The sequence below is a fragment of the Psychroflexus gondwanensis ACAM 44 genome (assembly GCF_000355905.1).
GTDB lineage: Bacteria > Bacteroidota > Bacteroidia > Flavobacteriales > Flavobacteriaceae > Psychroflexus > Psychroflexus gondwanensis.
The window spans coordinates 1-57,222 of the sequence record NZ_APLF01000013.1; the positions used below are offsets into that span (position 1 = coordinate 1).

The window sequence follows — 57,222 nt, forward strand, 5'->3', positions numbered from 1 at the left end:
CCCAATAGATTGGAAATTTAGCAGTGCAAGAAATTATGGTAATGATGACCATACCATTTTGGAAATTGATATAAATTAGATAGTGTGTACGAGCGAGACGCTCGCACCAGCTGGGGNNTATGGTGTAATCGGAGAAGAAAATAACCGCTAAATGATGTTTTTAATCTTTACATCACGTAAAACAAAGAATCCTTTGCATCAGCTTGGGAAGTTACCACTCTTCGAAGTTTGCAACTTCAAACTATCCGAGCTAAAGTAAAGCTGTTTTCCAACCATAGTTTTAAGGCCTTTTTAAGACATAAAACTCTATCTTTGTTGCGCATTGAAAACTGTCTCACAAATAAAAGAACCGATAGCTCATGAGATGGAACTTTTTGAAAAAAAGTTCTCTCTTTTCATGTCTTCACGTGTAGCCCTTCTCAATAAAATCACTCACTTTATCGTTAACAGAAAAGGCAAGCAAATGCGACCTATGTTCGTCTTTCTTGTCGCCAAAATGGTGTCTAAAGGAGAGGTGAATGATAGGACTTATCGTGGGGCTTCTGTTATAGAGCTCATCCACACGGCTACCTTGGTTCACGATGATATTGTGGATGATAGTAACCAACGTCGTGGTTTCTTTTCCATCAATGCCTTATGGAAAAATAAGATAGCGGTTTTGGTCGGTGACTACATGCTGTCTAAGGGGCTTTTGTTATCTATCGATAATGATGACTTCGATTTATTAAAGATTATTTCAGTTGCCGTACGTGAAATGAGTGAGGGTGAATTACTTCAAATTGAGAAAGCACGCCGACTTGATATTACTGAAGACATTTATTATGAGATTATTCGGCAAAAAACCGCTACCCTCATAGCCGCTTGTTGTAGTCTTGGTGCTGCTGCTGTAAGACCAGGTTCTAAAGACGTGGAGGATATGCGTAAATTTGGAGAACTTATAGGAATGGCTTTTCAGATTAAAGATGATCTCTTCGATTATGGTGACCAAAAAATAGGTAAGCCTACTGGTATAGATATTAAAGAACAGAAAATGACTTTACCTCTTATTTATGCGATCAATCAAGCGTCCAAAAAAGAAAAAAGTTGGATCATCAATTCTGTTAAAAATCACAATAAAGACAAAAAGCGCGTGAATGAAGTGATAGATTATGTAAAATCTGTGGGAGGGCTTAGTTATGCTCAAATTAAAATGAAAGAATTTCAAAGCGAGGCCTCAGAAATTCTTCAACGTTATCCAGATTCTCCTTACAAAGCTTCTCTTGAATTGATGATAGATTATGTAATTGATCGAGAAAAATAATTTTATCCTTACATTTATTTCAAATTAAATTCCATTGATAAGTAAATCTACTATTGACAAAGTCTTTGATATTTCCCGAGTAGAGGAAGTGATTGGCGATTACGTTCAGTTGAAAAAATCTGGCAGCAATTTTAAGGGATTGAGTCCTTTTACCGAAGAGCGATCTCCTAGTTTTATGGTCTCTCCAGTGAAGCAAATCTGGAAAGATTTCAGTTCTGGTAAAGGAGGAAATGTGGTTGCTTTCTTAATGGAACATGAGCACTATACTTACCCTGAAGCCATAAAGCATTTAGCAAAACGTTACAATATTGAAGTCGAAGAAACGGAGCAATCTTCAGAAGAAAAAGAAAAGGCAAGTGAGAGAGAAAGTATGTACTTGGTCAATGAGTTTGCCAAATCTTTTTTCATCAAACAAATGCTTCATACCGATGAAGGGAAGTCAGTTGGTCTCAGTTATTTTAAGAACAGGGGATTTACGTCAGAAACGATGGAGAAGTTCGATCTCGGCTATTCTCCAGATGAGTGGCAAGCGTTCACAGATGCAGCTTTAGAAAAGGGGTACCGTTTGGAGTTCTTGGAGAAAACCGGGCTTAGTATCGTAAAGGGAGAAAAGCGCTTCGACAGGTTTAAAGGTCGGGTGATGTTCCCTATACACTCGATGTCTGGAAGAATTTTAGGGTTTGGAGGTAGAATTCTCACAAATGATAAGAAACAGGCAAAATACCTCAATTCACCTGAAAGTGATGTCTATCATAAAAGCAAAGTTTTGTATGGGCTTTATCAGGCCAAGCAGGCTATTGCTAAGGCAGACAACTGTTATCTAGTGGAAGGGTATACGGATGTGATTCAATTTAACCAAACAGGAATTGAAAATGTAGTCGCTTCTTCTGGTACAGCTTTAACGCCAGAGCAAATTAGACTTATCAATAGACTTACCAATAATATTACAGTTTTATTTGATGGGGATGCTGCGGGATTAAGAGCTTCTGTGCGTGGGATTGATTTGATTTTGGAACAAGGCATGAACGTGAAAGTCTGCTTATTTCCAGATGGTGAAGATCCAGATAGTTTTGCGAAATCTAATTCCAAAGAAGAGTTAGAAACTTATCTCAATAGCAATGCTCAGGATTTTATAAGATTCAAAGCTTCCTTATTACTCGAGGATGCGGAAAATGATCCTGTACAAAAGGCTGAAGTGGTCAGGGATATTGTGAATTCTATTTCTAAAATACCAGATCAAATTACTCAGGAAATTTACATCCAAACCTGCTCCAACCTTTTAGATGTTTCTGAAGATGTTCTTTTTAGTACACTTGCACAGATTTTAGCTAAGGAAAGAAAAGAAAGTCAGCGCCGACCTAGACAGCAGTCTTTAGAGGTCGTAAAGGAGAAAAAAAATGAGCCAGTCGTTTCTAAAGTGGATCAGCAATATGTGCTAGAGAGAAATATTATTCAGTTGCTTCTAAAATATGGGGGTAAGACTGCAGTATTTGTAGATGTAGACTTCGATTTTGATGATTTTGACAAGGACAAGCATACTGAAGTAAAACGTGAATACGTTGTGTTTGAAAAAATATTTATAGAACTCCAGGAGGATGAGGTTGAATTTTCTAATCCTTTGTTTAAGGAATTATATGCCCTTATTATTGAGATTTATACAAAAGAAAGAGACTTGAAGATCGATACTTTTATCAACCATCTAAAGCCAGATTTGTCTCAAGAGGTGACGTCTATTATTATGGAAAATGAGAAAAATCAACTACACGATTGGAAGCGTCAGGAGATTTTTGTAATTGATAAAAGCGAGTTGGACCCTAGAGAAGTCATGGAAACCATTTTAAATTTACGCCGATTCCTCATCAGAAAAAAAGTTCAAGATTTAAGTGAAATCATAAGAGATCAAAAAGATGAAGTGGATCGCGAATTGATGATAGAAACCATGGAGTATAATGGATTGGAAGTTTTGATTTCCAATAAATTAAATCGGGTCTTATAAGTGAATTACTTTAATTCCCGAGGAATTTCACACACCGGAACCGGTTGCATCTTATGTTGATTAGATTTGTTCATGGTATTATAAATTTTCAAAACCTCTTGTTCTCTGTCAGAAATTTCGGAGGTTTCACCGTCAAAAGTCATTGCCCATTCCAATTCGTCGTAGCTGGCCCCAATTTGATCTTCATCGGTTCTACTATCTCCAAACAAACCATCGGTAGGCTCTGCATTTTGAATGTCATCTATTATGCTAAGGTCCTTTGCAAGTTCGAAGACTTCACTTTTCATCAAATCGGCAAGAGGGCTTAGGTCAACGCCTCCATCTCCATATTTGGTGTAAAATCCTACTCCAAAGTCTTCAACTTTATTTCCAGTACCAGCAACCAAATAGCCGTGGATACCCGCAAAATAATAAAGGCTTGTCATTCTTAATCTTGCCCTTGAGTTGGCTAGTGAAAAGTCTCTTAGATTTTTATCTTCGATCTCTGGTAAACTATTTTTGAAGGTGTCGAAGGTGTTGGAAAGATCAACTTTTACAGAGCTTACATTTCCAAATCGTCCTTCCAAATGATCGATATGTTTTCTAGCCCTCGACACCTGGTCTTTGTGTTGGTGTATAGGCAATTCTACACATAAGGTAGGTCTGCCAGTTTGTGCACAAAGTGCTGAGGTGACTGCAGAATCTATTCCTCCAGAAATACCAATCACAAAACCATTTTGCCCGCTGCTATTGAGATATTCTTTCATCCAATTGGCTATATAATCTATGGTTTTTTGAGACTTCATAAGCTATGATTTACCTTTTAAATACTACATTTGCACCAAATATAAGTATTCTATTTAGGTACAAAACCAAATGTCTTTAAATATGAGATTTCGTTTAATTTTGTTGAGCCTTTGTTGTTTCATGGCGAGTTGTGATCATAACTCCAAGCTAAACTCAGAGGCTGAAGACCTTAGTATTGACTTAGAATTAATTAGGTTCGATCAAGAGTTTGCTCAAGCTTCGGCAATGGATTTACCAAGGCTGAAAAATAACTTTCCACGTTTATTTCCAGAGCAAGTCCCAGATAGTTTATGGATTTCAAAAATGCAAAGTGACTTGCAAAAGGAAATTCATGCTGAGGTTAATCAAGCTTTTCCGAATTTTGATAAAGAAAAAGAAGATTTAGAGCGTTTTTTTAAATACGCTAAATATTATTTTCCGTCTTATAAACTCCCAAAAGTTTATACGTTGGCCGAAGAGGTGAATTATAGAAATAAATTGGTGCTAACCGAAGATTTACTTCTTATCTCCTTGGATAACTATTTAGGACAAGACCATAAGTTTTATGGAGGTTTCGCTGACTATATCGCCTTTCAGCAAGATAAAAGATTCCTGCTTTCCGATGTGGCAGAGGCCTTTGCTAAGCAGCATATCGATGAAAAGAGGTCTAGGAAATTCATGTCGGAAATGATTTATTACGGTAAGATCCTTTATTTAAAAGACCTTCTTATTCCTTTTAAATCTGATGCTGCAAAACTTTATTATTCTGAAGATCAACTTCAATGGGCCGAAGAAAATGAAACCCAAATCTGGTCCTTTTTTGTAGAGCGAAACTTGATTTACTCCACCGACTCTACTTTGGAAGATCGCTTTATCAACCTAGCGCCTTATTCTAAATTTTATTTGGAATTGGACAATGAGTCTTCCCCTAGAATAGGACAGTATATAGGTTGGCAAATAGTAAAAGCCTTTATGAATAAAAATCCTAATACTAGTATAAAAGACCTGCTGAATATGGAGTCTGATGCTATTTTTAAAAAATCAAATTATAAACCTTAAGCAATGATTGAAAAAAAATCTGAAATTAGAATCAACGTAGAAACGGACGAAAATAGAATTCCAGAAAAACTCACTTGGTCTGCTCAAGATGGCGGGATCGATAATGAAGAAGCAAAAGCAGCTTTTTTGAGTATTTGGGATCATCAAAAGCAAGAGACTCTTCGTATAGATTTATGGACCAAGGAAATGCCGGTCGATGAAATGAAAAAGTTCTTTCACCAGATTTTAGTGGGGATGAGCGATACATTTTACAGAGCCACAGACGATAAGAAAATGACAGAAACCATGAAAGATTTTTGTGCTTATTTTGCAGAAAAGATGGATATTGAAGATGCTAAACCCAATGATGACAAAAAGTAACAAAGCCGTAATTTTTGTTTACAATGCCAATTCTGGCACAAAAAACGGCCTACTCGATAGTGCCCACAAAATTTTCAGCCCTAAAACTTACGAATGTAATCTTTGTGATTTAACCTACGGGTTGCTTTCAGAAAATAGGAAATGGAAAGCATTTAGAAAGGAAACTGATATGGAGTTTGTCTTTTTGCACAAGGATGACTATCAGAAGAATTTCAAATCTAAATTTGAAAGCCTCTACGAACTCCCTGTCATTCTCTTTCAAGATAACTATGAGTTGAGCCTTCTAATGTCCAATAAAGAACTTAACGAGATTGAAGAGGTAGAGGTGCTGATAGAAAAGGTAAAATCTAGAATTTGATCTATTATACCAGGGTTTGATTGATATTCTGGATATAATTTAGAATATCATCTCTTCCAATTTTATGAGCAGAAGAGGTCGTAAAAGAAGGAGGAAGCTCCTCCCAAGTTTCCATTAATTTGGATTTGTAATCGGCAATATTATTTTCTAAAGCTTTGGGCTTTAATTTATCCGCTTTTGTAAATACAATTGAAAATGGAATGGCGTTCATTCCTAGCCATTCTAAAAACTCAAGGTCTATAGGTTGTGGAGCATGTCTAGAATCTATAAGGACAAAGGTATTGACCAATTGCTGTCTCTTTTCGAAATAAGCGGTGATGTATTTTTGGAAGGTTTTCTTTTCTTGTTTACTCACTTTAGCATAACCATAGCCAGGTAAATCGACAAGGTGCCAAGAATCGTTAATCAAAAAATGATTAATAAGTCTGGTTTTTCCTGGTTTACCAGAAACTTTTGCTAGGCTATTGCGGTCTGTAAGCATATTGATCAATGAAGATTTACCCACATTACTTCTGCCAATAAAAGCGTATTCTGGTAATTGAGAATTGGGACATTTGGTCACATCCGAATTACTCATTACAAATTCTGAAGTCTTAATTTTCATAATAGACTAAAAGTTTCTTTTTTGAAGCCAAGCGTATAAAATTTTATTGAACTCATCTGGATGTTCCATCATAGCTGCATGGCCACATTTGTCTATCCAAAACAACTCAGAGTCTGGTAAAAGCTTGTTAAAATCTTTACCCACTTCTGGAGGAGTGACTTCATCCTGTTTCCCCCAAATGATACAGGTTGGCGTATGCATGTCTGGTAAATCCTTGGACATATTATGGCGTATAGCACTCTTCGCTATAGAAAGGGTTCTTATCAATTTATTTCTATCATTCACTACACTGTATACATCATCGATGATTTCTGGTGTTGCGATTTCAGGATTATAAAAAACATCTTGAACTTTCTTTTTCATGTATTCATAATCGCCTCGCTTTGGATAACTTTCACCCATCGCGCTTTCATAAAGACCAGAACTTCCTGTAATCACAAGAGCCTTTATACTCTCTGGATAGAGTTTGGTGGTTAATAAACCAATATGTCCACCTAGAGAATTTCCAACTAGTATGACCTTGCCATAATTCTTAAAGTCTATAAATTCTTTAATGTACTTGGTCAGGTTTTTAGTGTTGGTTTTTAATAAAGGTAAGTCATAAAGTGGAAGCTCAGGAACCACTACTTTATACCCTTTTGTAGGGAAATAATTCATAACTCCATCGAAGTTACTTAAGCCTCCCATTAGTCCATGCAAAATGACTATTGGAGTTCCTTCGCCCTTTTCAAAGTATTTAAATTTTCCTTCCTGCTTTATATGTTCTTCCATGAGGTTTTTAAAATTTCAAAATTCAAATATAAAGATATTTGAATAAGAAAGGTACACTGATTTTAGGACTTGTACTAGTTTAATCTAATTCAATGAAAATAAGCCTTTTAACGACCTTTTTTTCCAGTTGAATAAGCAAACTTAAGTCGAAATCAATCCAATCGCTAGAATTATTCACTTTATCCACAGCGATTTAGCTAAATCATGAAGGCCTGAAACCACTAGGGAATAGGTATATCAACAACTCTTAAAGCCTTCTTTAGGAAAAAGTTATCCACAATGTGGTAGAAAGTGGTAAAATGTGGTAAAAATTTCAATATATTTGAAGTTGAATTGAATCTATCATGAACAACCTCATTGGGACATACGAATGCAAAGTTGACACAAAAGGTCGACTTATGCTACCGTCTTCGCTGAAAAAGCAGATGCTCCCTACTCTCGAAGAGGGCTTTGTTTTGAAACGTTCTGTGTTTCAGCCTTGTCTGGAGCTGTATCCGATGAGTCAATGGAATTTGCTCATGGACAAAATGAACGGATTGAATAGATTCAGCAAAAAGAACAACGATTTTATACGAAAATTTTCAGCTGGTGTGAGGGTGATTGAGGTGGATACCAATGGAAGATTATTGATTCCAAAAGATCTGATTGGCTTTGCTGGGATTGAGAAAGAGATCGTCGTTTCTTCTGCGATCAATATCGTAGAAATTTGGAATAAAGATAAATATGAATCTGTCGTAAGCGATTCTGAAGGATTTGCAGAATTAGCTGAAGATGTAATGGGAAATGATAATGACGAGTAAAGCCTATCACTTACCAGTTTTGCTAAAAGAAAGCGTTGATGGCATGTCTATACAGCCCGATGGGACTTATGTAGATGTGACCTTTGGAGGTGGTGGCCATTCGGCTGAGATTTTATCTCGACTTGGAGAAAAAGGGCGGCTTTTTGCTTTCGATCAAGATCAAGATGCTCAAGAAAATAGTATAGACGATCCGAGGTTCACCTTAATCCCGGCCAATTTCAGATTTATAAAGCGCTTTTTAAGGCTAGAAGGGGTGAAAGAAGTTGATGGAATTTTAGGCGATTTTGGAGTCTCCTCACATCAATTTGATAAAGGAGAACGTGGATTTTCCATTCGGTTTGAAGCTGAATTGGATATGAGAATGGATCAAAACACGGGCTTAAGTGCTTCAGAATTGGTGAACACTTATTCCCAAGAGCAATTAGCTCAATTGATCTGGCAGTATGGTGAAATCAAAATGTCACGGAAACTTGCTAACGCCATTGTTGAACGTAGAAGTAATGAGCCTATTAAATCTACAAAGGATTTAAATGATTTGTTAACGCCTTTTTTCCCTCCGACTAAGGTGAATAAATTTTTAGCACAGGTTTACCAAGCTATCCGTATTGAAGTGAATCAGGAAATGGAGGCTTTAAAAGAGTTTTTGCTTCAAACTTCAGAATTGATGACCAAAGGCGGGAGGCTAAGTCTGATTTCGTATCACTCTTTAGAAGACCGTTTGGTAAAAAGATTTATTAGGGATGGGAAGTTTTCTGGTGCTCCCGAAAAAGACTTTTATGGAAATATGCTGGTGCCTTTTAAAAAAGTGGGGAAAATGATAACTCCAGGCGCTACAGAATTACAGGAAAACAAAAGATCTAGAAGTGCGAAATTAAGAATAGGAGAAAAATTATAAAGATGAAAACGGGTTTAGCAAATATTCTAAAAGGGAAGTTTTTGGTAAGCGATGGTGCTTTCAACCATTGGGTTTTCATTGTTTTTTGTGCTTTGCTGGCTATCATTATGATTGCGAGTTCACACAGTGCAGAACGAAAAGTATATCAAGTTGCAGAACTCAACCAGCAACTTAGAGAGTTAAGAAGCGAATTTGTAGACACACGTAAAACGGTGATGCAAAAGAAAATGGAATCCAACGTAGCTAAAAAAATGGAGAAGCGTTCCATTGGATTGTCGGATCAGCGTCCCTACAAAATCACCATAAAATCTCAATAAAATGACAACAGATAAAAGCATTTTAAGGCGGTTTTATATCATTGCAGCTTTACTTGTACTTGTGTTTATGGGGATGGGATACAAATTATTTGATATCCAAATCGTTGAAGGACAAAAGTATAAGGATATCGCCCAGCAAACCGTGTTTAGAAATTTCAATATTGAACCCAACCGAGGGAATCTCTATGATACCAATATGAACTTGCTGGCTACATCGGTTCCTAAATACGATATTAGATTTGACGCGGTTACTGTTTCTGAAGCCAATTTCCAAAAGTATGCTTCAGCTTTAGCTACAGAATTATCGAAAATGCTAGGAGGTTCTAAGGACGATTATCTTCGAAAACTTAAAAGAGCGCGTGTCATTAAAAATAGATATGTCTTAATTGCCAAGCAACTCGATTATTCAGATTATATCAAGATTCGAGAATTTCCTTTATTTAATCTGGGCCCTTACAAGGGTGGATTTATCGCTGAACAATCTACAGTTCGTGAAAATCCGTTAGGCAAAATTGGTGAACGAACCGTAGGTTTTGGAAACGTAGGCCTTGAAGGTGCTTTTGATGAATACTTAAAGGGGAAACAAGGTCAACGCTTAAAACAGAAAATCGCTAAAGGACAGTGGAAGCCTATAAGTGATGTTAACGAGGTTGAGCCCGAAGACGGATACGATGTTATTTCTACGATAGATGTAAATATCCAGGATGTTGCGCATCATGCTTTACTGGAACAGTTGGAAAAATTTGAAGCCGATCATGGAAGTGTCGTGGTTATGGAAACCAAAACGGGAGAGATTAAGGCGATTTCAAATTTAGGTCGAATTAAAAATTCAACAAAGTATTACGAGAAACTCAACTACGCTGTTTACGAGCCTCACGAGCCAGGTTCTACTTTTAAGTTGATGAGTATGGCGGCAGCGCTTGAAGATAGAGTGATCGATACCAGTACTGTTTTTGATACTGAAAAAGGAATGGTTCAGTTTTTTGATCGAAAAGTTTACGATTCAAAACGCGGTGGTTACGGAAAAATCTCTGCTGCAAAAGCTTTTGAGGTTTCTTCCAATACGGCTTTTGCTAAAATGATTTATAATAATTATAAAGATGATCCAGAGCGATTTGTAAATCGCCTCTACAATATGGGGCTTAATGAAAAGATAGGTTTGAAAATTAAAGGAGAAGGTGAGCCCAAAATTCCACATCCTGAAGATTCTAATTGGTATGGAACCACCTTGCCTTGGATGTCTTTTGGTTATGGGGTTTCTTTAACCTCTTTGCAAATCCTCACGTTTTACAACGCTATTGCCAACGATGGTGTAAAGATAAAACCGAAATTTATAAAAGAAGTTAGAGATAAAAATACCTTAATCGAATCCTACGTAGAGCCTATTTTAGAAGAAAGCATTTGTTCTGAGGAAACAGCAAAAAAACTTCAGGCCATGATGAAAAAAGTCGTGGAAGAGGGAACGGGTAGCAATATTTACAACCCCAACTTTTCTATGGCGGGCAAAACAGGAACCTGCCAAACAGAATACTGGATAGAGTCTGGGCGGTATGTATCCTCCTTTGTAGGTTACTTTCCTGCGGAAGCTCCTAAATATTCTTGCATAGTGGTTATTCATAAACCAAATCCTGAAATCGGCTATTATGGGAGTACAGTAGCGGCACCTGTTTTTGAAAAGATTGCTCAAAAGATTTTTATAGATACTCCTCTTAAAGATGAGATGCTTAGGGAAGCTATCCCTTCCAATTTTGCATCTTCTTCCTATGAAAATTACTATGAAACCTCTCAAAAATATAAAACTATAATGCCAGATTTAACTGGCTACCCAGCTATGGATGCGGTTTCTATTTTGGAGAATTTAGGTTTGCAAGTCAATTTAATTGGACAAGGAACAGTGATAAAGCAATCGATTAAAAAAGGAAGTAAAATTTCAAATAACCAACGTATAAATCTGATTTCAAGTTGAGAGTTTTAAAAGACATATTATATAAAGTGGCGATAGAATCTGTAAAGGGTTCTACGGCGGTAGATATCAAAAAAATTCATTTTGATAGCCGATTAATTTCAGCTCAAGATGTATTTGTGGCTATAAAAGGCGAAACTGCAGATGGCCATGAATTTATAGAAACGGCTGTCGCAAAAGGTGCTAATGTAATTGTTTGTGAAGAATTTCCTACTGAGCTTACTCCGGAAGTGTCTTATATACATGTAAAAGATTGTCGAGAGGCATTAGCCGTAATGGCTTCCAATTATTACGATAATCCTTCTGCCAATTTGAAGCTTATTGGGGTGACTGGAACAAACGGTAAAACGACAGTAACCTCTTTGTTATATCAGATGTTTAAGGCTTTAGGGTTTAAAGTAGGATTAATTTCAACAGTAGTCATCAAAGTAGATGACAAAGATTATCCAACAAAGCTTACCACTCCAGATTCTTTAACTATCAATTCTTATTTAAAAGAAATGAACGAAGTTGGGATAGAATTTTGCTTTATGGAAGTGAGTTCTCACGGGATTGCTCAACACAGAACATTAGGTCTCGATTTTGAAGGAGGGGTTTTTACGAACTTATCTCAAGATCACTTAGATTATCACAAGACGTTTGCAGAATATAGAAATGTTAAGAAGAGGTTTTTCGATCAGTTGTCCAAAAAAGCATTCGCCTTAACCAACGTGGATGATAAAAATGGAAATTACATGCTTCAAAATACAAAAGCAAAAACCTTTGGTTATGGAGTTAAAAACCTAACAGATTACAAAGTAAAGATTTTAGAAAAAAGCTTTTCTGGCTTAAAACTCAATATCAACGGCACCGAAGTTTGGTCAAGGTTTATTGGAGATTTTAATGCTTATAATTTACTGGCCGTTTATGCAGTTGCAGACTTACTTGAAGTTGAAGCTATCGAGAATCTTCAGTACTTGAGTCAGTTGAAACCCGTGGACGGAAGATACCAACATCATGTGTCTTCAACCGGCATACATATCATTGTGGATTACGCTCACACGCCCGATGCTTTAAAAAATGTACTTCAGACTACCAATGCTATACGAACAAGAAGTGAAGAGCTTATTACTGTAATGGGTTGTGGTGGAGATCGCGATACCACTAAGCGTCCTCTTATGGGCAAAATTGCTGGAAATTTGAGTACAAAAGTGATTTTCACTAGCGACAATCCACGTACAGAAGATCCAGACTCCATCATTAACGATATTGAGAAAGGGGTAGAGCCTCAAGATGTTTCCAAGACTTTGAGTATAACCTCTAGACTACAGGCCATAAAGACAGCTTGTAACTTGGCACAACAGAGGGATATTATATTAATCGCAGGAAAAGGTCACGAAACCTACCAAGAAATTAATGGGGTGCGATCAGATTTCGATGATCTAAAAATTGTAAAAGAGCTATTAGACCAACTTAACAAATAAGATATGCTTTATCATTTATTTGAATTCTTAGAAAACAATTACGATTTGCCTGGCGCTCGCTTGTTTCAATATATCTCTTTTAGAGCTGCATTTGCGATCATTCTATCTCTTTCAATTTCTACAATTTTCGGTAAGCGTATTATCCTTTTTCTACAGAGAAAGCAAATAGGAGAAAGTGTTAGGGAGCTGGGTTTAGAAGGTCAAAAGGAAAAAGCTGGCACACCTACAATGGGTGGACTTATCATAATTATGTCTACCCTTATTCCTGTATTATTATTGGCTCAGTTGAATAATATTTATGTCATCCTCCTAATTGTTACCACCATCTGGATGGGAGCTATTGGATTTTTGGATGATTATATTAAAATCACCAAAAAAAACAAGGAAGGTTTAAAGGGAAAATTTAAAATCGTTGGGCAGGTTGGTTTGGGAATATTTGTAGGAGCAGTGATGTATTTTCATCCCGATGTTACAGTTCGATCGGACAACAAAGTAACGACGACAAATAATGTTCAAATGATTTCTGAGACTTCGCCAGAAGAGAAATCTACAACGACGACTATTCCTTTTTTCAAGAATAACGAATTGGACTATACCAAAGCAATCTCTTGGATAAGTGAAGGCGCAAAAAGCTATGCATGGCTCATTTTTATTCCTATTGTCATTATTATTGTGACTGCCGTTTCCAATGGTGCTAATTTGACCGATGGAATTGATGGACTTGCAGCAGGGAGTTCTGCGATTATAGTCCTTACTCTGGGTATTTTTGCTTGGGTATCTGGAAATGTTATTTTCTCTGATTATTTAAATGTCATGAACATTCCTAGGTCTGGAGAAATGACTGTTTTTATTACCGCTTTTGCAGGAGCTTTAGTAGGATTTCTATGGTACAATACCTATCCCGCTCAAGTATTTATGGGAGACACAGGGAGTTTAACCATTGGAGGGATTATAGCTGTAATAGCTATTGCAACCCGTAAAGAGTTACTCATTCCTATTCTGTGTGGAATTTTCTTTATTGAAATTTTATCCGTTATCTTTCAAGTAGGCTGGTTCAAATACACCAAGAAAAGAACTGGACAAGGCCGACGTATATTTTTAATGTCGCCTTTGCACCATCATTATCAAAAGCTAGGATTCCACGAGTCAAAAATTGCTGTTAGATTTTGGATTATCGGGATTTTACTGGCTGTAATCACTATTGTAACCCTAAAAATTCGATAAATGGAAAAACTGATCGTTTTAGGGGGAGGTGAAAGTGGCGTAGGCGCAGCCATTCTGGGAAAAGACAAATCCTATGATGTGTTTTTGTCTGATTTTTCAAAGCTAAAGCCAAAATTTAGAGCCAAACTCAAAAAAGAGGACATCGACTTTGAAGAAGGGGGACATACTGTTTCTAGATTACAGGAGGCAGATCTTATTGTAAAAAGCCCTGGTATTTCAGATGATCTTGAGGTGATCAAAAATCTTCGAGAACGCGGTATAAAGATCATTTCAGAAATTGAATTTGCATCCTGGTTTACAGATGCTAATATTATTGGGATCACAGGCTCCAACGGGAAAACTACTGTCACCAATATGGTGTATCATATTTTGAGGAATGCAGGTTTATCGGTCTCCATGGCTGGGAATGTAGGATTTAGTTTCGCTGAACAGGTCGCTAGACAAAGCTTTCATAATTACGTTTTGGAGCTGAGTAGTTTTCAGTTGGACGGCGTAGAAGAGTTTAGACCTCATATTGCTATTTTAACCAGTATTACACCAGATCACTTAGATCGTTATCACAATAATTTCCAAGAATATATTCAGGCAAAATTCAAAATCACAAAAAATCAAACTAAAGACGATTTCCTTATTTACAATAAAGATGACGAGGTGATTGTGAATTGGCTAGCAAAAAATACGGTAAGAGCGCAGTTAATCCCTTTTACTAAGACTACGATAATGGCTGACCTTTCGGCTTTTATAGAGGATAATAAAATAAATATAAAACTAAACCATAACTTATTTACTATGTCTGTTAACGATTTAGCCGTAAAAGGCGACCACAATACAAGAAATGCAATGGCGGCATCCACAGCAGCCCGATTATTAAAAATAAGAAAGCAAACTATCCGAGAAAGTATGGAAAGCTTTCAGGGGGTTGAGCATCGGCTAGAGCAATTAGGAAAAATAAATAAGGTAGCCTTTATTAACGATTCTAAAGCGACTAATGTTAATGCTACCTTTTATGCTTTGGATAGTATGACAGCGCCAACAGTTTGGATCGTTGGGGGAGTAGATAAGGGAAATGTCTATGAAGACTTACTTCCTTTAGTCAATGAAAAAGTAAAAGCTATTGTATGTTTAGGAATAGACAATCAGAAAATATACAATGCTTTTAGCAACTGTGTAGATACAATCATTGAATCTTCAAATATGCCTGATGCTGTTGCAAAAGCATATGGATTGACAGAGGATAATGATGCAGTGCTTTTATCTCCTGCCTGTGCTAGTTTCGATCTCTTTGAAAATTACGAAGACAGGGGAAGACAATTTAAAGATGCAGTTCACTACCTAAAAAAATAAACGAAATGTCAACAAGCACAGGACTGACAGATTTTTTGAGAAGTATTAAGGGCGATAGGATGTTATGGTCTGTGGCTGCGCTTTTAGCTATTTTCTCCTTCATTCCCGTGTATAGTGCCTCTAGTAACTTAGCCTATCTCAATGGAGCGAGTGGAAGTACCTTTGCTTATTTGATCAAACATTTTATCCATTTGGTATTAGGATTTTCAATCCTGTATGCCACTCATAAAATACCTTATCGCTATTTCAGAGGCTTGTCTATAATTTTATTACCTATTGTAATTGTATTATTGATTGTGACCCTTCTCCAAGGAACAACGATGCAAGGAGCTAATGCAAGCCGTTGGATACAAGTCCCTATTGTAAACTTTTCCTTCCAGACTTCAACTTTAGCTTCAGTGGTTTTACTGATTTATGTCGCGAGGTATTTATCAAAAATAAAAGATACTGAATATACCTTTAAAGAAACGATCCTACCGCTGTGGGTTCCGGTATTTCTCGTGGTAGGACTTATTCTACCTGCAAATTTTTCAACAGCCGCAATCATCTTCTTTATAGTTCTAATCCTCACTTTTGTAGGAGGTTATAGTATGAAATATACAGGAGCTATTGTAGGTATTGGTATGTTAAGTCTGGTTTTATTTGGACTTACCGCCAAAGCTTTTCCAGATTTATTTCCAAATAGAGTAGATACCTGGATAAGTCGAATAGAGACTTTTACTCAAGATGAACAAAGCAAAGAACAATATCAAGTTGAAAAGGCCAAAATAGCCATTGCAACCGGAGGGATTACTGGAAATGGTATTGGCAAAAGTGTGCAGCGTAATTTTTTACCGCAATCCTCTTCAGATTTTATCTATGCCATTATCGTAGAAGAAATGGGAATGGTAGGTGGATTGGGGGTGATCTTAGCTTACTTATTTATGTTGTATAGAATGGCCATTATCGTTACAAAATCAGAAACAGCCTACGGCAGGTTATTGGTGATTGCTGCGGGTATTCCTATTATTTTTCAGGCTTTTGTGAATATAGCCGTAGCGGTTGAGTTTTTGCCAGTGACAGGTCAAACCCTACCACTGGTGGGAAGTGGAGGAACATCCATTTGGATGACGTGTTTATCCCTAGGTATTGTTATTAGCGTAAGTGCAAATAACGAAGTCAGATCAATAGCTGAAGCCAAAGAGAAGGAGAGAGAAGACAATAAAGCGATAGAAAACCCATTAGAAGTCTTAAGCGAAACGATATGAGTACGAAGCGATACATGATTTCAGGAGGAGGAACTGGTGGACATATCTACCCGGCTATCGCTATTGCAGAAGAATTAAAATTTAGATTTCCAGATGCCGAGTTTTTATTTGTTGGAGCTAAAGGAAAAATGGAAATGACTAAAGTTCCAGAAGCAGGTTTCAAAATTGAAGGACTATGGATATCGGGGATTCAGCGGAAACTAACTCTTGGCAACCTTTTGTTTCCTCTAAAGCTGATTAATTCTATGTTGAAATCTAGAGCATTAATAAAAGCATTTAAGCCTAATGTCGTGATAGGAACAGGTGGATTTGCTAGTGGACCACTACTGAAAATGGCTTCACTATTAAAAATTCCAAGCCTTATCCAAGAGCAAAATGCTTATGCTGGAGTGACCAATAAATGGTTAGCTGGCAAAGCCGATTCTATTTGTGTAGCTTACGAGGGAATGGACCGTTTATTCCCTAAGCAAAAACTTATTTTGTCAGGGAATCCAGTTCGAAAGGATTTGTTGGATATAGCTGATAAAAGTGACTTGGGTATAAAGCACTTTCAACTTGATCCGTCAAAAAGAACACTTCTAGTGATTGGAGGGAGTTTAGGTTCACAGAGAATCAATGAGTTGATTGCAAGTCAATTGGATTTATTCAAAGCGGAAGATCTTCAAGTGATCTGGCAATGTGGTAAGATCTACTTCGATCGCTACACCTCCCTAACTTCGGACACTGTAAAGGTTGAAAAATTTATTTCTAAAATGGACTTGGCCTATGCGTCTGCGGATGTCATCATATCCAGAGCTGGTGCAGGTGCGGTGAGTGAATTGAGTTTAGTGGGAAAACCAGTGATTTTTATTCCTTCGCCAAATGTAGCTGAAGACCATCAAACTAAAAATGCGAAATCCATAGAAGATAAAGAGGCAGCGATAATGCTAAAAGAAAGTGATTTGGAAAAGCATTTTGAATCTGTATTTAAAGACTTAATCTCCAGTGAACACCTTCAAGAAAAGTTGTCTCAGAATATTTTGAAATTAGCAAAACCCAACGCGACAAAGACTATTGTAGACCAAATTGAACGAATAGAAAACAAAAGTAAATGAAGCCAATACAACAGTATACACACATTTTTTTTATCGGTATCGGAGGTATCGGGATGAGTGCATTGGCTAGATACTTCAACCAAAAGGAATTGAAGGTGTTGGGTTACGATAAGACCAAAACCGAACTCACTCAAACTCTTACAGAAGAAGGTGTTGAGGTATATTATCAGCAAAAAATCGAAGAGAACGTTTTGAAAACTCTTCCTCAGGAGTCTACTTTAGTGGTGTTTACCCCTGCCATTTCTTCAAATTCCATTCTGGTTAATTATTTCAAAGCCAATGGTTTTGATATGTATAAACGGGCTTTTATTCTAGGTGAAATCACTAAAAATTTGCCAACTCTTGCCGTAGCAGGAACTCACGGTAAAACGACAACTTCAGCGATATTAACTCATATTTTAAAAGCAAACCAGATCAAGTTAACCGCCTTTTGTGGGGGTATTCTCCAAAATTATAAGACCAATTATATCGGAGATGGAGATGACGTCGTCGTTATAGAAGCAGATGAATTTGATAGATCCTTCCTTCAATTACATCCTTCTGCTGCAGTAATTACTTCTATGGATGCAGATCATTTAGATATTTATGGAACAAGCGAAAGTCTGACTTTAGCATTTCAAGAGTTTTCAAATTTGGTCCCTAAAGGTCATCTCTACGCAAACTCGACTCTAGATATTAAGGCTCAATCTATAGCAGTAAATCATTCTGCCGACTATAGCATTCAACATATCAAAATAGAAAACGGTAGTTATAGGTTCGATTTTAAGTCTGAGAATTTCAATCTTAAGGACATTCAGTTTTCACTTCCTGGTCAACATAACCTATTCAATGCAGCAGCAGCTTTGTGTCTAGCTATCGATTTTAAACCTAGCTATGCAGATCGCTTCGCCAAAGCCTTGGCTAGTTTTGAAGGCGTGCAAAGGCGTTTCAATTATGTATACAAATCGGATCTTTTGATAGTGATCGATGATTATGCTCATCATCCTAAAGAAATTGATGCAGTGCATCAAGCTATTTCAGAAATGCATCCCGAAAAGAAATCTGTGGTCATCTTTCAGCCTCATCTTTTTTCCAGAACAAAAGATTTTGCAGATGAGTTTGCGAAAAGCTTAGCTCAATTTGATGAGGTAAATCTTTTAGATATTTATCCAGCAAGAGAAGAACCTATCGAAGGTATTACCTCTAAGTTTTTGTTGGAGTTGATCGATCACCCTAAAAAGCAACTTATTTCAAAAAATGATATAGAGAATAGAATTCAAAAGGCTAGCGAAGAAGTTATAGTTCTACTAGGAGCAGGAGACATAGGGGTAGAGGCTTCAAAAATTTCAAAATTATTAAAATGAAAATATTCAACTTACACAGTATGAGATTGATTTTGATAGTAGGAGCTCTTTTCTTTTTGGTTGGTTTTGCCAATCATCGTCAAAAATCAAAACCCATCACATCACTTCAGGTAGAATTTACGGATGCTTCCAAACTGTTTATTACTGAAGTAGAAGTTGAGCAGATTTTAAAGGATATGATGGTTGCCAATGGAGATTCGCTGATGGATGAAAAAAGGCTTGCGAGTGTTGAAAACACCTTGGATGCTAATGAAATGATTAAATCATCTGAAGCTTACTACAGTTTGGACGGAAAACTTTCTGCGAAGATTGTTCAAAGAGAACCTATTGCGAGGATTAAAGATAAAGATTTTTATTATTTGGACTCAGAAGGATACCCTATGCCTTTGTCTAAAAACTATTCCTCTAGAGTCCCTATGGTCTATGGTGTTCGGCCAAAAGATTTAAAAGAAGTTTATCCACTTTTAATGAAAATTCAGGGGGATGATTTTTTTAAAAAACATATTATTGCAATCCGAAAAGAATCTAAAAATCACTACGTATTAAGCGTTAGAGATAGAGAATTTCTCGTCAATTTTGGTCAAATTTCTTATCTTGACAAAAAGTTGACAAATTATAAAGTTTTTTATTCAAAAGCTTTGGAGTACAATAAATTAGATGACTATAAACGCATAGATTTGCAATTTGGTAACCAAGTGGTATGTACAATAAAGTAATAATCTACACAGATGGAAGAAGATAATATTGCAGTAGGCTTAGACATTGGAACTACAAAGATTGTAGCAATGATTGGTCGCAAAAACGAATATGGTAAAGTAGAGATTCTAGGCATTGGGAGAACCAAAAGTTTGGGGGTGCATCGCGGAGTTGTTAATAATATTACTCAAACTATACAGTCCATCCAGCAGGCGGTTCAACAAGCTGAAGCCAATTCTGGAATTGAAGTTGAGGGGGTCACAGTAGGTATTGCCGGGCAGCATATTAGGAGTTTACAGCATAGCGATTACATCACTAGAAATGATGTAGAAGAAGTGATAGAAGATGAAGATATCGACAATTTGTGTAATCAAGTCCACAAACTTGTGATGCTCCCTGGAGAAGAGATTATTCATGTGTTACCCCAAGAATATAAAGTGGATGGGCAGTCTGAAATTATGGAGCCCCGCGGAATGTCTGGAGGCCGCCTAGAAGCGAACTTTCACGTGGTAGTTGGTCAAATTTCATCGATAAGGAATATTGGACGTTGTGTAAAAAACTCAGGTTTGGAGCTCAACGGTATGACTTTGGAGCCTTTAGCATCTGCCAATTCAGTCCTAAGTCAAGAAGAAAAAGAAGCTGGAGTAGCTCTAATAGATATAGGTGGTGGAACAACAGATCTGGCCATTTTTAAAGATGGAATTATAAGACATACAGCAGTTATTCCTCTTGGAGGTAACGCGATTACAGAAGATATCAAAGAAGGCTGTTCTATTATTGAAAAACAAGCGGAACTGCTAAAAGTAAAATTTGGATCTGCCTGGCCTGGAGAAAATAAAGAAAATGAAATTGTTTCGATTCCTGGATTGAGAGGTAGGGATCCTAAAGAAATTTCGTTGAAGAATTTGTCTAAAGTAATTCACTACCGAGCAGTAGAAATTATCGATCAAGTTTATCTTGAAATAAAGAATTACGGTCACGAGGAGCAAAAGAAAAAGTTAATCGCAGGTATCGTCATCACAGGTGGAGGTGCTCAGTTAAAGCACCTTAAGCAATTAGTAGAATATGTCACAGGTATGGATACCAGGGTAGGTTATCCTAACGAATACCTTGCTGGTGAAACAGATAAAGAAATTGCGAGTCCACTTTATGCTACAGCCGTTGGTCTAGTGATGGATGGACTAGAACGTAAGGTGTTTGAGAAAGAAGAACGAGAACAAGCTGAAGAAGAACACCTAGGAGTCAATGCAGAGCAACCTGAAGAGACTGCGGCGGATCATAATACAGAGGGTGAAGGTGCTTCTCATGAAAAGTCGCCCATTCCGGAACAACCTAAACAACCAGCACGACCAAGTAGAAATGTGGTTGAGAAATGGTTTGATAAATTAAAAGAATTTTTAGACAACGCAGAATAGTACACCAACCAAAAGAAAATAATTATGAGTAAACCAGAATTCGAAAATATTTCATTCGATCTCCCTAAGAATCAGTCCAATGTGATTAAAGTAATTGGAGTAGGTGGCGGTGGCTCAAATGCCATCAACCATATGTTTAGTCAAGGTATTAAAGGCGTCGATTTTGTCGTTTGTAATACAGATTCTCAGGCTTTAGAGAATAGTCCTGTTCCTACCAAAATACAGTTGGGTGTCAACTTAACCGAGGGACTCGGAGCAGGAGCCAACCCCGATATTGGTAAACAGGCTGCAGAAGAAAGCAGAGAAGATCTAAAAGGCTTATTGAGCACAAATACCAAAATGGTATTTATTACGGCAGGAATGGGTGGAGGTACAGGGACTGGTGCTGCTCCAGTTATTGCTAGACTTGCAAAAGAAATGGATATTCTTACGGTTGGTATCGTTACTATTCCTTTTCAGTTTGAAGGTCGCACTCGAAATGAGCAAGCTCAACTTGGCGTTGAAGAATTAAGGAACAATGTAGACTCTTTAATCGTTATTAATAATAATAAACTAAGAGAAGTCTACGGAAACTTAGGCTTTAAATCTGGGTTTTCTAAAGCTGACGAAGTTCTGGCCACAGCATCTCGAGGAATAGCGGAAGTTATTACACATCACTATACGCAGAATATTGACTTGCGTGATGCTAAAACAGTTCTTAGTAACAGCGGAACAGCCATTATGGGATCTGCTGAAGCTTCTGGAGCAAATAGATCACAAATTGCCATAGAGAAGGCTCTAGACTCTCCTTTATTAAACGATAACAAAATTAAAGGAGCGAAAAATGTCCTATTGCTTATTGTTTCAGGAACAGATGAAATCACCTTGGATGAGATAGGAGAAATCAACGATCATATCCAAGCCGAGGCTGGTAATAGCGCCAATATCATTATGGGAGTTGGTGACGATGAAAGCTTGGAAGACTCCATTTCAGTTACTGTTATTGCTACTGGGTTTGATACCGAGCAACAAGATGAAATTGTCAATACAGAAACCAAAAAAATCATTCATACGCTAGAAGACGATCAGCGAATAGAGCAAAATTTATCTACTGGGAGGTTCAAAAAGCAACAAATAGAGGCCCCACAATCTAGGCCAAAAGCAAATAGAAGCGAATCGAACACTGAAAAGTCTAAAGTAGTTCATGAACTGAATTTTGACGATAATCAAGAGGAGGTCGATGATGATAAAAACAAAGTAGATGTAAACAACTTAGAGGTTGATTTTGAAGTTGTTAACGCGAACGAAGACGATTTTGAAATTTTGGAAGAGCCTAATTCTGAAGACGACAATGCTTCAGAAGGAATGCTAAGTTTTGATTTTTCTAATGACGAAGATGATGAAGATGAGAGTCCTAAAGGGAGATCAGATAAATCATCACGGGATATTGAAGTGAATGAAGCTGAGCAAGTTAATTCTTATCATGAGAAAACAAATCGCGATATTAAGAAGTACGATCTTAGTGAATTTATGGAAAAGGAGGAGGATTATAAGCCGTCTCCAAAACCTCAAAAAAGGAATGACGTTAAAAATGCCAGCGAGTCCGATGAGATTAATTTTTCGAAACGGACTGTAAAACCATCAAGATCGATTGAGCCCGAGGGAGATACTGATGAGGTAGATCCCATGAATACGCCTTTGTCTGAACTAGCTTCAAGAGCAGCGGAGCGCAAGGCTAAAATGAAACAGTTTAATTATAAATTCAGGAATACCAACAATATTGATGAGATTGAAAAGCAGCCCGCCTACAAGCGTGCAGGCATCGAACTAGATCATAATCAATCTCAAGGAAAAGGTTTGTCAAGAACAAGTGTTGAAGGTGATAAGGACAATTTAAACTTTAGATCCAACAACTCGTTTCTCCATGATAATGTAGACTAAAAGTAATAATTTTACAGCTTTAAAAAGGTCAACAATTTTGTTGGCCTTTTTTTGTTTAAAAAATTAACGTTTTTGCATTAGTTAATATAGTGTTATTTGTTAATTTTAAATCCTTAATTATTTAACAAAAAAAACATGAAATCAAATTACATCAAGCTTTTGATGTTTAGTCTTACTGTTTCTATCAGCTTAACGACCTTTTCACAAACGGAAGCTCAAAAACAAAGAATTACTTCCAAATACAATTCTACCTTACTAAATCAACTTTCAAATAATTTTAGTGATGTGTTTACGTCACAAAAACAATCGGTTTTAAATCAGGCTAAACGTAGAAATTTAGAGATTTCTCTAACCCTAAAAGATGGGAGTTATGCGGAACTTCAACGCTTCGATGCTAATGGAACTCCTATTTATTATCAAACGTATAATGTAGATGCTGCTCGTTCAACGAGAGCAGATCATTTAAATATTGGTGGCTCAACTGGATTTAACTTAGATGGACAAGATATGACAGCCCATGTTTGGGATGGCGGTCATGCTAGAGTCGCTCATCAAGAATACCAAACCTCCGGGAGCAGTAGAGTTACATTAATGGATGTAGCCTCGGAAGGTTTAGATTTAAATTTTCATGCGGCTCATGTCACCGGGACCATCATGGCTTCTGGCGTGGTTCCAAATGCAAAGGGAATGGCTCCGCAGGGCAAAGTTGAAGGTTATAAATGGAATAATGACAAAGCTGAGGCAACAGCTGCCGCCGCTCAAGGTATGTTGGTTTCTAACCATTCCTACGGATTTAGGCCAAATACATTACCAGACTATTATTTTGGGGGTTACATCGGGGAATCCAGAAGTTGGGATGTAATACACTATAATGCTCCTTATTACTTAATGGTTGTAGCCGCGGGAAACGATGGTAATGCATCTTGGAATGGCTCCCCTTTAGATCCTGCAAATCCTAGCTTTGATAAATTAACAGGGCATTCTACTTCAAAAAACAACTTGGTCGTAGCTAATGGTCAGGATGCTAACGTTTCAGAGGATGGAGAGTTAATTTCTGTGGTCATCAACTCCAGTAGTAGTCAAGGCCCTACAGACGATTTAAGAATTAAGCCAGATATTACAGGTAATGGAACCGGTGTTTTTTCAACGTATGCTACTGGAGATGCATCCTACGGCACTATTTCAGGGACTTCTATGGCTTCTCCTAATGTTGCTGGGAGTGCATTATTGCTTCAACAACACGCAAATAATCTTTTCGGGAACTATATGAGATCTGCTACACTTAAAGGTCTTATTTTGCATACCGCAGATGATGCTGGTTTGGAAGGCCCTGATGCAAGATTTGGTTGGGGATTAATGAATTCTAAAAGAGCTGCTGAAACTTTGAGTCAAAAAGATAATGGTGCTGTTGTAAATGAATTGTCTCTGTTTCCTGGCCAAACGTATACCTTAGAAGTGCAAAGTAATGATGTTGATGCACTTTTAGCTTCTATTTCTTGGACAGATCCTGCTGGTGTAGCAACAACTCAAGTCAATTCTGATGAAGCTCGATTGGTGAATGACCTTGATATAACCTTAGAACAAACAGGAACCGAGTATCTTCCTTGGAGATTAACCGGCGTCATTACCAATGAAAAGGCGAACAATTCCAAGGACCCCTTCGAAAGAGTGGATATTGAAAACGCAACAGGTACTTACACGATCTCAGTTACTCATAAGGGCAATCTGACCAATGCACAGCAGAATTTCACTTTAATTGTGACTGGTCTTAATGCAGAGCCAGTTGTTTGTGAAGCTGTTCCTCCATCTGGTATTACAGTTGGTGGAGTAGATTCTGAATCTGCATCGTTATTTTGGGATAATGCTCCTGGAGGAGCTGAGTTTGATTTCAGATATAGAGAAGAAGGAACCACTGAATGGATTGAAAGTAGTTTACAAATTAACACAATTAACTTAGAGGGTCTTACAGAATTGACTGCCTACGAAGTTCAAATCAGAACTCAATGTTTAACTGAAAACACCACGTCAGAATATTCTGAAATCATAACATTCACAACTGAAGAATTTGTTTTAGAATATTGTAATTCTTCAGGGCAAAATACCAGTGATGAGCACATCGCCAGAGTAAGATTACATGCTTTAGATAATGAATCTGGAGCTGGACCAGGTTACTCAGATTTTACCAATCTTTCCACTGACCTTGTGGTAGGAGAATCGTATACAATTACAGTTAATCCCGATTGGCCAGGAACAGTTTATAACGAAGGAATTAATGTTTGGATTGATTTTAATCTAAACGGAGATTTTACAGATGATGGTGAGCTTATCTTATCTGCTCCACCATCTACAAGTGATGAAGTAAGTAGTTCTTTTACAGTTCCTGAAGGTGCTGTAGAAGGAGAAAACTTAAGAATGCGAGTCTCTATGAAGTGGAATGGTTTACCATCATCTTGTGAATCTTTCGATTGGGGAGAGGTTGAGGATTACTCAGTAGTTCTTTTACCTGCTGGGACTTGTAATGTCCTTATGCCGGTAGGCGAAGCAGAACAAGATTTCTGCTCTCTACCTTTGTTGGAGGAATTAGAAGTAGACACTGCAACTGTTGTTTGGTATGCTCAGGAAAATGATGGAACTGTTCTAGCACCGGACTATACAATCTCTAATGGAGAAACACTTTATGCTGCTAACTTAGTAGGTGAATGTGAAAGCCAAGATCGTCTTTCCGTAACTGTCACTTTTGGAGATTTTGTAGCGCCAGTGCCAAATCAAGCAGTTTTAGAAGATGTTATAGCTCAATGTGAAGTGTTAGAACTTGTTGCTCCAACGTCAGAAGATAATTGTGATACAGGGGAAATAGAAGGAACGACAACAGTAGAATTTCCTATTGTAGAAAACACTACTATTACATGGGAATTTGAAGATAGTTCTGGAAATGTTAGTACTCAAACTCAAGATATCATTGTTGAAGATAATAAAAATCCAGAAATACTATTGAATGAGAATATTGTTTTAGAATTGGATGAGGACGGTAATGCAACACTTACCCTAGAAGATGTAGATGGAGGTTCAATAGATAATTGTGGTATCGCAACTCAGGAGTTAAGTCAAGTTAATTTCAACTGTGATGATTATGACCCTGAAAATGAAATGGTAGAGGTCACATATATAGTGACTGATACTAGTGGTAACCAAACTCAGGAAACAGTGAGTATTACAGTGTTAGATCCTTTCTCAACCTGTACATTAAGTTCAAACGTATTTGAGACTCTGGAAGTAGCACTATACCCAAATCCTGCTCAACAGACCTTATATCTGGAACTTGGGAATACTCCATTAACCATTGATAAAGTGATTGTTTTTGATATACAAGGAAAACAACTTATGTCTTTAACACCCAATGGATCGAATACTGCAATAGATGTATCCTCTTTATCCTCAGGAAATTATTTCTTGATGATGACATCAGGAAAAGATACAATGACTAAAAGATTTATTAAGAAATAACACTCTATAATCTAATTATTAGTAACCCCTGCGTCTATTGATGCGGGGGTTTTGTTTTATATGAAGTAAATCCAACTTCTATAGATTATACCAAATTGAACCTATAATGTCGCAAATGCTTGGCTTTTTTTAATCATGGGAGTAAAAATAATTCAGTTTTTTAAGACAAGTTAAATGCAAATTTGGTATCAAACTAAGTTTGTGAAAAAAACTACCTTAGCATCTTAATTTAAGAGTATGACCATTCAAGAGCGAATTGAAAATTCAAAGACTACCATTTTTAAAGCCGTTTTTCCAAACACTACAAATCATTACGATACCCTATTTGGAGGAACTGCCATGCAATCCATGGACGAGACCGCTTTTATAACAGCAACTAGGTTTAGCAGACAACGTATGGTAACTGTAAGTAGTGATAAAATTGATTTTAAAAAACCAATACCAGCTGGAACAATAATTGAACTAATAGGACTTGTAACCTACGTTGGCAATACAAGCCTAAAAGTGAGAGTAGATATTTTTGTAGAAGAGATGTATACAGAATTCAGAGAAAAAGCGGTGACTGGAGAATTCACCTTCGTAGCTATAGATGAAGACAAAAATCCTGTCAAAGTAGTTTAGAACGTTTTTTCTGATTTTATTTCCGTTATAATTTACGCTTAACGATATTCAGCTTAGGCTTAATCTTAAAATTAATGTAAAATCCAGAGATTTAGAACCTCTGAAGGTGATAAGTTAACTTACATTATTTACTTTTATAGTGTCGTTAGGAGTGCTGAAAGGCTGAGAGTATATCCTAGAACCTGAACTGAATAATATCAGCGTAGGAAAACGAAACAAAAATTGAAAAAAAATCAATAAACCGTTTCGTGTATTCACATGAAGCGGTTTTTTTAATTGTATACAAAAATGAAATCATTAAAAGGAATTTATGCTGTTACAGACGAAGTACTAACTCCAAAATCTACCATTGTAAAACAGGTAGAAGAAGCCTTGGAGGCAGGAGCCAAAGTCATACAACTAAGAGATAAGTCTTCTACAGATGACGAACTAGAGCCTATTGCTAAATCTCTGCAAGCTTTGTGTGACCAAAAAAACGCCACTTTTTTTATAAATGACCGAGTGCAATTAGCCAAAAAAATAGGTGCTGATGGAGTTCACGTTGGTTTCTCCGATCAAACTGTAAAGGAAACTCGAGAAGAAGTTGGAGAAAAAATGCTTATTGGAGTGTCCTGCTACGGAGATATAGAACGCGCAAAACAAGCGGTAAAAGATGGAGCCGATTATGTGGCATTTGGTGCTTTTTATCCCTCCAAAACCAAGCCTAAAGCCGATGTGGTAAGCAAAGAAGTTATTTCCAAAGCTAAAGCAGAACTCAATGTCCCTGTCTGTGTCATAGGGGGAATCAATCGTAAAAACATCAATGAAATTGTCGATTTTCAACCAGATTTATATGCTTTGGTAAGTGATATTTTTGAATCTGAAAGTATAAAACAAACGGTTACAGAATTAAACGAACTCATCTCAAAATCAGAATAAAATGAAACTAGCTATCGAATGGTTTTTAAACCCGGACCACTTACCAATAATCGTTGCCGAAGAAAAGGGGTTTTTGAAAAAAAATGGAATTACCGATTTTGAATTGATAGTTCCAACAGACCACTACGATGGACTTCAAGATCTCATTGAAGGAAACATACAATTCGCAACCAACGAACCTTTGCACCTCATTGAGCAGTATCATCCAGAATTCCTTTCTCTTGGAACTTATTTTGAAACCAAAGGTGGTGTTATCATGAAAACAACTTCTTATGAAGCCCTAAAGAAAGGGGAGAAAATCCAAGTTGCCACTCCAGTTTCTAATGAGAAAACTAATGGTATTGGCCTTGAAATTATAAAGCGCTATGCGGCTAAACAAGGCGTAAACATCAAGCCTTCACAGGTTGAATTTGTTGCTAAGGATTTTTATCTTATCAAACACATGAAAGAGGGTGCAGATGCAGGATGGCTGTATTTTTACAATTTTGAAGGTATTGAAGCTAAGCATGAAAATATGGATGTCATCCATATGGACGCCGATTCGGCTGGGTTCGCTAATTTTTGTGCTTTAGATCTTTTCACTTCAAAATCGTATTATCAAAAAGATAAAGAAAAAGTAAATGCATTCGTAGAAGCTATCCAAGAGGCTATTCAATTTATTGAAACAAATCCAGAGGAAGCTTATGGTATTTACTATGCGTATACAAAAGAAAAATCAACTCCATTGATGGACGATATCTTGAAAGCTACAGCCAAATGTTTTAGTAAAGATTTTGAATCTTCATCGGAAAAAGAGCTTCCTATTTTGAAGTTCTTTAATGAGATCGGCATCACAGATTTAAGTGAAGATAAATTCAAAAAGGCATTTTTAAATTAAAAGCAATGTTAGAAAATCAAATTTACGAACAACTATCAAATTTAAAATCCAAAACTCCTCTTGTAGAGGCCATTACCAATTATGTGACTATAAACGATTGTGCTAATATATTGTTGAGTATTGGTGCATCACCAGCCATGTGCGAATCTGCAGATGAAGCTTATGATTTTACGAAACTTGCCAACGCTGTTTACCTAAATATTGGAACCTTAACCAAAGAGCAGGAGCTAGCGATGCCACAAGCTGTTAAAGCAGCAGATGAGCTTAACATACCCGTGATTTTGGACCCAGTAGGATGTGCAGCTATCCCAAGACGAATTGGTTTTATCGATAAGTTAAGATCTTTCGGTAAAGTAGATATTATTAAAGGTAATCTTGGCGAGATCAAATCTTTGGCAGGAGTAGAAACTAAAGTGCGTGGAGTGGATTCCTTAGATATGGGTGAGGATGGTGTAGAAGTTTGTCAACAACTAGCTAAAGATTGGAAATGTATTGTTGCAGCTTCAGGCAAAATTGATATTATAACCGACGGAGAAATAACAGCACTTGTTCATAATGGCGATGACATGCTAACCAAAGTCACAGGTTCTGGGTGTATGCTTGGGGCACTTACTGCTGGATTTTGCGGAGCCAACACGGATAATTTATTGGCCTCTTGTATAGCGAGTTTCTTGAGCATGGGGATAGCTGGTGAACATGCTGCCCAGCACAATAGAGGGTGTTATCCTGGCAGTTTTAGAGTATTTCTTATCGATGAAATATATAAACTTACTGATACGATTCTGAGAGATAAATCCAAGATTGAATTTGTTTAATTCGTATAATACCATATGATTAACCACTATCAAAATAATTGAATTATGAATTATAAATGGTTTCCTAAGACAATTGATCTAGTACATCCATTAATGAACCAAATTAAAAATCATGCGTTCATTAAAGAGTTAAGTGAAGGAACTTTAAGTGCTGAACAATTCCATTTTTATATGCATCAAGATGCCTTTTATCTAACTATTTACGGGAAGGTACTGGGTAATATCGCTACCCAATTAAAAGATCCTGATCATTCGTTGGACTATATGAGTTTTGCAAATGGAACTATTGAAGTTGAAAAAGCCTTGCACAAAGAATTTATAAGTCAATTGGGAGGATTTAAGCCACCAGAGAAATCTCCAACTTGTAGCTTGTATACTGGTTTTCTTACTGAAGTTTATCAGTACGATTCTATAGAAGTAAGCTTATCTGCTGTTTTGCCTTGTTTTTGGATTTATAAAGAAGTCGGGGATTATTTGCTGTCAATTGCCAACACAAATAATAATCCTTACCAAAAGTGGATGGATACCTATGGAGGTGAGGATTTTTCAAATTCTGTTGATCGCGCTATTGAAATTACAGAGTATTATGCTCAAAATGCCACGTCCAAAGTAAGAGAAGAAATGACAGAAGCTTTTCTAAAGACTGCACAACTGGAATGGATGTTTTGGGATAGTGCTTATCGCAAGGAAAAGTGGCCAGTTTGAGCTAAAAAAACCATCATTAATAAATGACTAAAAATGAAAACTTACCCAAAGCTTTTAATTATAGCAGGAAGTGATTCTGGAGGTGGTGCAGGCATACAAGCTGATATAAAGTCGGCTGGAGCCTGCGGAGCTTATTCTGCAACAGTAATTACTGCTATTACAGCCCAGAACACCCTTGGTGTAAACGCCATTGAAGGAGTTTCTCCTCAGATGATTGCAAATCAATTTACAGCAGTGATGGAGGATATTGGAGCAGATGCGGTAAAAATAGGGATGCTCCATTCTAAAGAGGTGATCGAAGAGGTCGCAAAGCTTCTTCAACATTACAAACCAAAACATATCGTTATAGATCCCGTTATGGTAGCGACTTCTGGTGATCGTTTGCTTCAGCAAGATGCCATACAAGCCTTGATGGATCAAATAATACCGCAGGCAGAAGTGATGACACCTAATGTGCCCGAAATGGAGCTTCTCCTAGGTGAAAATATTGAAAATTCCACGGAGTTTTCAGACTATGCAAAAGCTTTGGCCGAAAAGTTTAAGGTCTCTGTATTACTTAAAGCTGGACACCTTAAAGGTGATAAATCTGTCGATATTTTATTCAATGTTAAAACAAAACAGATAACAAAATTGAGTTCCCCAAGAATCACAACCAAAAATACGCATGGTACAGGGTGTAGTCTATCTTCTGCATTAGCAAGTTATTTGGCTCAAGGTTTTAGTTTAGAAGAAGCGTCTCAAAAAGCAAAAACATTTATTTACCAAGCTATCAAAGCGGGTAGTGACTATAAATTGGGCAAAGGCTCAGGCCCAATTCATCATTTTTATAAGTTGGGAGGCTAACCTTTTATATTTTGAGCTAACTTTTATTTTTATCAATAAATGTATTAATACGTTGTTCTAAAATCGGTAAGGTGACAACCCCTTGTTCAAGAATAACTTCATGAAACTCACGGATATCAAATCCACTGCCAAGCATTTTCTCAGCTTTCGCTCGTAATTCGCGAATTTTGATCTCACCAATTTTGTAAGAAACGGCTTGTCCTGGCCATGAAATATAGCGATCTACTTCGGTATTGATATTGTGTAACGAAAGGGCTGTCTCTTTGGTGAAATAGTCTACAGCTTCCTCTCGAGTCCATCCCATGGAATGAATTCCCGTGTCTATAACTAAACGACAAGCACGCCATTGTTCGTAAGTCAGTTTTCCAAATCGCTCATAGGCGGTGGTATAAATCCCCATTTCTTCAGCAAGGAACTCAGAGTACAATCCCCAGCCTTCTCCATAGGCAGATAAATACATGTTTTTTCTAAACTTAGGAATGCTATCGCCAAGCTCTGCATTACGGGCATTTTGTAAATGATGTCCAGGCACTGCTTCGTGAGCAGTTAACGAGGGTAAAACATATAAAGGTCGGCTGGGCAAATTATAGGTGTTGACCCAGTAATACCCAGGCTGAGTGTCATTGGAAGCGCCAATATAGCGGCCTGTGGTATATTTAGGAGCAATGGCATCGGGGACTTTTGTGACACCGTAGGGTTTCCTAGGTAAAGTTTTGAAATAAGCCGGGAGTTTGGCATCGATACGCTTGGCTATATCACGGGCTTCTTTTAAAAGTTCTTCTCCAGTTTTAGCATAAAACTGCTCATCGGTTCTGAGGAATTGGATGAACTCTTCAAAGCTACCCTCAAAACCTAGGTTAGTTATGATAGCTTTCATTTCTGAATTGATTCTCGCCACTTCATCCATACCAATTTGATGAATGTCTTCAGCGGTTAGATCCAAGGTTGTATAGTAATTTAACCGATTTTGATAGTAGGCTTCGCCTTGCGGTCCTTCTGAAACCCCTAAAGTAGTTTTAGTAGTGGGTAAATATTCCGTTTCAAAAAAGCTTTTAATACGCTTAAATTGTGGAATGACATTGGCTTTTATGGCCGCTTTTGCTGCTTGAATCACAGAGTCTTTTTGAGATTCTAATAGAGTAGAAGGGAGGTTCTGAAAAGGTTCGTAAAAGTAACTGTCTTCAGGTTGGTCAACGATTTGAGAATCGTAAGTCGACTCATAGCCTTCAAAAATCACTCGGGGTTGGGTGATGCCTTTTTTTAAGCCTTGTCTCAGAAGTTTAAAGTGTTGGTCCACATAAGTAGGAATAGCGTTGAGTTTATTGAGATAAGCTTTCACTTGCTCATAAGTGTTGAGGTCTCTCACTTCATAAGATAGGCTAAGATGGAAACCAGAATCGGACAGTAGCGGATTTAAGTAGGCTTCAAACTCGTAGAAGTCCACTGTTTCCTTAAGCTTAAACTTTAGCATTTCTAATGAAATCTGTTCAGTTTCTGAAAGTTGGCTGTTATCCATTTCAGCTAAATCGGTAAGGAGTTGACTCGCAAAATCTGCTTCTTGTTGGTAATAAGCTTTTGTGTATAAACCCAAGGGATAGATTTTTTGGTCGTAACCTTTATGGTCTTGATAGGTCTGAACGATGGAATCTAATTGCCGACTTGGGGTCTGACTCTTAGCTAAATTCACCACTAAAAGGCAGACTATAGAACATATAATGTATTTCATGGATGTTTATTTTAAGGCTTAAAGATAGAGCATGTAAAGGAAATAGGCCAGTCTCATAAGTTCCAACTGAGGAGATATTTTATAATAGTGGTTTTTAGATTTAGGGGTAAAAAAATATATAAGACATATTTATATTAGAATAAAGCTATTTTTTAAGCAAAAATTCATTGAAACCACTCGAACTGACATTTCTAATATGCTATTATTGTCAAGTTTTTAAACCCCTAAAAAAAGCTGATATCAAGTTGTTTTGTCTCATCGAGTATCCCGACGTTTTTGTTGGGATGTATCGAGATGTGTCTTGTTATCTGAAGTGTTCTCGATACAATTTCAATGATTTTTTCAAGCAAAAATTCATTGAAACCACTCGAACAGACATTTCTAATATGCTATTATCGTCAAGTTTTTAAACCTATAAAAAAAGCTGATATTTAGTTGTTTTGTCTCATCGAGTATCCCGACGTTTTCGTCGGGATGTATCGAGATGTGTCTTGTTATCTGAAGCGTTTTATTTCTTAAAAAACTCATTCCAACTCAGGTTTGTATTTACTGAAGTGGTTTCTTTCTGAAGGTAAATCTACTTGTCTTAAAATTTGAAATAATTTAATAAGTGACTGCTCATCAATTAAACTTGGATCAATGGATAACTTCCTTGCTTCTGATTTGAGAATATAGTTGCTTTTTGTCCCATTAATCTCATAAACTTCATCTAGATTTATTTTATTACTAAATCCATAAAAGATATTCTTTTGGATGACACCATTTTCAATATGAAGATATTGATGTCTTGAATCGTAAAAGTTTTGGATCATGAAGAGTGCTCCAGAAACTAAATGAACATAACCAATCCAAAACGTATTATTATCTGTAAAAACCAGATAAAGAATACCTAGGACAAACCAAAAAATTCCAAATATAAGATTAGTATTTTGCCTTCTCTTTTTAAATCTTACTTTCATTTTTAGCAGCGTTAGATGAATTTATATTTTAAATATAATTAAAGTCTGAAAATTCATATGAGTCTTTAGTATTATATCTTCCCAAAAATTCCTTTTGGATAAATAAACGAAAACGATTTGAATAAAACTATAGAATGGATAAATCAAAATCCATCCGAACAAGATGATAAGGAATTCGTATCAAAATCTGCAGATTTTATAAAATTTCGATTTTTCAATTACCCTGACTTTACCATAAATAACAGCGAAACTATAGAGCTCGATATAGAATGGGAAGGGCATAAATAGGAAAACTATTATGCAAATTTTTATTCCTATAATCAACTCTTTGATAAGCTTGAAAGCAAAAAAATGATAATCTTAAGGTTTGTGTAATAGAAGAAGAAAGGTTTATTTCAAAGTTCCAGAGTTATGTAAGTCTAACGCTCCCCAGTATATATTAACCTTAACTTATATTTTTACTTCTATTTAATACCTAAACGTAATAGGAATAAAACTCGATATCCGTCTAATAAATAGATTTTTAATGAACTGATTTATGGATTTTTCAATTTTAGCTTTTTAAGCTTAAACATAATTGCAGCGCTTGTATAGCCGCCCTCCGTTCCGTCTACAAAATGAATGTGTTTTTCTTCTCTATTTTCTATATAACAGGACATTATAGACGCGTGAGTAATATGCATACCGTAAATAATTTTATCCTTAGATTCTAAATCATCAAGTAGTCTTTTTAATTTATTTATCTGTTTATCTGTTCCTGAAATTACAGTATTTAATAAACCATCTAGCATTATCGTGTCTGATAATTGGGTAACTCTATATTTATATAATTTGCCCGCCTTTAAAAATTTAAAATAAAAAGTGCCAATCATTGTAACTAGCCAATTACTAACTAAATAAGTCATTTGGTATTTCCCTATTTTAGCATACATCTCTTTTCTGATTGTTTTTAAAGATGTATTTAGTTTTAATTTAAACGTAGAAATTGGGTTACGCTTTTCTAAGTTACCAAAGACCAAATCTATTTCCTTCATAATGGTGCTATATACTTCAGCTTGATTTTCTTCGTTATCACAATCTATAAGTAGACATATCACTTTTTTGCCAGTTTGGTTTGGTTGGATTTCATCCCATCTGCATTCCATACCTTTTAAATTAAGTTCTGTTTTTTTACCATTAGCTGTTGCAGATGCTTTAAAATTCTCTTTGATTAAGAGTTCTGCATATTTCAAGCCATTACCAAGAACTACAGGAGTTGTAAGGTATTTATTATGCCTAATTTTGGTAATTCTTATGCTAACATTGTTAGAATACACTGTATCGACCTCTATTTGTCCTACTCGTAAATTCAACTGCAATGTTTTTTTAATATGTTGGCTGTAGTTATTCAAGGCTAATAGAATTGGCTCTAACACAGTATTTGGAACGATAAATGTAGAACCGTCTCCTCCAAAAAAATAAGGAATCTTAAGTGTATGATCAACCTTTTTTAGAGTGTTCAAAACGGTTATTATACTACCTGTTGCACTTAGGTTAACATCGTTATGAAGACCCTGGGCAACTGCATCTGTAGAATTTTCTATATCTGCTACTACGACGGACCAATTTCGAGGAACACTAGAAAATAATTTTTCATTCTTTAAAAGCTCTGTAAGAGGCAAGTTGTTTTTAGAAATATTCTTGTAAAAATCTAAATCTATTTTCATATTTACCACATATCTATTTTACCAAGTTTGAATTTCAAGGTCATGTTCAAACTCAGCATAAAACTAGTTCTTTTTAAAGTTATACATCCTTCTTCTACTCAACTCTGAATTCTTGTCTTTAGCTCACCTTTAAGTTGGCAAAAGATTGGGCCAAGGCCAAATTTGAAATCGTAAATTATTAGAGGGTGAGGAAAAATAATTTTTTATTTATGGGTCTTAGTTTTGATTACTCAAGTCGCTTTGGTTGATTCAATTAGGTCAGTGTAGGAAGGAGCTTTTGTGGTTTAGGGGTTGTAATTTAGTTCCTAAAATATAGTTTTTCACTGTAATGCGTTTGATAGAATTCAACCAGAGAGTTATTCAGCCATATTTTTCAATCTAGATGGAGTGAGCAGTTCCAGAATTTGCTAGATTCAGCACACAATTATTTTTTTATAAACTTGCTTAAATCCGATTTTAAAAGAAAGTTCCAAGTGTAACTATCGAGCAAATTGCTAATAATAAAACACTAATTATCAATAAAAAACTCTTTTTATTTTTCATTAAGTACTTTATTCCGATGACTAAAAAAACAATTTGTGCAATAAGAAATGGTATTGTCAATAATTCTCTAAAAACTCCAATTAAAACAAAATCTATTTTGTAAAAGTTAATCAGCCAAATCACTATAAAGTAAGATACAATTGCAAAATTCACAATTGTTAGGCTTTTATTTGTTATTAATTTGTCCATTTATTCGAGTTTGAATGAGTTCCGCTATTGAATGGTAACTTTTATGTATAAAAACACCAACAACCTTTGAATCAGGCATTAATCTAATAAATTTATTATACTTTGTTGTTAATAATTACTTCTAATTCAGTGTTTTTATAAAATATTCCGAAAACCATTTTCTGTCTCCTACTACCGTGCCTAAGGTTCTTGTAAAGCTTAGAAAATTTTAAATCTGTTTTCTTCTCACTTTTCTTGACATCCCATATCCATCGATATATTTTTTCGTGGCTCAAGCAAGCTTCGTCATCAAGTTCTAAGTGCTTACTGTTAAGTTCTGGGCTCCACTTCTCATAGCGCAGTAGACCAGCGATACGCTCTTTTAGAGGTTTTGTGGACATTATTTGTTTAGCCTTATTCTTATGCCTGGTATCTGCACGTCTTTGGGCATTTGATGCTACATACTTTCCCGCTGTCCTACTTCGCTCAGCGATGTTCCGGCTCAGTTCTCTATAAATTGTACAGGGGACAACTAATAGAATTCTAGCGATTTCACTTTTACTAATTTCTGTTTCCAGTAAGGCTTGGATTTGATACCTTTGATGGAGGTTCAATTGATTGTATTTTTTCATGCAAGACTAATATAATAATTGGTCCTAAAACTCTTGGGGCTAGCCCCAAGAGTTTTAAATATTAGTTTTGCACTTATTACTTGAACTTTCAATTAAATAATATCAATGAATTTCAATAAATATCTTTCACTTTTAACTGCATTCTTTCTTTTATCATCCTGTGCTTATATAAAGAATCTCCCAGATGAACAATTTTATGAGTTCATGAATGAACATAAAGTCACCTATGTAAATGACTCCTTAAAATTTCATATGATAAACCCTCTCAGATGCCCTTTGAGAGTGAAGATCAAATCTAATCCTTGTGATAAGGAATTGGAGGAGAAAATAGGAGTAATTACACTAAGTGAATTAAATGATACAATCATTAGTATTCATTATCCTGACTTACTAAAATCTCAAACCATAAGATTTATTTCAAATCGCGGTGATATAAATAAGGAAATACGGAAAAATAATGTTGCTTATCCTTTCGTTAATGGAAAAGAGTACACAATTATTCAAGGGTATAACGGAAAGTTTACCCACAACAGTATTAAAAGCAAGTACGCTATCGATTTTGATTTAAAGATTGGTGACACTATCACTAGTGTTGACGGGGGTATGTTGTTGGAGTGATTGAAGATTACATAGATTATGGTTTAAGTAAAAAATGGAGAGAAAATGATAAAAGTAACTATATAACCTTATATCATCCTCACAGCGGTTTGTTTACGCAATATGTTCATTTAGATCATAAGGGATCGTTAGTTAACTTGGGAGATCATATAAAGAAAAATCAACCGATAGGTCTTAGCGGAATGACGGGATTCACGACAACTCCACATTTACATTTCAATGTGAAAATACCTGATAAGGAAAATGGTTTTAAATCCACTGAAATCGAATTTGAAAACGGCATTAAGGGAAAAGATCTAAAAAGAAACGATGTAGTCAATTAAAACTTAAAGTTTTTTAAGCCCAGTTCCAGTGAATTCGCAAAATAATTTTTCTTTTTAAATACCTTAACCGAGTTTAAAGCTAAAGCTTCAATAGATTTATTTATAAGCAGAGAAAATAAAGCTTCTTTTGCTAATAGAAAACTATTTCACTCTTATAGAATGTATTTTCATTTAAAGTAGCCGTATTAGTATTCTCTTTGCATATACCTAAACGTTCCGCTTTGCAATTGGTCTAAATTAAAAAGAGCGAGCCTCAAAAAGAGGCCCGCTTTAAATTTTACTGTATACTCAACACTAAATATATTGAGCTTATAAAAAACTATTATTTCAATTGTTCAGCAAAAAAGCCCATCATAGTCGTATACAAAACCATGCGATTTTCCTCTTTTGCAAAACCGTGGCCTTCATCATATTTCACCATATAAGGCACATCGAAACCTTTATCCCGTAGGCTTATTACAATCTGGTCACTTTCATTGATGTTCACACGAGGATCGTTGGCTCCTTGTACTACAAATAATGGTTTTTTTATTTTATCTATATGAAAAGCTGGTGAGACTTCTTCCATGATTTTCTTTTCCTCAGGAACTTCTGCATCATACCATACTGCTTTTAAAATAGGCAAATAAGGAGCCCAATAAGCAGGTATGGTTTCCATAAATGTAAACAGATTAGAAACCCCCACATAATCTACACCACAAGCATATAAGTCTGGTGTTTTGGTAAGTCCGCGTAACACAGCATATCCACCATGACTGCCTCCGTAGATTGCAGCTTTATCTTTGTCCACCCAGCCTTTGTCTATAACGTATTGTAATCCGTCTTCAACATCATCCATAGCTTTACGGCCAATTTGTTTAAAACCACTGCGTAAAAACTCCTTACCATAGCCTCCGCTTATCCTAAAATTAACGTGCAATGTGGCATAACCACGACTGGCAAATAATTGCGCCTCTGGGTTAAAGCCCCATGAATCTCTAATACCCTGTGGGCCACCATGTGGATTGACGATAACTGGCACTTTCTGTCCTTTAACAGCTTCTTTGGGTAGAGTTATATAACCATGAAGTTGAATTCCATCGCGACTTTTAAAAGAAATAGGACGCATTTCTGACATGTCTTTCTCTTTCAATTGAGGCATCAAGTCAAATAAAAGTTTTATTTCATCTTTATTTACATCGTAAGAATAATACTTACCATACAACTTATCACTGGTGACATAAATTAAATAGTGACTTTCGTCATCGGTTCTATCAGATAAGTAAAAATTGTAACCTGGAAATTCCTTTTCTAATTTTTTATGTAGCTTTTTATAATAGTTACTTACTGGAATGATTTCGCTTTTTTCACCTTCGTAACTGAAATAATCGAGCTCCCAGTTTCTATTTCTTGATAGAGAAGCACCTGATACATCGTAATTTTCATTAGAGAACAGTTTTTCAATAACCTCATCTTCCGCTAAATCGTATTTATAAATTTCTGTTTTGTCCGAATTTAAATTAGAGACCATATAAGCGTCATGCTCATTTTCTGAAGCATAATCAAAGCTGATGACAGAAAAAGTATCATCCCATTTTGTAGTTTTCATCAATTTGTAATCTCCAGGTTCAACAGCATAATAAAATTCTGAATTAATGCCATCTTTAAGACGGGCAAAACCACGTAAATTTCCATCTTTATCAAATTCATAACCCATTATAGGATTGGTTATATCTGTATTCTCATACAACTGCTCTAATTCGCCGGTAGTAATATTGATCTTATAAGGATCAAAAACTTGAGCATTATTTTTATTCATTGAAATCACCATGTGATTTTTATCCTCTTTCAATAATGCCAAAATTTCAACTTTTACACCATCATAAGGGGTCAATTCTTTTTGATTATTTCCATCGATATCGACTGCAAATAAATGGTAATCTTCATTACCACCTTTATCCATAATGTATATTAAGCGGTTCTCGTTTGCCCAACCATACCCACGTATTAGTTCCTCTGCTTCTGTAATAACACGCTTAACCTGATTGGTTTTAATGTTTTTGACGTAAACATGGTTTTTAAGATTATCATCTTTCTCACGGTAACTCATATACGTTCCATCTGGTGAAAGTTGAAAATCTGAAGACGCTGGTTTAGCAAAATAATCAGCAACAGAATAGTTATAATTTCCTGTTTCATTATTAGCCAGTGCCTTAAGTTCTTTTTCAGAACTTGGCAAAGAAGTATCCCCTGGTTTTTCTAATTCACCTTTGGTAAGCGTTAACGGCATATCCATTCCGCCTTGTTTGAAATTCCCTGTCATACTATCTCCGTTTACTTCTGCGGTGTATTCAATTTGACCGCCCATTAATGAAAGTGAAAGCTGTGTACCTTCAAGACTTACCTTTTCTACAGGTATATCTGAAGCGCCTTGTGATGGACTATCCATCGTTGCTGCGAGGTTATCATCATTTCCAGAGAAATGAATAACCAAAGGGATTTCTTGCCCCATGGCGTTGAGCTTACCGCTCCAATCTCCATTTATTGTTTGTCCATTGACCATTGTTAAAGACAAAAGTAATAGAATAACTAGAGAAATTCTGTTTAAGTACATGATTGCTAGTTTTAAGTTATTCTTAAGCAGACGTATAAAACTAGACTATGTTACAGAATTTTAATAAATACTTCTAGTCTTATCCTCTTTTTTTGAATTTAATAGTCATTTTAATAAATTAAAGTCAGAATCCTAGTTAAGAAATTTTTCAAAGAAAATCTCAAATACACGAATTAGTTGATCTTATCAGAACTATCATCAATTAAAATGGAATCTCATTTAAGCAGTAGATTTCGATAAAATTATCTGAAGCTAAATCACCAGCATTTGCTGTCTAGAGCTGCTTACCAAAATTCCTGAAGCGAAATATTAAAAAATCATTAAAATAATTCTATTTATTAAAATTGTGGACAACACTATGGACAACTAAAGGTATTAAAAAAATCCAAACTAGTGTATAACAATGGATTGGAGTTTGTTAACTGAAATAGGATTCGCTACGCGCATCCCTAGCGTTCCGCTTTGAAAGTAGTCCAAACAAAAAAACGCTCAAATCAATTTGGCGTTTTTTGCTTTTGAACTACTTATTCGTGACCGCGGAGGGATTCAAACCCCCAACCCTCAGAGCCGAAATCTGATATTCTATTCAGTTGAACTACGCGGCCGATATTCTTTTGCAACAATACAACTTATATAGGTTAAGACAAATTATCTTTTACGATTTTTGAAATGGTTTTTCCATCTGCTTTTCCCGCCAATTTTTGAGAAGCCATTCCCATCACCTTACCCATATCTTTCATGGTACTCGCACCGGTATCCTGGATAATGGCCTTTATTTCTTTATCTATTTCTTCTTCACTCAATTGGGCAGGAAGAAATTGCTCTATGACCTCCACTTCAGCAAGTTCTGCATCGGCTAAGTCTTTTCTGTTTTGTTCTAGATACACCTCGGCGCTATCTTTTCTCTGTTTTACCAACTTTTGAACCAACTTTAGCTCCTCAGTCTCGTCCATATCTTCCTTATTGGAAGTAGAAGTCTTGACTTTTAGGATTTCACTTTTAATAGACCTTAAAGATGCCAAAGCAACGCTATCCTTAGCTTTCATTGCTTCTTTCATTTTTTGCATCACCTCTTGTTCTAGTGCCATTTTGTTTTTTTTGCTAAGGTAAATAATTATTTCGATTAGATTTGGAATGTAATAGCTTCAATGTAACCAAAGTTACTGCATCCGTTTAACACTATCTTTAACTTTGTAGACGTATAGCTTATTTACAAATACTATGGAAATCATTGAATTATTGGGGTTTTTCGGAGCATTAATTATAGGTGTTGTTCTTGGCCTCATTGGTGGTGGAGGATCAATCCTTACCGTTCCTGTACTGGTGTACTTATTGGCGGAAGATCCTGTAACGGCTACTGCATACTCTTTATTTGTGGTGGGTACGGCGAGTCTTGTGGGGGCTGTGCGAAATATGCAAAAAGGATTGGTCGATATTAAAACTGCAGTTGTTTTTGCAATCCCTGCCTTTATAACAGTTTACCTTACTCGAATGTATGCTGTTCCTGCAATTCCTGATTCTCTGTTTAGTGTTGGTGGTTTTGAAGTCACCAAAAACATTGGTATCATGCTCTTTTTTGCATTAATCATGTTACTAGCTTCTTATTCTATGATTAAGGATCAAAAGAAAGAATTAAAGGAAGTAGAAGTAGAAGGGAAGGTGAAATTCAATTATCCTTTGATTATAATTGAAGGAGTTGTAGTTGGAGCGCTTACCGGTATCGTTGGTGCTGGTGGAGGTTTTTTAATTATTCCAGCTTTGGTGTTACTAGCCAAATTGCCTATGAAAAAGGCAGTGGCTACTTCATTGCTTATTATAGCCGTAAAATCCCTCATCGGATTTTTAGGCGATGTACAAAACATTGAAATCGATTGGAGCTTCCTAGGATTATTTACAGGCCTTTCTGTGGTAGGTATATTTATAGGGATTTGGCTAAACAAGTTTATCGATGGAAAAAAACTCAAAAAAGGATTTGGTTGGTTTGTCTTCTTGATGGGCGTTTATATTGTTTATAAAGAATTTACTCATTAAATCATAGCCTTTAACTATTGTTACTTAAAAAGCTATAGCTTAAACTTATATTTGTACCACAATTAAAAAGAAAACTATGGAAGATTTAAAACAAGAAAGTCAAACACAAGAAGTAATGAGCATGCCTAGAATTGGAGATCAAGCTCCAGATTTTGAAGCTGTAACAACTACAGGAAACATGAAAATGTCTGAGTTTGCCCCAGAAAAGTGGATTGTTATGTTCTCTCACCCGGCTGATTTTACTCCAGTATGTACTACAGAAATGAGTGGATTTGCTGAACGTAAGTCAGAATTTGAAGCCCTTAATACAGAATTATTAGGCTTGAGTATTGATTCCATCCATTCTCACATTGGTTGGGTAGATAGCGTAAAGCAAAATACTGGAGTCTATATGGATTTTCCAATTATTGCAGATATCGATATGAAAGTCTCCAAACTTTACGGGATGCTGCAGCCAAATGAAAGTGAAACAGCAGCCGTAAGAGCAGTGTTCTTTATCGATCCTAGCAAAAAAATAAGATTAATCATGTATTACCCATTGAATGTTGGTAGAAATATGGATGAAATTTTAAGATGTCTAGAGGCTTTACAATTTTCTGATGAAAATGGAGCAGCATGCCCATTGGACTGGAAAAAAGGAGATAAAGGTATAGTATCATCTCCAAAAACATTAAAGGATTACGAAGCTAGATTGAAAGATGATTCTGTTGAAAAGACAACTTGGTATTTGGCTAAGAAACAATTTTAGACAGAACTTTAAATTGAGTGGATTATAAAAAGCGGAACTTTGATTCCGCTTTTTTTTTGGATTCCTGTAACTTTAGTTACCATCAAATTGATTTGAGTGGATTACTTTTAATTAAAATAAAACTATCATGAGGTCTCTATCTTTCCTAATCCTATTTGTCTCACTACTTTTGGCTTGCAAGAAAGATCCCAAAGCCAATACAGACGACTATATTCAATTGAAGTCAACGGAAATAAATTCAGAAGAAATTGCTCCTAAAGGAAAAATACTTATGGAAAATAAGTGTTATCTGTGTCATAGTCCAAGCTCTTCTCAAGGCTCTAGGATTGCTCCGCCAATGGTTGCTATAAAAGCAAGGTATCTGAAAGATGCTCAATCTAAAGAGGATTTCATTAAGGATTTATGGGCTTTTGTAGAACAACCAAGCCTTGAAAAAGTAAAGCTAAAAGGGGCTGCAAAACGTTTTGGGCTCATGCCATATCAGCCTTATGCACAAAAAGATATCAAAGCTATTGCTTCCTATATGTTTGACTATAAAATTGAAGAACCCAAGTGGTTTCAAAATCATTACAAAGATAAACACGGGAGGACGTTTGAGCAAAACGGAAAGTCTGCAGCACAACTTGCTGAGCCAGAACAGAGTTATGCGCAGATAGGCATGTCTTATGCCAAGTCTACTAAAGCGACCTTAGGTAAAAATTTGATGGGAGCGATCCAGAAAGAAGGCGTAATGCATGCCTTGTCATTTTGTAATGTACAAGCCATGCCGCTTACAGATTCTATGGCCACTAAGCATGATGCAATTATCAAAAGAGTATCGGATAAAAACAGAAACCCCAATAACAAAGCCAACGCTCAAGAACTGGAATATATTTCGCTTTACAAGCAGATTTTAAAAAATGGCGAAGAGCCAGAACCCATTGTTGTAGAGGGAAATAAAAAAGTGAATTTCTATTATCCTATTGTGACCAATGCTATGTGTTTAAAATGTCATGGAACTCCAGGAAAAGAGATCCAAAGAGAAACCTACGATAAAATAAAAGAGTTATATCCTAATGATAAAGCTATTGGTTACGATGTAAATGAAGTTAGAGGAATGTGGAGTATAAGTTTCGATAAGGATTAATAAAATAAGTTAGAGCTTTTTGAGTTTTTAAACTCTGATACCAATACACTAAAAAAATATAATGTCAGAAGAAATGAAAGTATGTCCTAATTGCTCATCTGCATACGGATATTCAGTTGGAAGTGAAATTTACAATTGTCCTGAATGTAGTTTTGAATGGGATTCTAAAGAAGGCGAAACTAAAGAAAGTGAAGTTGAACTCAATGTAATCATCAAGGATGCTAATGGAAACCCCCTTGAAGACGGGGATAGCGTCGTTATTGTAAAAGATCTTCCTGTGAAAGGATTTCCGAAAGCCATTAAAGCGGGAACCAAAGTGAAAAATATTCGGATAACAGATGGTGATCACAATATCGATTGCAAGATTAAAGATTTCGGAGCCATGGCTTTAAAATCTGAGTTTGTCAAAAAAGCATAGATAAAAATTTAGTGTAACCTAACCTTTTTCTCATGAAACTATTAGGACTTATTGGAGGCACATCCTATCATTCCACCTTAGAATATTATAGGTTAATTAATGAAAAAGTGTCGCTCTATATGGGCAAATCACAAAACCCAGACCTTTTACTCTACAGTATCAATATAGATGTGATGAGAAGGCAGAATATAAACGAAATCAATCAAACTTACCTTAAAGTTTCCAAAGCCTTACAAGAAGCAGGAGCAAAAGCGATTATGATTTGTGCCAACACACCTCATATGGCAGTAGAGTTTGTACAGCCTAAAATTGATATCCCCTTTTTACATATTGGAGACTCTGTAGGGGAAGAAGCTAAAAAGCAGACATTTAAGAAGTTGCTTTTATTGGGCAATAAACCAACGATGACAAAGGATTTTTTAAAAAAATATCTCAAAGATAATTATGAATTAGACGTACGGATTCCTTCTGAATCCAATATTGAAAAATCACATTTTTTTGTGTCTAAAGAACTAACCCAAGGTGTTTTTAGCGATGAGGCCAAGTCTTTTTATAAGGAGTTGATCATTGAATATGAGGAATCTATAGATGCCGTTATTTTGGGCTGCACAGAACTTCCTATTTTACTAAGAGATGAGCAAGCTCAAACACCTTTTTTGTCAACTACAGACTTACACATACAGACGGCGGTTAATTTTATTACTGATAAATAAATTGATTTAGCCAAGAATTTTTCTTAAATTTTAAAGTATTTCATGTTTAATGAGTTTTTTGTAACAATTGTTACAGATTCGATACTTTTTTGTCTTTATTTTTATGTAAAATTTACATAATGAAGTCAAAATATTCAGTTTTAATAATTGGTGGAGGTGCCGGAGGAATGATGACGGCTGCACAATTGAAAAGGAGTAAACCCAATCTTTCCGTTGGGATTATTGAACCAGCAGAAACCCACTACTATCAACCTGCTTGGACATTGGTAGGGGCAGGTACATACGATTATGATGACACTGCAAGACCTATGAAAGATTTAATTCCTAATGGGGTTGATTGGATAAAAGATTATGCAAATGGCTTCGATACAGACAACAACATAGTCAAAACAAAAAGCAGTGGAGATATTCAATATGACTATTTGGTAGTTTCCCCTGGTTTAGTGATGGATCCTTCTCAAATTGAAGGTTTAGAATCTGCTTTAGGAAAAGGCGTAGTGTGTAGCAATTATACAGATTCAAAACATACTTGGGAAGTTCTTAAAAACTTTAAAGGTGGAAATGCTGTGTTTACTCAGCCAACTACTCCCATAAAATGCGGTGGAGCTCCTCAAAAAATTGCTTATTTAGCAGCGGACTATTTTAGAAAAAACAATATTGAAAGTGAAGTGATTTTTGCAACACCTGGGACTGTGTTATTTGGGGTAAAAGAAATCCGAGATACACTTCAAAAGGTAGTAAATAGGTACGGCATCCATTTCAAGCCTTACTATGCTCCTATAAAAGTAGATGGAGAAAAGAAAATTATTACCTTTAAGTATGTTGGAGATGATGAGAATCAATGTATTACCAACGAATCTAAACAAATTGGAGAACGACTTTCTGGCGATACTCATATAGAAATGCCTTTTGATATGTTGCATATCGCTCCGCCACAAGTTGCTCCTAAGTTTATAAGAGAATCAAATTTGGTCAACGAGAGTGGATGGTTGGATGTTGATATTCATTCCCTGCAGCACAACACATTCGATAATATCTTTGGACTAGGAGATGTTGCTGGACTTCCAACGGCCAAAACGGGCGCTGCGATTAGAAAACAAGTTCCTGTGGTTATTGATAATCTTTTGTCTCTAATGGACAATAAAAAAGCGACTAACCAATCTTACAATGGGTATTCTTCTTGTCCTTTGGTGACTGGTTATGGGAAAATGGCGTTAGCTGAATTTGACTATGACGGTAATTTTACACCAGATCCAAAACTAAAACTAATGTTGATTTTTAACTCTGCTAAAGAACACTGGCGTCTTTGGTTACTCAAAAAATACGGTCTTCCTTATTTATATTGGAATAAAATGATGAAAGGCGATCAAGTTTAAGTATTCACCATCTTATTTAAAACGAAACTAGGTTTGCCTAGTTTCGTTTTTTTATTCCTATAACTCAAGGTTCTGTAAATGACTTTATCTATTTAAGGATATTGGAAACATTAAATATAGGGTGTAACGATTTCCTTTGAATTCTGGAGGTGATAGTTTTTTGCGTTCCTGATGGAAGTGGATAGCCCGTAAAAGCTAAAAGCCAGAGAGTCTTGGCTGTGGAGAGCGACCTAAGAAGCTCCTTTACAGCCTTAGACTCTCCAGCTTTTGGCTTGCGGACTAGAAACGGACAGCAGGTTGAAACGCCCAAATAGTATCTATGATATATTACTATTATTTACATTGTTTTTTCAACCAAAACGTCTTGCTTTAGAAAGTGGCCCTTTTCGTCAACAACACTTATTTGGTAGCGACCTGGTTGGAGGTGAATACTGGTTTCATGTAGCTCTGTGGTCGTGGTGAGGTAACGTTCATCGATATACCAATGGACTTCTGTATTTTTGGAATGTGCCAGCTGTAGGACAACTTCCTCATTGGTTCCATCAAAACTTTTGGGGAGTAGAATCCGTTCATTTTTTCTTGGAAATATAAATTCCATCAACTCCTGTTCATCGGTAACTTCACTACAATTGGGATGGAGTGGAGGAGGTGTTTTAAAACCCATAGTCTGTGTGAAATGCTTTTCAATTGGGGAGAGTTCAACAAAGGATTTCTTTTTCATTTTTGAAAGGGGATAGCAGTTATTTTTGACCTCATAACGTTCTGTTTCGTCCACACTAACTTTTGTGTGATAGGTGCACTGCCTCAAGGCTTTTGAGTGGGAGGGAATCCATAAGAGTTCACTTTCATCACAAGCCTTACTTTTCGGCATTCCGCTAAAAGGGCATAGGTTTACTTGTTTTACATCGTCGTAAGGAGGTAGCAGCCAATCTCGGCTTTTGGGAAGTTCTTTAAATACGTCAAACATAATTGGTGCGGCTGCTTTTATGCCTGTAAGATTTGGTCTTCCTTCGGTATCGGCATTGCCTACCCAAACGCCAACGGTATAATCTTCATTCATCCCGATGGACCACGCATCTTTAAAGCCATAACTTGTTCCCGTTTTCCACGCAATTTGCTGGTCATCTCCTAAAATAGCACCAAAATTGAAATCTTCTGGGCGCTCCAGTTCCATCATAGCCTTTAAGGTAAAATAGACAGATGAGGCGTGCCAATTGGCAGGTTTATAATCTAACTCCTGTTTTGTGTTTGAAACGGAGGCGTTAATACTCAAACTTTGAATTTCACCCGTGGAGTATTGACTGGAAGACGTTACATAGGTGGAATACACTTCTTTGAAATTGACAAAGGCTTGCGTCAATTCCCATAAACTGACTTCTGCCCCTCCTAAAATCAAGGTTAATCCGTAGTGATCGATTCCTTTATTAATTTGTTGTAATCCGGCGTCTTGTAAATTTTCATAAAAAAGGGGTAGACCATAGTCCTGCAATACATTTACAAAAGGAACATTCAAGGAACGGCTTAGCGCTTGATGTGCAGGAACCAATCCATGGAATTTTTCATTGAAATTTTTAGGGCGGTATCCATTAAAACTCACAGGAACATCTTGTAATAGGGAGGTTGGCAAAATCTGACTTTTCTCTAGTGCCGCCGCATATAAAAAGGGCTTTAAGGTGCTGCCCGTACTTCGTTTGGCTTGCATCATATCCACATAGCGAAAAGGACTTTTTGCAGCACTTGTATTTCCTACATAAGCCAAGACTTTTCTGGTTTTGTTTTCTACCACAACTAAGGATAGATTATAAATAGTATTCTTTTGAAGTGCTCGCTGATGTTTGACGGTAATTTGATTGGCTTTTTGCTGAAGTTGATTTTGAATACTGCTTGCCATCACTTCCTTTGGGTCTTGTTGACATACAAAATCAACAAAATGAAAAGCTTGATTTGGCAATGGAAGTGGCGTACTAGGCAAGCTTTCTAAAAGTGAAAGCTGATAGGTTTCTTCATCGATAACTTCTTTTGAAACTAGTTTTTTTAAAAGGGCGTTGCGTTTATTTAGGAATTGCTTATCGTTTTTTCCTGGATAAATGATGCTTGGCGAATTGGGTAAAACGGCCAAAGCAGAGGCTTGTCCCCACGTTAATTGCTTTGCTGAAATCCCAAAATACCGCCAGCTCGCCGCTTCTAGTCCTACCACATTTCCGCCGAAAGGAGCGTAGGCAGAGTAGTGTAGTAGGATTTCTTTTTTGCTCAATTTTAATTCTAATCGAGTGGCTTGTACCAATTCGATAATTTTTTCGGTATAGCTTCGTTGTTTATTTTTTCTGGAAAGGCGAATCACTTGTTGTGTCAACGTACTTCCACCTCTTTTGGTTGAACTCGTTAAGTTGGAATAGAAAGCTTTAGCCATGGAAATAGGATTAAAGCCAGTATGAAAGTAGAAATATTCATCTTCAAAATGAAGAATGGCTTGCTCAAATTTTCCGGGAACCTCATCTGCACTCGGAAATCGCCATTGCCCGTCGTCTGCAATTCGAGCTCCTAGTAAATTTCCATCCTGATCATTGACAACACAAGAGATAGGATCGCTAAACAAGGCTTTGGGTAAACTAAACCACCACACTAGAACGACAAAGAGCAATAAGCCAATAAGCCATTTCCTTTTTGAAAGTTGTTTCATGATTTAGTTTTTCTACTTTTTCTAACAGCCAAGCAGCTCATTATCCTTATTTTGGAATTGTATTATTCTACAACTTGAATCCATTGTCCTTGAGTTCGTGCAAAATGATTTCCACTATACATGGCTTCAACTTGAGTTCCTGGTAAATAGTATTTTCCGAGATAAGAAGCATTAACTTTAATTTCAAAGTAAGTCGATTTTCTAGCTTCCAAATCAAAGTATATATACACCCGATCATCGCGGACATCTACATGATTAGCATTTTCAAAACTACCACTCTTAAAATCAGTAAATTGAGTATCGATAATTTCCCAACCACTCGGGATAAATTGACTTAGTGCTACCTCATTCAAATAGGAATTCGATTCGTTATCTACTCTCAGTCTTAGCGTGACTTCTGTTCCTTGCTTTAGGGTTTCAATATCAATAGGCTCTTTATTTACATCTGAATATTGAGTGGTGACCCTAAGATTTCTCGAAGAAGCTTGTTCCTCACCGATAGGTAATTGCCCAGATTGTAAAATGTTTACAAACAAACTCCCTTGTTTATTGTTTTGAACTGAAAGCTGGATATTTGATGCTGAATCTACTCTCAAGTCGGTTCGATAAATTCCTTTTGAAGATTTTACAGGAGTGTTTTTTCCATTCACTTGAAAGTTGAAATCTAGCTCTTTACCACCTTTATACTTGATGTATTTGGACATGGCGAGTAAAGCATAAGCCGTTTCATGGGTTTGCAACCATTGGTCTGAAGAAAGGATTTGGGATATTTCTTCAGCTAAGCTGTTCATCTTTTCATCTTTTACATACACATACGTTTCCAGTATCATAGCTAAGTCTCGGAGTTTAGAACCGTAAGTATATCGGTATTCGATTTCACTTATTTGCGAATTACTAAATTCTTGTACTAGTTTTTTAGCAGTAGACTCTTGTCCTAATCTGGCATAAGCTAACGCCAATCTTGCCTTGGCCTGACTGCTTAAATCACTTTTGTTTTTCAAGCGATTCATCGCGGCAACTTCTGCTTCGCCAGCCAAGGTCAAAGTATATAAGCGATAGGCTTGTACAAAATCACTTTCTCTAGGTGTTTCTGTCCATTTTCTAGCCTTTTCTTTTTGGTAGCTCTTCCATTTGGATAGGAAACCAAAAGGCAATTGATAAGATTTTTCTTTGGCTTCCAACATGAAATGCCCTACGTAATTGGTGGTCCATTCGTCTGGATCTCCACCCGGCCAATAGGAGATTCCTCCAGAAATTGCTTGGTATTTGTTTATCTTCTGAATGGTTTTTTGAACTTGTTCCTTCAGTTGATTTTCCTGTGGTGCATCTAAATCAACAATGTCTGATAAAAATAACTGAGGAAAAGCTTTGGAGGTGACCTGCTCTACGCACCCATGCGGATAAGAGGATAAATAATGCAATCTTTTTTCTAAGTTCATTGGAGGAAATGAACTAAAACTGATACGTGTTGAATTTGTGCCTGGTGTACCAAAAGCAGTTAATTCCAATTCCTTCTGCTCATTTTCTTTAAGTTCGAGTTTACGAACAGTTGAACTCACAGGATTCGGATTAATGACATCGACTTCAACTTCGTTATAAGCTAGTTCATTTCCTGATTTGGCTTGGATCTTAATTTTTTGTGGACGTAAATCATCACTAACTTTAAAATCGAAATACACTAGATATTCACCAGTTTCTGAAACTTGGAGTTCTTGTGTCGCCTCTCCAATCAATTGAAGTTGGTCGTGGTTTTGTACACTTACTTCGATAGACTTGAGCTTATCGTCCATCACAAAAATAGTTACAGGAACTCTTACTTCTTCTCCAGGTGATAATTTTCTTGGTACTGAAGTTAGCAGCATCAAGGGCTGTTTTACCTTCATCACTTTATCTACACTTCCATAACTTTGTTGTTCTGGATTTCCAGCCACCAACATCGCTTTTACAGAACCAATGTAATTGGGCATGCGAAGTTGATGTGTTTTTGATTTTCCAGCTGCTAAATAAAAAGGTCCCAGATGTGACACCACGGGCTTAAAACGTTCCGCTTTTCTGTTTTTCTTCCCCGCTGCTTCATCGCCACCACCAATCCTATACACATTTTTCAGACTTCCGCCATAAGCGCCAATAACATCGTCAAAAACATCGAAGGTGCGCACGCCTAAAGTTTGCTTCGCATTAAAATGCTTGTAAATATCTGGTGTTGTAAAGCTGGTCAAATCCAACAAACCTTCATCAACAATAGCGATGGTATAGGTCATTGCTTTTCCATTTTCTTCTGAAACGTCTATGCTGTAAGTAGATTCTGGTCGAATGCTTTCAGGAAGTTTTAGTTGAGGTTGAAGTTTGCGTTTTGGGTTTTCCACTTCAATTGGTATAACTCCAAACAAACGAATGGGTAAATCGTTTGTTGTGTTTTGATGTTTTTGTAATAAGGAAATGCTGATGTAAGCATTTGGAGCCATGGCTTCTGTGATAGTGAGTTCCACTTCGGTCATGCCTTTTTGGGCATCAATCCATTCATGATGAATAATTTCTGTTCCATTTTCGACACTCAGCAATGCTTTTGCTTCTGCCATGGAGGGGAAGTTGATTTTCGCTTTTTCGCCTACGCTATAGGTGTCTTTATCTGCTGTGAACACCAGATTATGCTCTTTAGAAGTTTGCTGAATATTCCACCAATCTTTAAAAAAGTAAACCAATTCACCACTGGCATGCTGGCTTTCTTCATCCACTACACGAATTAAATATCGACCCCGGTCATCTTCAGGAATGTTTAAGCTGAATTTAGCTTTTCCATTTGCATCGGTAGTCAATTCAAAGTTCTTATAAGGCTTGTGTACTTCAGCATCTTCGTATCTGGAAAGTTGGTCATCTCCACGATTCCACCACCAACGCCATTCAATTTGATGGATGTAAACCTTTACTTTTCGCTTGGGCGCTATTTCACCTTTGTAAGTTACACTTACCACTTCAAAATTTGTCGTTTGGTCGGTTTGGAAGCGATGATTCTGATGAGACGTTAAGGCTCTTAATCCAACAAAATGCGAGTAAGGAGCATACCATTGTTCATCGACATCTATTGAAAAATCACCACCACCTTCAAAGACTTTGGTCAAAAAGTTAGCCTTGATCATTCCAGGGGGATTTTTACTGAAATTAATTTTAGAACGGATATCCGCTTGTCCATTTTGGTTTACTTCTCCCTCAAACACCTGAAATTCTTGTGGGTAAAAGCGTCTTACAGGATCACTAAATTTGAAGCTTTTCAGTTTTTTAAATTTGTAATCAGCTGAAGTGAACTTAGCTTTTACATCAGCTTTTAAATTTTTAGCAGTGGCGCCCGTTAGCCATTCGGTTGATAAGTTCAATTGAATACTTTTGTCAAGTCGTTGAGGTTCATCTGTCGTGGATAATTCAATTTTCAGTCGGTTGGGCTTTACTGTAGCCACAGAAATAAATTTTGTAAACTTGACGGCACCTACATTTATAACTATTCGCCAGCTTCCAGTTGCGTCTTTTTCATCTGTTGAAAGGGGAAAATGATAAAAACCATTTACAGAAGAATTTTTCACTTCAGAATACGTAAGTCTCCCTTGAGGATCAAAAAAATCGAGTTTAACAGGATGATTTTCGGGCAGTGGATTGGCAAAATCATCTAACACAAAATTGAAATGAATAGTTTCTCCAGGTCTATAGACACCTCGATCGGTGTACATAAAAGCATTGATGCCTTTGGTGATTTTGGTTCCTCCAACTTCAAAACTACTTAGGTTTAAAGCATTCGAATTTTCAAGTTTTAAGTAAGCATAATTGCTAGAATTTTGGGCGATTGCAAAAACTGCTTTTTGAGAGGGCTTAAATACAGCAATCCCTTCATTGTCGGTTTCTACACTTCCTAAAACCTGCTGTTGCTGATTGTAAAAGCTAACCTTTGTTTGCGCCTCTGGAGATCCAGACAGTAAGTTTGTAGTGGCTACAAAGTAATTTCCCGTTTCTGTTTTTTTGATCAATACACCTAAATTGGAGGCCATCACATTGCTACTTACAAAATTATCATCATTGTAATAGGCCTCATGACACGCATTATCACGTTCTCGCCAATCGTAAGTTGAATTTCTAAAACCCCAGGCTTCTTTATTCCAATACTCCTCTTCCTTATCCTTCTCAAATTCTTTGGCAATTTGATTTATCTTTTCAGCATCTACTTGTTCATCTTCACCACAAGTGTAAAGGCTGTAGGCTTTTCTGAAACTGATTTCAATTTGATAAATGGCACCCGGAGAAACTTCAAATATGGAACTCAAATCCATCGCATGAGCCTGCCATTCGCCAGCATTGTTTAAGTCATCTTGATTAAGCGGAATGGTTTTTTTGGCGACCAATCTACCTACATCTCTTAAGTTGTAGTTGTTTGTGGAGTTGAAGTCATTATCCTGTAAAAATTGTAGTACGTTGTTTTCATAAATTTGAATCACACGCAAGTCCACAGCGGCTAAGTTTACAGTTTCAAAATAAAAGGGGTTAGATGGACTGTTGGGTAAAATTACCCCTTGAGAAATCAACTTCACCTGTGGTTTGAGTTGCTGAAAGCGGATAGATTTTGAAAATTCAGTTTTGAGGTTACTGCCATATTCCGCTTTTATACCTTCAAAAACTCTCAAAGTGACCTCACCTTTGAATTTGCTATCTGGAAAAACATTCAACACATTCCCATTGACTTCAAATTTTAGGTTAGTGTCATCATCCAATTGAACCAAACCTAAAAACTCTTGATTTGGATCTAAACTTTCAGAAAAATTAATTTCTAAATATGGCTTTTTCGCTTTTGCTATGCGAACGTCCATCACTTTAAAATTATCTTTTCCAGGGATAATAAAAGTTTCACTTCCCTCAGTTTTTGCGTCCACAGGCGATCCATCCCAAGAAATCAAAACTTTGGAATCGTCTTTTTCACGGTAAATACTATCGATTACCAATTCAAAATAGTTGGCATCAGAAGTCGTTAAAAACCGAACATCTAAGTCTCTATCATTTTGTTGTGCAGAAATACTCTTTTTGATATTTTCTAAACTAAGCACATCAGAAGCCTCGATCTCTGCTGAAATATATTGCCAATCGGCATCATAAGATTGTATTGATTGAAGTCCGATTCTAAAATCGGGGACTATGGTTTCAAATTTAAACTGAAACACTTTTTCCTCTTTTGGTAAGTTTTCATACAACTCACTCAAGTCAAGGTTGAATTGATAGGTTGTCGCAGGTTGGAGCTTTTGTTTCGGAATAAAACGCAGTCGATTTCCATTTTCGATATACAAATCGCCTTTTACTTCAGGTTCAATTTTTATAAATTCTGATGGAAGTTTTTGATCGGTAGTGTATTGAGGCAACTTCTCTTTCAACTGAATTTCAACAGGAGACGTCACAGAAATAGGCTGCTGAGTGTAATTCTGAATATATTTTGAAGCAATAGCAGCTTGATCTTCAGAGGTATTGTCTGAGCAAGATTGGAATAAGAAGAGAAGACTTAAAAGGAGGATGGACTTTTTCATAGAGATAAGCTTAGCAAAGTTTCAGAGTTCTTGGGTTTAAAAGTAATTATAATAGGCTAATTATGGGGTAGAAATCTGGGTTTATAAAAGCCCTGCATATGGAAAGTTAGAACTCTAGGCAGGTATTTGCTGGGTAATACAAAAGATGAATTTTAAAAAATAAATAGTGTCCATAAAAATAATTGCAAAAATGAAAATGACAAAAACCTGCGTTTGCGATATAATAAAAAAGAATAAGCGAGTAGTGTTGGCAATCTTCCGTTGCCTTAAAATCTTAAATGCAGCATTTTTAGTGGTTATTAAAATATCTCTTGTATACTATATATGAAAGTGCTAGTTTAGTTGGTCATAAAAGCAACGTTCCAAATAGATATATGCCCTATACTGAAGAGTTGAATAGAGTTTATGGGGATGTTATAGGGCATTTTAGGACGACACAAAGGAAACTGCATTCCATTATGGCAACAAACACTTTTGACAACAGAATTTTATGAAAATATTCGTTTGGACGACAATCATAATTTCCTATTTATTCATCATTTTGGCTGTGTTACCTGTTCGACTTTTTCTCGTTCAGACAACTATTACTAACACGCTTGACAAAGAAATATTTGTAACACCGTTCGGACGAGAAAGAAGCACAATAACAACGACAATTCCTTTAGAGTTTAAATTCCCTGGAATTTCAAATCCTTTCAACAAAAAAATATCTGTAAAGCCTGACGAAACAATTGAGCTGTATCATGACAATGACGTTTGTATGCTTGACGGGCTGCTAATTGCTAAAAGTGATAGTTTGTTCAAAGTAAACAATGACAAACAATCCAACGACCATTACATAATCAACAATGCAGCTTTAACAAACACCGCAGACAAGTTATTTGCCGACTATAATGAATATAAATTTGGCGACTTTATTGGTTTTACTTTCCAAATTTTACTATTACTTTATGCTCCAATTATGACCGTAGTAATATTGACAAAGAAATTTAAAAAGTGAAAACAGAAATGGACACCATAACGAAAAGAAAAACGCCCTATAACAGCATCTACAATAAATTGGCGGTTCAGTGCTCCGCAGACACATTTGTGGTTAATCAAACATTGGTTCTCCGCATCAACATTTGTGGTGAAAATCGCCAACTTCTTCTAGCTGCTGACCGTTAGCATACATATGAATAAAAAAATCGTACTTACCATTTTAATTTTGATAACTCAATTTGGATTTGCTCAAAATGACAAAAAAGCTGTGAAAACATCAAAGGGAGTTTTAGAATTGATAAAGCAAAAAGATTACACTGAATTTTTCAATTCATTTGAGGATACAATAAAAACGAGAATTGAGGAGTATCAAAAAAGTGCAGGTTCGGATTACATTCAAAAAACGGTTGATGATTTCAACGAAACCTTATCGAATGCAAAAATTGATTTTGACAATTTCAATAAAAAATTAGTCGTTCCGATTGACGGAAATTCTAAACTTAATTATGTGGTTTATCAATTCCCAATGGGAAAGAAAAATGATAGTAAAGATTATTTAGAAACTTCGTTCTTTAAAGAAAATAACTTCACCAAAATTTACAGTATAGATATTGTAAGAGTACAAAGAATGCCAAATGTAAAAGTCATTCACGGAGCGGAGGAAGAGGAAATTCCGGAATCTGGCGAAGTGGTTTCAGAAAATTATGATGATACAGGCTTTGTGAAAAAAATAAAATATCGTGATTTTACTCATTTGATAACGATAGATTTTGACCGACACCAAAATAAAACTCGCGAGACAAGATTTCCACTCGATATTCTGACTTACAAATCTATTACCGCATATTACGAAAATGGAAATATCCGACTTCTGGCAAATTATGACAATGGACTTGTAGCTGGAAGTTTTACTGAATTTCACGAAAATGGAAAAATAAGCGAGAGCGGATTTTATGGTAACGGATTAAAAAAAGACGGAGTTTGGACATATTTCGACGAACAAGGAAAACTGACCAAAACGGAAACTTACGAGAATGGTAAACTAATCAACACGGAATAAATGCGTGTAGCAATAATTAAGCATATGGCGTGCCGATAGGCCAACACTTCCA

The 57,222-nt window shown here is 36.4% G+C and carries 47 protein-coding genes, 1 tRNA gene and 1 riboswitch; of the genes, 36 read left to right on the forward strand and 12 right to left on the reverse strand.

Annotated features, from left to right (window positions below; genetic code table 11):
- The first annotated feature begins 322 nt into the window (after positions 1 to 322).
- Positions 323 to 1,300, forward strand: coding sequence for a polyprenyl synthetase family protein (locus tag PGOND44_RS11675; protein WP_003442390.1), 978 nt, complete (start codon positions 323 to 325; stop codon positions 1,298 to 1,300).
- Between the two features lie 34 nt (positions 1,301 to 1,334).
- Positions 1,335 to 3,296: a DNA primase gene (dnaG, locus tag PGOND44_RS11680; protein ID WP_003442392.1), complete on the forward strand. Its 1,962-nt coding sequence runs from the start codon at positions 1,335 to 1,337 to the stop codon at positions 3,294 to 3,296.
- 5 nt (positions 3,297 to 3,301) lie between these two features.
- On the opposite strand, the gene nadE is transcribed toward dnaG, so the two are convergent.
- Complete coding sequence (gene nadE / locus PGOND44_RS11685) at positions 3,302 to 4,081, reverse strand: NAD(+) synthase (RefSeq protein ID WP_003442394.1); 780 nt, start codon at positions 4,079 to 4,081, stop codon at positions 3,302 to 3,304.
- Positions 4,082 to 4,163: 82 nt separating this feature from the next.
- Here nadE and gldB point away from each other — a divergent pair, with 82 nt between their 5' ends.
- Genes gldB through PGOND44_RS11700 form a run of 3 tightly spaced genes read left to right on the forward strand, consistent with a single transcriptional unit; the run spans position 4,164 to position 5,838 of the window.
- Complete coding sequence (gene gldB, locus PGOND44_RS11690; protein ID WP_262500726.1) at positions 4,164 to 5,120, forward strand: gliding motility lipoprotein GldB; 957 nt, start codon at positions 4,164 to 4,166, stop codon at positions 5,118 to 5,120.
- Positions 5,121 to 5,123: 3 nt separating this feature from the next.
- On the forward strand, positions 5,124 to 5,480 hold the full coding sequence (gene gldC, locus PGOND44_RS11695; RefSeq protein ID WP_003442397.1) for a gliding motility protein GldC: 357 nt from the start codon (positions 5,124 to 5,126) through the stop codon (positions 5,478 to 5,480).
- A complete protein-coding gene (locus PGOND44_RS11700) occupies positions 5,464 to 5,838 on the forward strand; it encodes a GTPase (protein ID WP_236611996.1) in 375 nt (124 codons plus the stop codon). Before gldC ends, PGOND44_RS11700 begins: the two co-directional genes overlap by 17 nt.
- A gap of 4 nt (positions 5,839 to 5,842) precedes the next feature.
- On the opposite strand, the gene yihA is transcribed toward PGOND44_RS11700, so the two are convergent.
- Positions 5,843 to 6,442 carry a ribosome biogenesis GTP-binding protein YihA/YsxC gene (yihA, locus tag PGOND44_RS11705; protein ID WP_003442401.1) on the reverse strand — a complete coding sequence of 200 codons (600 nt, stop codon included), beginning with the start codon at positions 6,440 to 6,442 and terminating at the stop codon, positions 5,843 to 5,845.
- Between the two features lie 6 nt (positions 6,443 to 6,448).
- Positions 6,449 to 7,213 (reverse strand): alpha/beta fold hydrolase, encoded by a 765-nt coding sequence (locus PGOND44_RS11710; RefSeq protein ID WP_003442403.1) that lies wholly within the window; start codon positions 7,211 to 7,213, stop codon positions 6,449 to 6,451.
- 344 nt (positions 7,214 to 7,557) lie between these two features.
- On the opposite strand from PGOND44_RS11710, the gene mraZ reads away from it, so the two are divergent.
- The 20 genes from mraZ (at position 7,558) to thiD (ending at position 31,217) form a co-directional block, all read left to right on the forward strand.
- Positions 7,558 to 8,013: a division/cell wall cluster transcriptional repressor MraZ gene (gene mraZ, locus PGOND44_RS11715; RefSeq protein ID WP_040556112.1), complete on the forward strand. Its 456-nt coding sequence runs from the start codon at positions 7,558 to 7,560 to the stop codon at positions 8,011 to 8,013.
- Entirely contained in the window at positions 8,003 to 8,908 is a 906-nt protein-coding gene (gene rsmH, locus PGOND44_RS11720; RefSeq protein WP_003442405.1) for a 16S rRNA (cytosine(1402)-N(4))-methyltransferase RsmH, read from the forward strand. Before mraZ ends, rsmH begins: the two co-directional genes overlap by 11 nt.
- Positions 8,909 to 8,910: 2 nt before the next feature.
- Positions 8,911 to 9,225 (forward strand): FtsL-like putative cell division protein, encoded by a 315-nt coding sequence (locus PGOND44_RS11725; RefSeq protein WP_003442406.1) that lies wholly within the window; start codon positions 8,911 to 8,913, stop codon positions 9,223 to 9,225.
- Between the two features lies 1 nt (position 9,226).
- A complete protein-coding gene (locus PGOND44_RS11730; protein ID WP_003442407.1) occupies positions 9,227 to 11,191 on the forward strand; it encodes a penicillin-binding protein in 1,965 nt (654 codons plus the stop codon).
- Positions 11,188 to 12,651 carry a UDP-N-acetylmuramoyl-L-alanyl-D-glutamate--2,6-diaminopimelate ligase gene (locus PGOND44_RS11735; protein ID WP_003442408.1) on the forward strand — a complete coding sequence of 488 codons (1,464 nt, stop codon included), beginning with the start codon at positions 11,188 to 11,190 and terminating at the stop codon, positions 12,649 to 12,651. The genes PGOND44_RS11730 and PGOND44_RS11735 overlap by 4 nt, the downstream gene beginning before the upstream one ends.
- 3 nt (positions 12,652 to 12,654) lie before the next feature.
- A complete protein-coding gene (mraY, locus tag PGOND44_RS11740; protein WP_003442409.1) occupies positions 12,655 to 13,875 on the forward strand; it encodes a phospho-N-acetylmuramoyl-pentapeptide-transferase in 1,221 nt (406 codons plus the stop codon).
- Positions 13,876 to 15,219: a UDP-N-acetylmuramoyl-L-alanine--D-glutamate ligase gene (gene murD / locus PGOND44_RS11745; protein WP_003442410.1), complete on the forward strand. Its 1,344-nt coding sequence runs from the start codon at positions 13,876 to 13,878 to the stop codon at positions 15,217 to 15,219.
- Positions 15,220 to 15,224: 5 nt separating this feature from the next.
- Complete coding sequence (locus tag PGOND44_RS11750; protein WP_003442411.1) at positions 15,225 to 16,466, forward strand: FtsW/RodA/SpoVE family cell cycle protein; 1,242 nt, start codon at positions 15,225 to 15,227, stop codon at positions 16,464 to 16,466.
- On the forward strand, positions 16,463 to 17,560 hold the full coding sequence (murG, locus tag PGOND44_RS11755) for an undecaprenyldiphospho-muramoylpentapeptide beta-N-acetylglucosaminyltransferase (RefSeq protein ID WP_003442412.1): 1,098 nt from the start codon (positions 16,463 to 16,465) through the stop codon (positions 17,558 to 17,560). Before PGOND44_RS11750 ends, murG begins: the two co-directional genes overlap by 4 nt.
- Positions 17,557 to 18,903: a UDP-N-acetylmuramate--L-alanine ligase gene (murC, locus tag PGOND44_RS11760; RefSeq protein ID WP_003442413.1), complete on the forward strand. Its 1,347-nt coding sequence runs from the start codon at positions 17,557 to 17,559 to the stop codon at positions 18,901 to 18,903. Before murG ends, murC begins: the two co-directional genes overlap by 4 nt.
- Complete coding sequence (locus tag PGOND44_RS11765; protein WP_003442414.1) at positions 18,900 to 19,619, forward strand: cell division protein FtsQ/DivIB; 720 nt, start codon at positions 18,900 to 18,902, stop codon at positions 19,617 to 19,619. Before murC ends, PGOND44_RS11765 begins: the two co-directional genes overlap by 4 nt.
- Positions 19,620 to 19,631: 12 nt before the next feature.
- Positions 19,632 to 21,014, forward strand: a complete 1,383-nt coding sequence (gene ftsA / locus PGOND44_RS11770) for a cell division protein FtsA (RefSeq protein WP_003442415.1) — start codon at positions 19,632 to 19,634, stop codon at positions 21,012 to 21,014.
- Positions 21,015 to 21,038: 24 nt separating this feature from the next.
- Complete coding sequence (gene ftsZ, locus PGOND44_RS11775) at positions 21,039 to 22,934, forward strand: cell division protein FtsZ (protein ID WP_003442416.1); 1,896 nt, start codon at positions 21,039 to 21,041, stop codon at positions 22,932 to 22,934.
- Positions 22,935 to 23,069: 135 nt separating this feature from the next.
- Entirely contained in the window at positions 23,070 to 26,438 is a 3,369-nt protein-coding gene (locus PGOND44_RS11780) for a S8 family serine peptidase (protein WP_003442417.1), read from the forward strand.
- Between the two features lie 237 nt (positions 26,439 to 26,675).
- Positions 26,676 to 27,059, forward strand: a complete 384-nt coding sequence (locus PGOND44_RS11785; protein ID WP_003442418.1) for an acyl-CoA thioesterase — start codon at positions 26,676 to 26,678, stop codon at positions 27,057 to 27,059.
- A 137-nt stretch (positions 27,060 to 27,196) separates the two neighbouring features.
- A riboswitch (TPP riboswitch) is annotated at positions 27,197 to 27,285 on the forward strand.
- Positions 27,286 to 27,347: 62 nt separating this feature from the next.
- Positions 27,348 to 27,977 carry a thiamine phosphate synthase gene (gene thiE, locus PGOND44_RS11790; protein WP_003442419.1) on the forward strand — a complete coding sequence of 210 codons (630 nt, stop codon included), beginning with the start codon at positions 27,348 to 27,350 and terminating at the stop codon, positions 27,975 to 27,977.
- Position 27,978: 1 nt separating this feature from the next.
- Entirely contained in the window at positions 27,979 to 28,854 is an 876-nt protein-coding gene (locus PGOND44_RS11795; RefSeq protein WP_003442421.1) for an ABC transporter substrate-binding protein, read from the forward strand.
- Between the two features lie 5 nt (positions 28,855 to 28,859).
- The gene (gene thiM, locus PGOND44_RS11800) at positions 28,860 to 29,669 is read left to right on the forward strand and encodes a hydroxyethylthiazole kinase (protein ID WP_003442423.1); all 810 of its coding nucleotides are present in this window, start codon (positions 28,860 to 28,862) and stop codon (positions 29,667 to 29,669) included.
- A 45-nt stretch (positions 29,670 to 29,714) separates the two neighbouring features.
- Complete coding sequence (tenA, locus tag PGOND44_RS11805; RefSeq protein WP_003442425.1) at positions 29,715 to 30,374, forward strand: thiaminase II; 660 nt, start codon at positions 29,715 to 29,717, stop codon at positions 30,372 to 30,374.
- A gap of 33 nt (positions 30,375 to 30,407) precedes the next feature.
- Entirely contained in the window at positions 30,408 to 31,217 is an 810-nt protein-coding gene (gene thiD, locus PGOND44_RS11810; RefSeq protein WP_003442428.1) for a bifunctional hydroxymethylpyrimidine kinase/phosphomethylpyrimidine kinase, read from the forward strand.
- A gap of 16 nt (positions 31,218 to 31,233) precedes the next feature.
- Here the strand turns inward: thiD and PGOND44_RS11815 are convergent, their stop codons facing one another.
- Positions 31,234 to 32,943, reverse strand: coding sequence for a DUF885 domain-containing protein (locus tag PGOND44_RS11815; protein WP_003442431.1), 1,710 nt, complete (start codon positions 32,941 to 32,943; stop codon positions 31,234 to 31,236).
- A gap of 524 nt (positions 32,944 to 33,467) precedes the next feature.
- Positions 33,468 to 33,902, reverse strand: coding sequence for a hypothetical protein (locus tag PGOND44_RS11820; RefSeq protein ID WP_003442433.1), 435 nt, complete (start codon positions 33,900 to 33,902; stop codon positions 33,468 to 33,470).
- A 117-nt stretch (positions 33,903 to 34,019) separates the two neighbouring features.
- Between PGOND44_RS11820 and PGOND44_RS15585 the strand changes: the two genes are divergently transcribed.
- Positions 34,020 to 34,190, forward strand: a complete 171-nt coding sequence (locus PGOND44_RS15585; protein WP_155943835.1) for a hypothetical protein — start codon at positions 34,020 to 34,022, stop codon at positions 34,188 to 34,190.
- Between the two features lie 248 nt (positions 34,191 to 34,438).
- On the opposite strand, the gene PGOND44_RS11825 is transcribed toward PGOND44_RS15585, so the two are convergent.
- Positions 34,439 to 35,608, reverse strand: coding sequence for a DUF3095 domain-containing protein (locus tag PGOND44_RS11825; protein ID WP_003442436.1), 1,170 nt, complete (start codon positions 35,606 to 35,608; stop codon positions 34,439 to 34,441).
- Positions 35,609 to 36,435: 827 nt separating this feature from the next.
- Entirely contained in the window at positions 36,436 to 36,951 is a 516-nt protein-coding gene (locus PGOND44_RS11835; protein WP_051044085.1) for a helix-turn-helix domain-containing protein, read from the reverse strand.
- A 252-nt stretch (positions 36,952 to 37,203) separates the two neighbouring features.
- On the opposite strand from PGOND44_RS11835, the gene PGOND44_RS11840 reads away from it, so the two are divergent.
- Both PGOND44_RS11840 and PGOND44_RS11845 read left to right on the forward strand, forming a co-directional pair.
- Positions 37,204 to 37,569 carry a hypothetical protein gene (locus PGOND44_RS11840; RefSeq protein ID WP_155943836.1) on the forward strand — a complete coding sequence of 122 codons (366 nt, stop codon included), beginning with the start codon at positions 37,204 to 37,206 and terminating at the stop codon, positions 37,567 to 37,569.
- On the forward strand, positions 37,566 to 37,892 hold the full coding sequence (locus tag PGOND44_RS11845) for a M23 family metallopeptidase (RefSeq protein WP_040556118.1): 327 nt from the start codon (positions 37,566 to 37,568) through the stop codon (positions 37,890 to 37,892). Before PGOND44_RS11840 ends, PGOND44_RS11845 begins: the two co-directional genes overlap by 4 nt.
- Positions 37,893 to 38,214: 322 nt before the next feature.
- Here the strand turns inward: PGOND44_RS11845 and PGOND44_RS11850 are convergent, their stop codons facing one another.
- From PGOND44_RS11850 to PGOND44_RS11860, 3 genes are all read right to left on the reverse strand, one after another.
- Positions 38,215 to 40,485, reverse strand: a complete 2,271-nt coding sequence (locus tag PGOND44_RS11850; RefSeq protein WP_003442444.1) for a S9 family peptidase — start codon at positions 40,483 to 40,485, stop codon at positions 38,215 to 38,217.
- Between the two features lie 531 nt (positions 40,486 to 41,016).
- A tRNA-Arg gene (locus PGOND44_RS11855) sits at positions 41,017 to 41,090 on the reverse strand.
- 33 nt (positions 41,091 to 41,123) lie between these two features.
- Entirely contained in the window at positions 41,124 to 41,573 is a 450-nt protein-coding gene (locus PGOND44_RS11860; RefSeq protein WP_003442447.1) for a GatB/YqeY domain-containing protein, read from the reverse strand.
- 133 nt (positions 41,574 to 41,706) lie between these two features.
- Between PGOND44_RS11860 and PGOND44_RS11865 the strand changes: the two genes are divergently transcribed.
- The 6 genes from PGOND44_RS11865 to PGOND44_RS11890 all read left to right on the forward strand — a co-directional run bounded on the left by PGOND44_RS11865 (position 41,707) and on the right by PGOND44_RS11890 (position 46,897).
- Positions 41,707 to 42,516, forward strand: a complete 810-nt coding sequence (locus tag PGOND44_RS11865; protein WP_003442453.1) for a sulfite exporter TauE/SafE family protein — start codon at positions 41,707 to 41,709, stop codon at positions 42,514 to 42,516.
- A 76-nt stretch (positions 42,517 to 42,592) separates the two neighbouring features.
- On the forward strand, positions 42,593 to 43,264 hold the full coding sequence (locus tag PGOND44_RS11870) for a peroxiredoxin (RefSeq protein WP_003442456.1): 672 nt from the start codon (positions 42,593 to 42,595) through the stop codon (positions 43,262 to 43,264).
- Between the two features lie 127 nt (positions 43,265 to 43,391).
- A complete protein-coding gene (locus PGOND44_RS11875) occupies positions 43,392 to 44,390 on the forward strand; it encodes a c-type heme family protein (protein ID WP_003442458.1) in 999 nt (332 codons plus the stop codon).
- A gap of 61 nt (positions 44,391 to 44,451) precedes the next feature.
- Positions 44,452 to 44,808 (forward strand): zinc ribbon domain-containing protein YjdM, encoded by a 357-nt coding sequence (locus tag PGOND44_RS11880; RefSeq protein WP_003442460.1) that lies wholly within the window; start codon positions 44,452 to 44,454, stop codon positions 44,806 to 44,808.
- 32 nt (positions 44,809 to 44,840) lie between these two features.
- On the forward strand, positions 44,841 to 45,521 hold the full coding sequence (locus tag PGOND44_RS11885; RefSeq protein ID WP_003442462.1) for an aspartate/glutamate racemase family protein: 681 nt from the start codon (positions 44,841 to 44,843) through the stop codon (positions 45,519 to 45,521).
- A 119-nt stretch (positions 45,522 to 45,640) separates the two neighbouring features.
- Positions 45,641 to 46,897, forward strand: a complete 1,257-nt coding sequence (locus PGOND44_RS11890; protein WP_003442467.1) for an NAD(P)/FAD-dependent oxidoreductase — start codon at positions 45,641 to 45,643, stop codon at positions 46,895 to 46,897.
- A gap of 337 nt (positions 46,898 to 47,234) precedes the next feature.
- On the opposite strand, the gene pbpC is transcribed toward PGOND44_RS11890, so the two are convergent.
- On the reverse strand, positions 47,235 to 49,577 hold the full coding sequence (gene pbpC, locus PGOND44_RS11895; RefSeq protein ID WP_003442469.1) for a penicillin-binding protein 1C: 2,343 nt from the start codon (positions 49,575 to 49,577) through the stop codon (positions 47,235 to 47,237).
- Between the two features lie 62 nt (positions 49,578 to 49,639).
- The gene (locus tag PGOND44_RS11900) at positions 49,640 to 55,129 is read right to left on the reverse strand and encodes an alpha-2-macroglobulin family protein (RefSeq protein WP_003442472.1); all 5,490 of its coding nucleotides are present in this window, start codon (positions 55,127 to 55,129) and stop codon (positions 49,640 to 49,642) included.
- 490 nt (positions 55,130 to 55,619) lie between these two features.
- On the opposite strand from PGOND44_RS11900, the gene PGOND44_RS11905 reads away from it, so the two are divergent.
- Together PGOND44_RS11905 and PGOND44_RS15035 are read left to right on the forward strand one after the other, a co-directional pair.
- The gene (locus PGOND44_RS11905) at positions 55,620 to 56,129 is read left to right on the forward strand and encodes a hypothetical protein (protein WP_003442475.1); all 510 of its coding nucleotides are present in this window, start codon (positions 55,620 to 55,622) and stop codon (positions 56,127 to 56,129) included.
- A 174-nt stretch (positions 56,130 to 56,303) separates the two neighbouring features.
- Positions 56,304 to 57,170 carry a toxin-antitoxin system YwqK family antitoxin gene (locus tag PGOND44_RS15035; RefSeq protein ID WP_003442479.1) on the forward strand — a complete coding sequence of 289 codons (867 nt, stop codon included), beginning with the start codon at positions 56,304 to 56,306 and terminating at the stop codon, positions 57,168 to 57,170.
- Positions 57,171 to 57,222 lie beyond the last annotated feature (52 nt).

Bases quoted from the DNA above. Each gene is read 5' to 3' on its own strand.
- ftsZ (WP_003442416.1), top strand. From the start codon at position 21,039: ATGAGTAAACCAGAATTCGAAAATATTTCATTCGATCTCCCTAAGAAT.
- PGOND44_RS11905 (WP_003442475.1), top strand. From the start codon at position 55,620: ATGAAAATATTCGTTTGGACGACAATCATAATTTCCTATTTATTCATC.
- gldB (WP_262500726.1), top strand. From the start codon at position 4,164: ATGAGATTTCGTTTAATTTTGTTGAGCCTTTGTTGTTTCATGGCGAGT.
- PGOND44_RS11840 (WP_155943836.1), top strand. From the start codon at position 37,204: ATGATAAACCCTCTCAGATGCCCTTTGAGAGTGAAGATCAAATCTAAT.
- PGOND44_RS11885 (WP_003442462.1), top strand. From the start codon at position 44,841: ATGAAACTATTAGGACTTATTGGAGGCACATCCTATCATTCCACCTTA.
- PGOND44_RS11850 (WP_003442444.1), bottom strand. From the start codon at position 40,485: ATGTACTTAAACAGAATTTCTCTAGTTATTCTATTACTTTTGTCTTTA.
- PGOND44_RS11835 (WP_051044085.1), bottom strand. From the start codon at position 36,951: ATGAAAAAATACAATCAATTGAACCTCCATCAAAGGTATCAAATCCAA.
- murC (WP_003442413.1), top strand. From the start codon at position 17,557: ATGAAGCCAATACAACAGTATACACACATTTTTTTTATCGGTATCGGA.
- nadE (WP_003442394.1), bottom strand. From the start codon at position 4,081: ATGAAGTCTCAAAAAACCATAGATTATATAGCCAATTGGATGAAAGAA.
- murD (WP_003442410.1), top strand. From the start codon at position 13,876: ATGGAAAAACTGATCGTTTTAGGGGGAGGTGAAAGTGGCGTAGGCGCA.
- PGOND44_RS11750 (WP_003442411.1), top strand. From the start codon at position 15,225: ATGTCAACAAGCACAGGACTGACAGATTTTTTGAGAAGTATTAAGGGC.
- PGOND44_RS15035 (WP_003442479.1), top strand. From the start codon at position 56,304: ATGAATAAAAAAATCGTACTTACCATTTTAATTTTGATAACTCAATTT.
- yihA (WP_003442401.1), bottom strand. From the start codon at position 6,442: ATGAAAATTAAGACTTCAGAATTTGTAATGAGTAATTCGGATGTGACC.
- PGOND44_RS11795 (WP_003442421.1), top strand. From the start codon at position 27,979: ATGAAACTAGCTATCGAATGGTTTTTAAACCCGGACCACTTACCAATA.
- murG (WP_003442412.1), top strand. From the start codon at position 16,463: ATGAGTACGAAGCGATACATGATTTCAGGAGGAGGAACTGGTGGACAT.
- PGOND44_RS11700 (WP_236611996.1), top strand. From the start codon at position 5,464: ATGATGACAAAAAGTAACAAAGCCGTAATTTTTGTTTACAATGCCAAT.
- PGOND44_RS11870 (WP_003442456.1), top strand. From the start codon at position 42,593: ATGGAAGATTTAAAACAAGAAAGTCAAACACAAGAAGTAATGAGCATG.
- mraY (WP_003442409.1), top strand. From the start codon at position 12,655: ATGCTTTATCATTTATTTGAATTCTTAGAAAACAATTACGATTTGCCT.
- ftsA (WP_003442415.1), top strand. From the start codon at position 19,632: ATGGAAGAAGATAATATTGCAGTAGGCTTAGACATTGGAACTACAAAG.
- PGOND44_RS11900 (WP_003442472.1), bottom strand. From the start codon at position 55,129: ATGAAAAAGTCCATCCTCCTTTTAAGTCTTCTCTTCTTATTCCAATCT.
- PGOND44_RS11725 (WP_003442406.1), top strand. From the start codon at position 8,911: ATGAAAACGGGTTTAGCAAATATTCTAAAAGGGAAGTTTTTGGTAAGC.
- PGOND44_RS11875 (WP_003442458.1), top strand. From the start codon at position 43,392: ATGAGGTCTCTATCTTTCCTAATCCTATTTGTCTCACTACTTTTGGCT.
- pbpC (WP_003442469.1), bottom strand. From the start codon at position 49,577: ATGAAACAACTTTCAAAAAGGAAATGGCTTATTGGCTTATTGCTCTTT.
- PGOND44_RS11785 (WP_003442418.1), top strand. From the start codon at position 26,676: ATGACCATTCAAGAGCGAATTGAAAATTCAAAGACTACCATTTTTAAA.
- rsmH (WP_003442405.1), top strand. From the start codon at position 8,003: ATGACGAGTAAAGCCTATCACTTACCAGTTTTGCTAAAAGAAAGCGTT.
- PGOND44_RS11880 (WP_003442460.1), top strand. From the start codon at position 44,452: ATGTCAGAAGAAATGAAAGTATGTCCTAATTGCTCATCTGCATACGGA.
- PGOND44_RS11815 (WP_003442431.1), bottom strand. From the start codon at position 32,943: ATGAAATACATTATATGTTCTATAGTCTGCCTTTTAGTGGTGAATTTA.
- thiE (WP_003442419.1), top strand. From the start codon at position 27,348: ATGAAATCATTAAAAGGAATTTATGCTGTTACAGACGAAGTACTAACT.
- thiM (WP_003442423.1), top strand. From the start codon at position 28,860: ATGTTAGAAAATCAAATTTACGAACAACTATCAAATTTAAAATCCAAA.
- PGOND44_RS11710 (WP_003442403.1), bottom strand. From the start codon at position 7,213: ATGGAAGAACATATAAAGCAGGAAGGAAAATTTAAATACTTTGAAAAG.
- tenA (WP_003442425.1), top strand. From the start codon at position 29,715: ATGAATTATAAATGGTTTCCTAAGACAATTGATCTAGTACATCCATTA.
- PGOND44_RS11825 (WP_003442436.1), bottom strand. From the start codon at position 35,608: ATGAAAATAGATTTAGATTTTTACAAGAATATTTCTAAAAACAACTTG.
- thiD (WP_003442428.1), top strand. From the start codon at position 30,408: ATGAAAACTTACCCAAAGCTTTTAATTATAGCAGGAAGTGATTCTGGA.
- PGOND44_RS11820 (WP_003442433.1), bottom strand. From the start codon at position 33,902: ATGAAAGTAAGATTTAAAAAGAGAAGGCAAAATACTAATCTTATATTT.
- PGOND44_RS11865 (WP_003442453.1), top strand. From the start codon at position 41,707: ATGGAAATCATTGAATTATTGGGGTTTTTCGGAGCATTAATTATAGGT.
- gldC (WP_003442397.1), top strand. From the start codon at position 5,124: ATGATTGAAAAAAAATCTGAAATTAGAATCAACGTAGAAACGGACGAA.
- mraZ (WP_040556112.1), top strand. From the start codon at position 7,558: ATGAACAACCTCATTGGGACATACGAATGCAAAGTTGACACAAAAGGT.
- PGOND44_RS11860 (WP_003442447.1), bottom strand. From the start codon at position 41,573: ATGGCACTAGAACAAGAGGTGATGCAAAAAATGAAAGAAGCAATGAAA.
- PGOND44_RS11765 (WP_003442414.1), top strand. From the start codon at position 18,900: ATGAAAATATTCAACTTACACAGTATGAGATTGATTTTGATAGTAGGA.
- PGOND44_RS11780 (WP_003442417.1), top strand. From the start codon at position 23,070: ATGAAATCAAATTACATCAAGCTTTTGATGTTTAGTCTTACTGTTTCT.
- PGOND44_RS11730 (WP_003442407.1), top strand. From the start codon at position 9,227: ATGACAACAGATAAAAGCATTTTAAGGCGGTTTTATATCATTGCAGCT.
- PGOND44_RS11890 (WP_003442467.1), top strand. From the start codon at position 45,641: ATGAAGTCAAAATATTCAGTTTTAATAATTGGTGGAGGTGCCGGAGGA.